This is a genomic window from Streptomyces sp. NPDC059477, from assembly GCF_042749375.1.
In the GTDB taxonomy this organism is placed as follows: Bacteria; Actinomycetota; Actinomycetes; order Streptomycetales; family Streptomycetaceae; genus Streptomyces.
This window is the reverse complement of record NZ_JBHYUG010000014.1, coordinates 57,674-115,344: the sequence shown is the minus strand read 5'-3', so window position 1 is coordinate 115,344 and position 57,671 is coordinate 57,674. Positions and strand designations below refer to the sequence as shown.

Sequence of the window (57,671 nt, the reverse complement as noted above, 5' to 3'; positions counted from 1 at the left end):
GTGCACGCCGCACATCGGCTGCGCGACCACTTCCCCGACGGAAGGGTCTTCATCGACCTGCGCGGCCATGCCCCCTTCCAGCCGCCGCTGACCTCCGCCGAGGCGCTCCAGCAACTCCTGCGCCTGCTCGGCCCGCCGTCGGCCGCGCTGCCCCAGGACCTCCCCGAACTGGTCGCGCTGTGGCGCACCACAGCCCGCAGCCGCCGTTTCCTGGCCGTCCTCGACGATGCCGCCGACGCCGCGCAGATCACCCCCTTGCTGCCCGGGGACTGCGCCGCGGCGATCATCGTCACCAGCCGGCAGCAGCTGACCGGTCTCCCCGGGGTCCACCATGTCGCGCTGGGCGCGCTGACCCGCGCGGATTCCGTCGCGCTCCTCCAGCGCATGCTCGGTGGCAAACAGGCCCCCAGCGCGGCGGAGGCGGCCACACTGGCCCGGCTGTGCGGAGATCTCCCCCTCGCGCTGGCCATCACCACCAGACGCCTCCTCGCCCGCCCTTCCTGGAGCATCTCCGACCTCGTGGCCCGCTTCGGCCAGGCGAGCGGACGGCTGCCCGAACTCCGGGACAGCCACTACGCGATGGCCCAGGCCTTCGACGTCTCCTACCGCACGCTCACCCCCGTACAGCAGAAGATCTTCCGTCGCATCGGCCTGCACATCGGCACCGAGTTCGGACCCGAGGCCACCGCCGCGCTCACCGGCCTCCCCATCGAGGAGACCGAGCGCGTCCTGGAGGACTTCCTCGCCGTCAATCTGATCTCGGAGCCCGCTCCGCACCGCTACCGGCTCCACGACCTCCTGCGCGAATACGCCTCCAGCCTGGCCCGGCGTGATGACGAGGCCGACAACCGGCTCGCCCTCCAGCGGCTGCTCGACCACTATCTGTACAGCGCCGACCGGGCCGACCGGGCCGCCTACCCGCACCGCCTTCGCATCACCCTGCCCGATCCGCCCCGCACACCGGCACGGCATGTCCCCGACCCGCACCACTGGTTCACCAGCGAGGGGCCGAACCTGCTGGCCGCCCTGGAGTACACCCGTGCGCACGGCTCACCCCACCGGCGTGCCCTGTTCGCCCACACGATGGCCGGGTTCCTGGGCAGCGAGGGATACCTCGGTACGGCGGCCCCGCTCCTGCGAGCGACGGTCGTCCACTGGCAGAACACCGGTGACCAGCGGTCCCACGGCCGGGCCCTGATCGACCTCAGCGGCATCTGCGCCAACGCGGGCAGCTACGACGAGGCGATCCGCAGTGCGCGGACGGCCCTGGAGCTGGCCACCGAACTGCACGACGAGGACCTCGAAGCCGAAGCCCTCCACCAGCTGTCCATCTCCTACTGGCACACCGCGCGGCACACCGAGGCACTGCACCAGCAGCAGCGCGCCCTGAGCATCCGGCTGCGCAAGCCCGACCGGCTCCAGCAGGGCCGGAGCTTCAATCTGCTGGGCATGCTCAGTCTCCGTCTCGAACGGCACAAGGACGCCCTCAAGTACTTCCTCAACGGCCTGGCCCGCTTCCGTGACGTGGGCGACCGGCGAGGCCAGTTCATCGCGCTCAACAACCTCGCCGAGCTGTACAAAGAGGCGGGCAGCCTGGACAACGCCATCGGCGCCTACCGGAAGTCGATCGAGATCGCGCGGAACCTGGGCAGCACGGGCCAGTACGCCATCCTCCAGATGAACCTGGCGGACACCCTGCGCGCCCATGGCCGGCCGCAGGAAGCTCTCGAACTGTACGACCAGACCCTGCCCGTGCTGCGTACCATCGGCGACCGCCGCAGCGAGGCGATCGCCCGCAACGGACTCGGGCGCGCCCTGCACGCCACCGGCCGCAGCGAACAGGCCCTGCCGCACCACGCCACCGCACTCACCATCGCCCGCACGATCCACGCGGTCCTGGAGGAATGCCAGGTCCTGCGGGCCCTGGGCGAAGCCGAGCACGCCACCGGACGACTCACCCAGGCCCGCGCCCACCTCACGGCCAGCCTCGCCCTCAGCCAGCAGCTCAACGCCCCGTCCGAAGAAGCCGAAACCCTCCGGGCACTGGGGCTGTAGTGCCATCGCCGCACCCCCTGGGGGACATGGACCGGCACCGGTCCCAGCCGGTGATGCGCGGATGGCCGAAGACCGACCGGCAAGGTCAACTGCCTTGCTAGCGTGAGCATATGAAGTTCCGTCATGTGGGGAACAGCGGGCTGGTCGTGAGTCGACTCGCCTATGGCAACTGGCTGACACGGACTGACACGAACAGCGCGGACACGGGCGCGGCCTGTGTGAGGGCGGCGCTCGACGCCGGGATCACGACGTTCGACACCGCCGATGTCTACGCGGACGGCGCGGCGGAGGAGTCACTGGGGCGGGCGCTCAAGGGCGAGCGCAGGGAAGGGCTGGAGATCCTCACCAAGGTGTTCGCGCCCACCGGCCCGGGGCGCAACGACAGCGGACTGTCCCGCAAGCATGTCCGTGAGTCCCTGGACGGCTCGCTGCGGCGGCTCGGCATGGAGTACGTCGACATCTACCAGGCTCACCGGTTCGATGTCTCCACGCCGCTGGAGGAGACCATGGAGGCGTTCGCCGATGTGGTCCACGCGGGCAAGGCGCACTACATCGGGGTCTCCGAGTGGACCGCCGGGCAACTGCGGCGCGGCCATGCCCTCGCCCGTGAGCTGCGTATCCCGCTGATCTCCAACCAGCCGCAGTACTCGGCGCTGTGGCGGGTCCCCGAGGCCGAGGTGATGCCGGTCTGCGAGGAACTGGGCATCGGGCAGATCGTCTGGTCACCGCTGGCCCAGGGGGTGCTCACCGGCAAGTACGCGCCGGGGCGGGGCTGGCCCGAGGGATCCCGGGCCGGTGCCGTGAACGACGGCTCCGAGGTGCTGGCCGGCTGGCTCACCGAAGAGGTGCTGGGCCGGGTGCAGCGGTTGCGGCCGATCGCGGCCGACCTCGGACTGACCGTGGCCCAGCTCGCCCTGGCCTGGGTGCTGCGGCATCCGAACGTGTCCGCCGCCGTGCTCGGCGCGTCCCGGCCGGAGCAGCTCACCGGCAACGCCAAGGCGGCCGACGCGGAACTGGACGACGAGGTGGTGGCCGCCGTCGACGGCGTGCTCGGGCCGGTCGCCGCCTTCGATCCGGCGGCCACCGAGGAGAGCAGCCCCGCCGACCCCGGCTGGCGACTGGCCTGACACGGGTCTCGGCCCCGCCTGGAGGGGTAGGCGGGGCCGAGGGCCTGTTGCCCCTGCGGGGCGTCGGAGGGGCGTCGGTGGGGCGTCGAAGGGGGCGGGGCTACGTCACCAGGTCACCGGCAGCCGCAGCAGACTGCGTACCTGCATGCCGTCCTTCCACTCCAGGCTCTCCACCGGCACCGCGTGCGCGAGGTCCGGGAAGCGGGTCAGCAGCGTCTCGATCGCCACCTGCATCTCCAGCCGGGCCAGCGGGGCGCCCAGGCAGCGGTGGATGCCGTAGCCGAAGCCCAGATGGGGGTTGGGGTCCCGGGTCGGGTCGAAGCGCTCGGGGTGCTCGAAGACGGACTCGTCCCGGTTGGCGGAGGGGATCGCGGGGAGCACGGACTCCCCGGCGCGCACCAGGGTGCCGCTCAGTTCCACGTCCTCCCGGGCGTAGCGGGCGAAGGTGACATGGGAGATGAGCGGGACGTACCGCAGGAGTTCCTCGACCGCGCCCGGCACCAGCGGCTCGGGCTGCTCCCGGAGCCGGGCCAGTTCGGCGGGGTGGGTCAGCAGCACATGGATCGAGTCGATGAGCTGGGAGGAGACCGTCTCGTGCCCGGCGATCAGCAGCACACTGGCCAGTTCGATCAGTTCCTGCTCGGAGAGCCGGTCCTCCTCGTCGCTGGCCTTGACCATGGCGCTGATCAGATCGTCGCGCGGTGCCTCACGGCGGCGGACCATCAGTTTGCCGATGTAGTCGTACAGCCGCCGGGTGTCCTCCTCGATCTCGTCCTCGGACATCACGGTCGTCGCGGAGAACGCGTCGAGCCAGCCCCGGAACCGCTCCCGGTCCTCGTAGGGCACACCGAGCAGATCACAGATGACGGTGCCCGCGAACGGGACGGCGAAGCCCTCCATCAGATCGCCGGGGGCGCCCGCCGCCGCCAGCGCGTCCAGCAGCGCGGTGGCCTCCCGCTCGACGCGCGGACGCAGCTCCTCCACCCGGCGGGTGGTGAACACCTTGGCCAGCAGCCGCCGCAGCCGGGCGTGGTCGCTCCCGTCCATGCCCAGGATGCTGGTGTTGATGGGCAGCGGGGTCAGCCGTGACTCGTCGTGCTCGGCGGCCAGGGCCCGGCTGAAGCGGGGGTCGCCGAGGATGGTCTTCATGTCCGCGTGCTTGGTGACCAGCCAGGCGTCCTCGCCGTACGGGCAGGAGACCCGGGCGACGGGTTCCTCGGCCCGGAGCCGCTCGAAGCGGGGGTCGACGTCGAGGGCGACGGCCTCGGTGAAGGGGTAGGCGGGCGGGGTGGCCGCGGCGGCCGGGTGCTGGGGGACGGCCTGCTCGTTCATGCGGTGCGTGCCTCCGGGAGTCGGTCGGGGCGGACGGCGAGGCTCTTGGGCCGCAGATCGGTCCAGTGCTCGTCCACATAGGCCAGGCACTCGGTGCGGGCGGCCGGTCCGTGGGCGGTCCGCCAGCCCGCCGGTACGGGGGTGAAGGCGGGCCACAGACTGTGCTGGTCCTCGTCGTTGACCAGGACCAGGAAGACGGCGTCGGCGTCTTCCCAGGGGTTGCTCACACTCACAGGTCGTCCTTCCGTGGGGAGAGAGGCGGGGTCGGCGGCAGGGGCGGAACCGGAACCGGAATGGGAATCGGGGCCGGGGTCAGAGCGGGGTGGGCCGGGACGGCGGTGGCGGTGGCGGGAAGAAGCCCGACTCCGTGAAGCGGTCGAGGTACGCCCGGAGCAGTGCCGCGTCCGGCCCGGGCAGGTCGACCCCCGAACCCGCGAGCCCCCTGAGGGTGTTGGCACGGTCGAAGCGGAGCCGTCCGAGCCGGGCGAGCGCGGGCAGGGTGCCGGTGAGCAGCGTCGCCGCGTCCAGGTCGGCGGTGCCCGCGCGGCCGTGTTCGTGCACGGTGTGCGCCCAGGTGCCGGCGTCCAGCTCGGCCAGCGGGTGGCCCAGCGCGCGGAGCCCGTCTAGCACGGTCGCGACGGGGATGGGATCGGGGCAGCTCAGCTGGTGGGTCAGACCGGTGGTGCCGGGGCGGCGGGAGAGGGTCACGACGGCCGCGGCGACCCGGTCGACGGGCACCAGATCGACGACCGGCCCGCCCGCCGGACCCGGCTCCGGGCGCGGGGCCGCGCCGATCAGCAGCATGGCCCGTACCAGATGCCAGAACACATCCCGGTCGGAGCCGATCCCGGTACGGCTGTCGCCGCCGATCCGGCCGCAGCGGTACACGGTGACCGGGACCCCCCGCTCACCGGCCGCCCACACCAGTTCCTCGGCGACCCACTTGCTGGCCGGGTAGCCGCCCGGCATCACCTGATCCGCCGTCAGCCGACGTGCCTCGGGGACGGCCCGCGTCGGCCCGTCGCCGCCCTCGTCCGCGTACTCGTCGCGGGCGACGGCGACGGCGGCCGTGGAGATGTGGTGCACGGGCACCCCACCGGCCCGCGCCGCCAGCCGCAGCACCTCCGTGGTCCCGCTCACGTTCGCCGGGCGCAGCAGCGCGTACGGTTCCACCGCGCTCACCCGGGCCCCGTTGTGGTAGACGGCGGTGACGCACCCGGCGAGCGCGTCGAACCGTTCCGGTGTCAGCCCGAGCAGCGGCCGGGTCAGATCGCCGGGGACGGGGACGATCCGGCGCCGCGCGGCGGGGTCGGGCGGTGTGCCCTGTGCGGCGAGGGCATCGAGGATGCGGGTGAGCGCGTCCGGCTCGTCGGTGGCCCGTACCAGGCAGTGGATGTCGGCGTCGGTGCGGTCGAGGAGTTCGCGCAGCAGCTGGGTGCCGAGGAAGCCGGTCGCGCCGGTCAGCAGCAGGTGCTCGCCGGTCGCGGCCGGCCGCCGGGGGCGCGCGGTGACGGTGACCGTGGGGTCCAGGCGGGCGTCCGCCGCCAGCAGGTCCGGGTCCGGGTCGGTGGAGCCGCCGGGGGGAGGTGCCGGGGCGTCGAGCGCGGTGAGCAGGGCCGCCGGTGACTGGTGCTCGAAGAGGGTGCGGACGGCGACCGTACGGCCCATGCGCTGCCCCAATGCGCTGATCAGCCGGGGGACGAGGAGCGAGTGCCCGCCGAGGGCGAAGAAGCTGTCGTCGAGGGTGACGTGCGGGACGTCGAGGATCTCGGCGAACAGCGCGCACAGCAGCCGCTCGTCCGCGGTGCGCGGTGCGCGGCCGGTGGCCAGCGGGGTGAACTCGGGGGCGGGGAGCGCGGCCCGGTCGATCTTGCCGGTCGGGGTGACCGGCAGCGCGTCCAGCACCACGACCACCGCCGGGACCAGATGGTCGGGCAGGGTGGCGGCCAGCCGGGCGCGCAGGGCGTGCCCGTCGGCGCGGGGTAGGTCGGTGTGGGGCGTGCCGGGCGTGCCGGGCGCGTCGGGCGCGTCGGGTGGGTCGAGCGTGTGGGGCGTGCCGGGTGCTTCGGGTGCTTCGGGTGCCTCCGGGGCGAGGACGGCGTATCCGGCGAGCAGGGTGGCGCCGTGCCGGTCGGGGCGCGGTACGACGGCGGCCTGTGCCACCCCGGGCAGGGCCAGCAGGGCGGCCTCGGTCTCGCCGGGCTCGACCCGGAACCCCCGGATCTTGAGCTGGTCGTCGCGGCGGCCCATGAACTCCAGGTCGCCCTCCGGGGTCCAGCGCGCCAGATCGCCGGTGCGGTACATACGGCTGCCGGGCGCGCCGAACGGGTCGGCGACGAACCGGTCCGCGGTCAGCGCGTGGCGGCGCAGATATCCGCGGGCCACCCCGGCACCGGCGACATGGAGTTCGCCCACCACACCCGGCGGGACCAGGCACAGATCGGGGTCGAGGACATAGACGCGGGCGTTGACGGTGGCCCGGCCCAGCGGCGGGGCGACGGGGTCGGACAGGGCGTCGCTGAGGGTGGCGCAGACGGTGGTCTCGGTGGGGCCGTAGCCGTTGAGCAGGCGGCGCCCGGTGGACCAGCGGCGGACCGTCTCCGCGGAGGACGCCTCACCGGAGACGATCATCGAGGTGAGGGACGGCAGCCGGGCGGGCTCCAGGACGCCGAGCGCGGCCGGGGGCAGGGTGGCGTGACTGACCCGGTGCCGGGCCACCAGCGCGGTGAGCGCGGGGCCGGGGGCGGTGGCCTCGGCGGGCGCCATGACCAGGGTCGCGCCGGTCAGCAGCGCGCCCCACACCTCCCACACCGCCCCGTCGAACCCGTGCGGGGCGAACTGGAGGACCCGGCTGTCCGCCGTCACCCCGAACCGGCGCCGCTGGGCCTCGGCCACCCCGGCGATGCCGGAGTGGGTGACCACCACACCCTTGGGGCGGCCGGTGGAGCCGGAGGTGTAGACGAGATACGCCGGATGCCCCAGGGTCAGCGGGGCGCTCCGGTCGGTGTCGGTGACCGGGTGGGAGGAGCGCGCGGCGACGGCCCGCCAGGTCGCCGGGGCGTCCAGGACGATCCTGGGCACCCGCGGTCCCTCGGGCAGGACGGGTGCGGTGGCGGTGTCGGTGAGCAGCAGCGCGGGCCGGGCGTCCTCGGCCAGCAGGGTCAGCCGGGCGGGGGGATAGCCGGGGTCCAGCGGGACGTACGCGCCCCCGGCCTTGAGGACGGCGAGGGCGGCCACGACGGATTCCACGGTACGGGGCAGGGCGATGCCCACCAGGCGCTCGGGCCCGACGCCGTGCGCGATCAGCTCACGGGCCAGCCGGGTGGAACGCCGGTCCAGGGTGCGGTAGTCGACCGTACGGACCCGTCCCGCGCCGTCGTCGTGACGCAGGGCGACGGCGCGCGGGGTCCGGCGGACCTGGGCGTGGAAGAGATCGGGCAGGGTGCGGCGGGGTACGTCCTCGCCGGGGCGTCCGCTGCGGTCGAGCAGCCGGGTGCGTTCCGCGGGCAGCACCACGTCCAGGGAGCCGAGGCGGCGGCCGGGGTCGGCGGTGGCCTGGTCGAGCAGCCGGGTGAAGCGGCTCACCAGCCGCTCGACGCCGGCCCGGTCGAACAGGTCCGTACGGTACTCGGCGACGCCCGCCATCCCCTCGGGCCGCAGGCCCGGGCCGTGGTGCTCCTCCAGACTGAGACCGAGGTCGAGCCGGGACGCCCCGGTGTCGGCGGACCGCCGGGCCACGGCCAGCCCGGGGAGCCGCGGGGGTTCGCCCGGCGCGTTCTGGAGCGCGAGGAGCACCTGGAACAGCGGGTGGTGGCCTGCGCGCCGGGCGGGCGCCACGGCGTCGACCAGCCGCTCGAAGGGCAGATCCTGGTGCGCGTAGGCGGCGAGGTCGCCCTCGCGGACCCGGGCCAGCAGTTCGCGGAAGGACGGGTTGCCGGAGGTGTCGGTGCGCAGCACCAGGGTGTTGACGAAGAACCCCACGAGGTCGTCCATCGCGGTGTCGGTGCGCCCGGCGACCGGGGTGCCGATCACGATGTCCTGCCCCGCGCCCAGCTTGCTCAGCAGCGCGGCCAGCGCGGTGTGCAGCACCATGAAGACACTGGCGCCCAGCTCTTCGGCGAGCCGGGTTGTCCGGCGGTGGAGGTCGGCGTCGAGGGTGAAGTGCAGGGCGGCGCCGGGGGCGGCGGCCTGGGCTCGGTCCTGGGCCGGGGTGGCGTCCGCGGGTGCCGAAGGGCGGTCGGCGGGCAGCGGTATCCGCGCGGGCAGGCCGCTCAACGCCGCCTTCCAGTAGGCGAGTTGGCGAGCCGCCGGGCTGTCCGGGTCGCTCTCGTCGCCGAGCACCCGCCGCTGCCAGAGCGTGTAATCGGCGTACTGGACCGGCAACGGCTCGGTGTCCGCCGCGCGGCCCGCACGACGGGCGGCGTACGCGGCGGCGAGGTCACGCCACAGCGGCGCCAGGGACCACCCGTCACAGGCGATGTGATGGACCACCAGCACCAGCACATGGCGCTCCGGCCCGGTACGGAGCAGCCGAGCGCGTACGGGGAGATCCCGGGCGAGATCGAAGGACGGGCGGACGATGGCGGCGATGGCTTCGGTGAGGGGGTCTTGGGCGAGGGTGCTGTCCTGGGCGGGCGGGGCCGGGGTGGGAGTGTCTGGGGTGAGCGAGTCCTGGGTGAGTAAGTCAGGGGCGGGTGCGGCCCAGGCGGGCGCGTCCCCGACGGGCTGAGGTTCGCCGAGGTCCAGCCGCGCCGCCGAGACGTCCCGCACCCACTGGTACGGCACCCCGTCGACCTGCGGAAACACCGTGCGCAGGCTCTCGTGCCGGGCCATGACATCGGCCAGGGCCCGCTCCAGGGCGACGCGGTCCAGCGGGCCGTCGAGGTCGAGGACCAGTGGTACGTGGTACGCGGCTCCCGTGTCGTCCAGCTGGGCCAGGAACCAGAGCCGGTGCTGAGCGGGGGAGAGGGGTATCCGCTCGGGCCGCGGGTGGGGGGTGAGCGCCGGTCGCCGCCCGGCCGAGGCGAGCCGTACCGCGTCGGCGAGCTGGGCGACCGTCGGTGTCTCGAAGACGCTGCGCACCGGCAGTTCCACACCGAGGGTGGCCCGCAGCCGGGTGCTGAGCCGGGTGGCGGACAGCGAGTGGCCGCCCAGCGCGAAGAAACTGTCGTCGATGGTGACGTCGCCGACACCGAGGATCGTCCCGAACAATTCGCACAGCAGCCGCTCCAGTGGATCGCGCGGGGCCCGTCCGTCCGGGGCGGCGCCCACGCCGGGTTCGGGCAGCCGCCGCCGGTCGACCTTTCCGTTGGCGGTCAGCGGGAGGCTGTCCAGGACGACCGTGGCGGCCGGTAAGAGGTACTCCGGCAGACGGTCGCCCAGAAAGGCACGGACCGAGGCCAGCAGCGCGCCCGTGTCACGGGCCCGCGCCGGGGCGTTGACCAGCGACGCCAGTGGCACACCGGACGGCCTGGAGGTGCCGGGCGCGGGGGTACCCGGGGGCCGGGCGGTGAGGGTGAGGTCGAGGGTGTGGGGGGCGGTGGGCGACCAGCGGGCGGAGGCGCGCAGCCCCAGTCCTTCGGCGATGCGGTGGAACTCCTCCAGGTCCGTGTCCGGATCGACGTCCGGATCGTCCGGGACATCCAGGTTCTCGGAGTTCTCGGAGTTCTCGCGGTTCTCAGGGTCCCCTGAGCCCTCCTGGGCCTTCGGGATCTCCAGGGCCTTGAGGGTGCCCACGGCCTCAGGGGCCTCCCGGACCTCCGGGACCTCCAAGGGGTCACCCCCGTCGTCCCCCCGCGCCTCCGGCGCGTCCGGAGTTTCCGGTGTCTCCGGCGCGCCCAGCGCCCGTACCGCCCGATGCACCGGCGCCATCCGGGCGTCCGGAACCCCGGTCACCCTCAGCTCCGTCACCCCGGACGCGATCAACCGGCCGGCCAGTTCGCCGAGTTCACCCGGGCCGCCGATATCGCGGCCGAAGGCGATGTCCCGTACGCCGGAAGCCACCGCAACCGAATGCGGGTCCAGGTCGGCGGCGGCCTTGCGCAGCACCACGTCATAGCGGTACCGGGTCAGTTCATTGACGTACCGCCCCCGCTTGACCCGTATCTCGCTGCCCGCGATGTCGGGCAGGGTGGCGGCGAGTTCGGTGAAGAAGTCGGGGTCGACGAGGAGTTCCTTCTCGCGGACCAGACTCTGTTCGACGGCCGCCCGCAGGGCCGCGCGCTCGTCCGGGCCCCCGGGTCGGCGCAGTTGCACGTCCGTGTGGAAGGCGCGCAGCAGCCGCAGTTGACGTACGTCGCCGATGAAGACCGTACCGCCGGGGGTGAGCAGGTCCAGGGCGGTGGTGAGGACGCCGGCGAGGTAGTCGCCGTCGGGGAAGTACTGGGTGACGGAGTTGAGGACGACGGTGTCGAAGAGGCCGCGGGGCAGTTCGCCGGTCCGGTCGGCGGGCAGGGCGCGCAGTTCGACCCGCCCGGCGAGCGCGGGGTCGCGCCGCACATGGGTGCCCAGGGCGGCCACGACCTGCGGCGACAGATCGGTGCCCCAGTACGTCTCGCAGTCCGGGGCCAGCCGGGAGAGCAGCAGCCCGGTGCCGACGCCGATCTCCAGCACCCGGCGCGGGCGCAGTTCGCGGATCCGGGTCACGGTGGCGTCCCGCCACTCGCGCATCTGCTCCGCCGGGATGGGGCGGCCGTCGTAGCTGCTGTTCCAGCCGGAGAAGTCCTCGCCGAAGGGGGCGCTCGCGGTGTCCTGGTAGAGGGTGTCGTAGAGGTGCCGCCACTGGTCGATGGATTCGTCGCCGGCCGGGCCGGGCGTGGAGGGCTGCCGGTCGGTGGGGACGACGTAGGCGACGAGCCGTGGCTGTCCGGTGCGGTCGGGACGGGCCAGCACGGCGGCCCGCGCGACGCCGGGGTGGGTGCCGAGCACGGCGGTCACCTCGCCGGGCTCGACCCGGAAGCCGCGGATCTTCACCTGGTCGTCGCCGCGGCCGATGAACTCCAGCCGCCCGTGCGGGGCGCGGCGCACCAGGTCGCCGGTGCGGAAGAGCCGGGCGCCGGGGACGCCGTGCGGGTCGGCGACGAAACGCTCGGCGGTGTGGGCGGGCCGCCCCCAGTAACCGCGGGCCAGACCGGAGCCGCCGATGTACAGCTCACCCACCTCGCCCGGCGCGACCGGACGCAGCAGCGCGTCGAGCACCTCGGTGCGCATCCCGTCCATGGCGGCGCCGATCGGTACGACGGTGCCGAGCGTGTCGGGGTCGGTGACCCGGTGGCAGGTGGCGAAGGTGGTGGTCTCGGTGGGGCCGTAGCCGTTGACCACGGCGGTGTCCGGGCAGGCGGTCAGCACCCGGCGCACGGCGGCGGCCGGGACCTCGTCGCCGCCGGTCCACACCTCGCGCAGCCCGGTGAAGCAGGCGGGGTCCTCCTCCGCGAGGACGGCGAACAGCCCGGCGGTCACCCACAGCGCGGTGATCCCGTGCCGCACGACGGCCTCGGCGACCGTACGGGCGTCCAGTTCCCCGGGCGGTGCCACGACGACCGCGCCGCCGGTGAGCAACGGCACCCACAGCTCGTAGGTCGAGGCGTCGAAGGAGTGCGGGGAGTGGAGCAGGACGCGGGCGTGGGCGCCGCCGCGCGACCAGGCCCGGTCACCGGCCAGCCCCACCACGTTCTGATGGGTGACGGCGACGCCCTTGGGGGTGCCGGTGGAACCGGAGGTGAACATCACGTACGCCAACTGTCGCGGATCGACGTCGACTTGGGGCTCGTCGGAGGGGGTCTCGGGCGGCGCGGTGGTGTCGGGCGGGGTGGTGAGGAGGGCGTCCGGGGTGGCGGTGAGGGCGTCCGGAGCGGCGGGGAGGGCGTCCGGGTCGACCGGGGGAACGGAGAGGGTGCGCGGCCCGGCCGGAGGCCCCGCCTGCCCCGCCTGTCCCACCTGCCCCGCCTTGGTCAGCAGCAGCGCGGCGCCGGTCCGTTCCAGCAGGGACGTGAGCCGCGCGGCCGGCTGGCGGGGGTCCAGCGGCAGGGAGCAGCCGCCGCTGCGGGCGATGGCGAGCAGGGCGACGACCAGTTCGGCGGAGCGGTCGAGCAGTACGCCGACGACGGTCTCCGGGCCGACGCCCTCGCTCCTCAGCCGCCGGGCGTGGGCGGCGGACCGGGCGTCGAGCTGACGGTAGGTCAGGGTCAGAGGTCCGCTGATCAGGGCGGGCGCGTCGGGGGTGCGCCGGACCTGCCGGGCGAACGCCTGCGGCAGGCTCACGCCGGGTTCGGGGGCGGGGGAGGGGGCGAGGCGGAGCGCGGGGTCGCCGTGGGGGCGACGGTCGGGACGGCGTGCCTCGGGGCGTGGGGCAGACGTGTGCACGGAACTCCTCAGCACTCCTGTTCACACGGCCGGGATCAGCGCGGTGGTGATTCCCGGTCGAGGGCATGCGGACGGACACCGGAGGGGCGGTGGCGCAGGCGGTTCCTGGACGTGCGGCGAAGCGAGTCAAAGGATGGCAGGCGCACCAATGGCATGGTCATATTTTCGGCTCTTCTCCCGCACATAGCGTCACTTGGTGAACACCCTGTGCAACACCCCTGGTGTACGCCCCGGAGCGTTTCCTTCCGATGCCCGTACGGGCCTCTGTGTGTTGCCACGAAGCGTCTCAGGGCTGTCCGGAGCACGTCACGGCCGTATCGGTTGCCCCGCACGGCACACCTGACATTGGCCGGAAGACGCACTAGCGCACCGGGACGGCTCTCCAACCTTCGGCAAAGCACGGCGACGGCCGGACGGTCGGTGAGACGATCGCCCGCCGTAACGGCCCCTGTGCGCATGACAGTTCGAAGGAGATCCCGATGGACGCCTCAGGCATCGACCGCACCGCATACCGCCCGGACACGGGTGTCACCGCGGAGATGATCGGCAGCCCGATGCGCTTCGACACCCCCCGGTATCGCCCCACCCAGACGTACGCGGAGGTCGCGGCCGACCGGGTCTGGCGGACCTGGCGGAGCCTGGGTCTGACCGGGGAGAGCGAGGAGTCGACACTCGCCCTCCTCCGGGAGCTGACCGAGCCCTGGGGCGGCCGGCCGGTCGGGGTGCCGCCCGAGCGGGCCTGCTGGGTGGCGATCGACGGCTCGCCCTTCGAACCGTCCGTCGTGTGGGCCGGTGACCGGGCCGGGGTGCGGGCCGGGGTGCGGCTCTCCATCGAACCGCCCGGCGAGGGCACCGCGCTGTCCCGGATGCGGGACGCGATGGACGTGACCCGACGGCTGGCGGGGCGGCCGGGGGTCAGCGTCGACCGGCTGCTGGCCGTCGAGGACCTGTTCTGGGACGACGACCCCCAGGGCTACTTCAGCTTCGCCCACGCGGTGGCCCTGCGGCCCGGTGCCGCACCCGAGTTCAAGGTGTTCCTCAACCCGGCGGTGGCAGGCCGGGAGCAGGCCGCCGACCGCACCGCGAAGGCCCTGCGCACCCTCGGTCTGGGCACCCCCTGGCAGGCGCTGGCCGACCATCTCGGCGAGTTCGGCCCGGGGCACGAGCCGGTGGCCATCGCCCTGGACCTGACCGGCGGCCCGGACTTCCGCGCCCAGCTCTATCTGGCGCACTCCGGGGTGAGCGCGGCCGAGATCGACGCGAAGGCGGCGGTGGCCCGCGATCACATACCCGGCCTGTTCACCCGCGCCCTGGAGCAGATCAACGGCCCCCACGGCACGGCGGCCTGGGCCCGCAAGCCCCCGGTCACCACCTTCACCCTGGACACCCGCCACGACCTGCCGAGCGCGACGATCTACGTCCCGCTGATCCCGGTCCACGACCACGACGCCGCCGTACGCGCCCGGGTGTCCGCCTTCCTCCGCGCCGAGAACTCCCCCGCCGCCGACGCCTACACCAAACTCCTGGACGACCTGGCCGACCGCCCCCTCACCGAATCCCGAACCCAGAACTTCCTCTCCTACCGCGGCGGCGACGACCCCCGCTTCTCGGTGTATCTGGCCCCGGGGCTCTATCGGGCCGCCCACTGACCAGCACAGCCTCCGGAAGCCGGTTCGGCGTCGGGCGGTTGATGCGGTGAGCCCTGTCGTCCTCGCGACGGATCGGGCAGGGCTGGGCGGGCCGGTACGCGCGGCGGACGGCGGCCATCGGACTCCCCAGCGGCCCGCTGCCGCGAGGCTGGGCGTTGGCCCATGGGCCGGGAGCCGTTCCGCTGTGCGCAGGGTTCTCCCGGCGGCCCAACCTTGGGCGCGCCCGCCCCGCACCTGTGGGGTGGGCGCCTGCTCGATCGCCTAGGGGCGGGCGCCTGCTCCGGCGTCCGCCCGAGAGCCGGCACGCAGGAGCCCGGTACGCCGTCACGGCACCGGGCCTCTGCCTGGTGGACCCTCGCGGTCAGTGGTGCGCCTGGTCCGTGCGCTGCTCCATCTGGTGGATGGCCTTGCGGCAAGCGACGACGAAGTTGGTGAACTGCGTGGTGGTGCTGCCGGGACGACCCGTGCGGGTGAAGGTGCCGAACATGCTCTGCCTCAGTCCGAGGGTGAGTTCGAGCTGGGCGCCCTGGCGCAGCAGGCCGCGGTTGCACGGGTTGTCGGGATCGATTCCCGCCAGGGCGGGGACGTTGTCGCCTTCGTACGTGGTGAAGCCGGCGAGCCCCAGCTCCTGTGTGAGAAGTGCCTTGAAGTCCCCGTTGAGGCCGCCGACCAGGACCGAATTCGCCGCGGGATCGGGGATGTGCGGGCTCAGCTGGCTCACGGCGCAGCCGTGCACGCTGATCACGTTGGCGCTGCCGCCCGCCATGGAGAGCGCCACCAGGTCGTCGCAGTGGGTGGAGGTGATGTGCATGTCACCGTTGCTGGGATCGCTGGGGCCGCTGGGCGTACCGAGCAGCCCCTCGAACATCCAGTAGTCGTGCACGGACCGGTTGTCGGACACGGGGGCGAGCGTCGCCGGGTTGTATCCGGCGATCCCGAGGGCGATCTCGGAGGTCCCGGGCTCGATGCCGCCGCCGTGCAGCGCCAGCACGGTGGTGCGGGTGAAAGGGTAGGACGCGGTGAGGTCGGCGTCGGTTCGCTCCTGGCGCTTGTAGCGGCGCGCGTAGTGGGTGCCCTCCGCGTAGTCGGGATGCCGGTAGATGTCCGTGTTCGAGACGAACGGGAAACGGCCGGCGGGCGGGATGACGGGCACGGTCGGACACCCGGCCGTCGTGGCGGCCGTGGCGCGCGGTGCGGCCACCACCTGTCCGCCCACCAGCCCGGCCCCGAGGGCGGCTCCGGCGAACGAAGTCAGTACGGATCTGCGTCTGGCTTCTCTCATGAGGACATGGTCATGCAAAGCACGTGGCGATCCCCCCTGAATTCCGGAACAGGCAACCGGTCCCTCGCCCACCCAGAGGGAGCCGGGCGACACGGCGCCACCAGCAGTGGACGCGGTCGGACATCCGCGCGCTGCGGCTCCCGGGTGCTGTGGTGGTCGGCGTGAACGGGGGCTTGAGGCGGCGGAGGATCTCCGCCCTGACGGCGGATGCGGTCGCCGCTGTGATGGCGGGCACGTCGATGGGCCGTCCGGCAAGGCGCGGTTGAGGCTGTCGCCGACGGCGGAGGCGACCCGGGGCGCGAGGTGCTGGGCGTCGCCGGTGTCGACATGGACTCCGAGGACGAGTGACGGGGTGTGGGCCAGGGTCGATGCCCTCGGGCTGAGCCTCGGGGCCAAGGGCTTCGGCGAGCCGGTCGGCGAGGGTGTCGTGGTCGGCGGTCCGGGCCGCCCCCACCCGAATGCGCGCGGCGACCGTGCGGACGCCTTCGACGGCGGTTTCGACCGGGACACGGGCCGGGCGTGCCGATGAGGTTCTGTTGGTGGAGTGAGGTGGCAAGGGGCCCGAGCGCTTGGTGTGAAAGCGATGCGCAACCGACCAGAATGAAAAAGGACCAACGTTTCCGCAGGCCAAGACGTGTTTGCGCCCCCGGCAGGACTCGAACCTGCGGCCAAGCGCTTAGAAGGCGCCTGCTCTATCCACTGAGCTACGGGGGCCTGGTGCGGCCTCTGTCGTGGTGCCCGGGTGCGGGCTGATCCGTGACGTTGCCGGGGACAAGGATAAAGCTCCGGGTTCCCTGCCCCTGTTGCTTCGCCTCCGTGGCTCAATGTGGAGGTTCGGTGAAGCGGTCCTGATAATCGCAGGCAGGTACGAATCGTGCATCGCTTTTGACGTCTTACGCCCCGGGTGTTGTGCACTCGTTATGCCTCGACTGTGACTGCTCCCCGGTCGTCCCTTCCGTCCCTTGTGTCCGGTCGGCGCGCAGGCATGCGCATATGCTTCAGAATTCCCCTAAAATTGGGCATTCTTCGCATGTGGTGACCTTGGACGTACGGCCTCAGCTGCTCGACGCACTCTCCGCCCTGCGCGACCGTGTCGCCGCCGCACGCTTTCCGCTGCCGCTGGCGGGGGCCCCACGCGCGCGTGCCAACCGCGATGAACTGCTCGCCCAGCTCGACGACTATCTGGTGCCCCGGCTCAGAGAGCCCGAAGCACCGCTCCTGGCCGTCATCGGGGGGTCCACCGGCGCCGGGAAATCGACCCTCGTGAACTCCCTCGTCGGGCGGCGGGTCAGCGAGGCGGGCGTGCTGCGGCCGACCACCCGGACGCCGGTTCTCGTCTGCCATCCGGAGGATCATCACTGGTTCAGCGGCATGCGGGTACTGCCCCAGCTCACCCGGGTCTGGGTGCCCCATCAGGAACCCGGCGACGACCTCCTGTTCCCCGGCGAGAACCCCGCGCGCGTCCTGCGCATCGAGACCGCCGAAACCCTCCCGCCCGGCCTCGCCCTGCTGGACGCGCCCGACGTCGACTCCCTCGTCGCCGACAACCGCGTCCTGGCCGCCGAGCTGATCTGCGCCGCCGACATCTGGGTGATGGTCACGACCGCCGCCCGCTACGCCGACGCCGTCCCCTGGCATCTGCTGCGCACCGCCAAGGAGTACCGCGCCAGCCTGGTCACCGTCCTGGACCGGGTCCCCCACCAGGTGGTCTCCGAGGTCTCCCGGCAGTACGGCGCCCTGCTCACCAAGGCCGGCCTCGGCGAGGTGCCCCGCTTCACCGTGCCCGAGCTGCCCGAGTCGGCCTGGGGCGGCGGCCTGCTGCCCGCCAGCGCCGTCGCCTCCCTGCGCACCTGGCTCGTCCAGCAGGCCCAGGACCCCGGCGCCCGCCGCCACACCGTGACCCGCACCGCCCACGGCGTCCTGGACTCCCTCAAGTCCCGGATGCCCGAGCTGGCCGGTGCCGCCGCCGCCCAGTACGCGGCGGCCCTGCGCCTGACCTCCGCCGTCGACAACGCCTACGACAGCGAGCACGCGCGCGTACGCGGCCGGCTCCAGTCCGGCGCGGTCCTCGCGGGCGACGCCCTCAAACGCTGGCGCGCCTTCCCCCTGGACTGCACCCCGGCCGAACTCCTCGACGCGCTCGTGGAGAGCCTCGGCGAGCTGCTGACCTGCGCCATCACCGCCGCCGACGAGCGCATCGACGAGGCATGGCGCCGCGAGCCCGCCGCCGGCGCCCCCGGGCTCACCGAGCGCGACCTCCCGCCCGAGACCGCCGAGCACCGCATCGGCGTCTCGGCCCGCCGCTGGCGCCGTGAGCTGGAGGAATACGCCGAGGACGAGGTACGCGCCCTCGACCGCGGCGTCGCCCCCGACCCCGAGCTGATCGCCGCCCTGGTCGCCACCGCCCTGCTCGGCGGACGCCGGGGCCGCACCGCCGGGGAGGGCCTCGCCGAGCGCCTCGGCGCCCACGGCGCGCTGCGGCTGCGCGACCGCGGCGGACGGCTCCTCGGCGAGTACGCCGACCGGGTGCTGCACATCGAACGCGAGCGCCGCCTCGCCCCCCTCGACGCGCTCAACGTCCACCCCGAACCCCAGGCCGAACTGATCGCCGCGCTGTCCGTACTTCAGAAGGAGAGGTGACCGGTGACCGCCGTCACTGACCACGAACAGACGGACCACGCCGGACAAGGGAAACACGCGGACCAGATGGACCAGATGGACTACATGGGTCAGGCTGACCGGGACCAGGCGGAGCAGGTGGACCACGTGGAGCACCGGGAGCACCCCGGACGACGGCGACACGCCGACCGGGCCGACAGTGCCGACCGGGCCGAAGAGCCCGGCAAGAGTGCTTCCGATGAGGCCACGGACGTGAGCGCGTCCCTGGAGGGCGCGCCTCCCAAGGAGATCGTCTACAAAAACCCGCCCCTCAAGGATGCCGTTTACGAGAACCCGCCCCTTAAGGGCGCCGTTTACGAAAACCCACCCCCCAAGGACGCCGGGAACGCCGAGCACCCCGAGCCCGGCACCCGCACCGCCCCGTCGGAACACCCCTCCGGGGCCCGGCACGACCGAGCCGTGAACCCCCGCCCCGCGCGCGTACCGGCCGACCCGCCCCGTCGTACGGGGAGCGCCCGCGCGGAGGGCTTTCGGGCGGACGCTTCCTTGGCGGAGGGTTTCCGGGTGGAGGGCTCTTCGGCGGAGGGCTTCCGGTTGGAGGCTTCCCTGGCGGAGGGCTTCGGGAAGGAAGCCTCCCTCGCGGAGGGCTTCCGGACCGAGGACACCCGTCTCACCGACCCTCCGCGCGCCGAAGCCCCTCCCCAGGAGCGCGGCTCCCGTACGGCGGCCAAGGCGTCCCCGGGCGAGTCGCGCCGTCCCGGCGGCAGGGCGCACCCGGAGCCCGAAGGCCCCGCATGGGACGACGGACTCATCGCCCGCCGGGTGAACGAGGACGAGGACCAGCCCCCCGCCCCGGTGGCCGCCGAGACCCGCGTCGGCAGTGCGCTGCCGGTGACGCCACTGGCGTTCGACGGCCCGCTGCGCTCGCGCCTGGACGCGCTGCGCGAACTGATCGGGCTCTCCCGGACCCGCCTCGACAGCCGCACGCTCGCCGAGGCGGGCCGGGTGCTGGACGAGGCCGCCACCCGCCGCAGGCTCTCCGGACAGCACACGGTCGTGGCCCTCGCGGGCGCCACCGGCAGCGGGAAGTCGCAGCTGTTCAACGCGCTCGCCGGGGTCACCATCTCCGAGACCGGCGTACGGCGGCCCACCACGTCCTCGCCCGTCGCGTGCAGCTGGAGCGACGGCGCCGCGACCCTCATCGACCGGCTCGGCATCCCGGGCCGGCTGCGCCGCCGCCCCCTGCACAGCCCGGAGGCCGAGGCGCAGCTGCGCGGGCTGGTCCTGATCGACCTGCCCGACGTGGACTCCGCCGCCGTGGAGCACCGCGAGCAGGCGGACCGGGTGCTCGCCCTGGTCGACGCCGTGGTCTGGGTCGTCGACCCGGAGAAATACGCCGACGCCGTGCTGCACGAACGCTATCTGCGGCCGATGGCCGGTCACGCCGAGGTCATGTTCATCGTCCTCAACCAGATCGACCGGCTGCCCGGCGAGGCCACCGAGCAGGTCCTGGACGATCTGCGGCGGCTCCTGGACGAGGACGGGATCGCCCTCGGTGAGTACGGCGAACCCGGCGCCAACGTCCTCGCCCTGTCCGCGCTCACCGGTGACGGCCTGGGCGAGCTGCGCGAGGCGCTGGGCCAGTTCGTGGCCGAGCGGGGCGCCGCCGCCCGCCGGATCTCCGCCGACATGGACGCCGCCGCGCACCGGCTGCGGCCCGTCTACGCCACCGGGCGGCGCGCCGGGCTCAGCGAGGAGGCACGCGACGAGTTCTCCGCGCGGCTCGCCGACGCGGTGGGCGCCACCGCCGCCGGGGAGGCCGCCGAGCGCGCCTGGCTGCGCAACGCCAACCGCGCGTGCGGCACGCCCTGGCTGCGGCTGTGGCGCTGGTACCACGACCGGGGCGATTCCTCCACCGGCCGCCACCCGCTGCGCCCGCAGGCGGACGAGGAGGCCACCGCGCGCCAGCGCGTCGAGCAGGCCGTACGGACGGTCGCCGACCGCGCGTCGGCCGGGCTGGCCACGCCCTGGGCGCAGGCGGTGCGCGAGGCGGCGGTACGCGGCGCGCAGGGACTGCCGGAGGCCCTGGACGACCTGGCCACGCGCGCGGGGCTGCCACCGGGACGTCCCCCGCGCCCGGGCTGGTGGCCGGTCGCCGTACTCGCCCAGGCCGCCATGACGATCCTTCAGATCGTCGGCGGGCTGTGGCTGGTGGGCCAGATCGCCGGCTTCATGGCCCCGAACCTGGGCGTACCGGTGCTGCTGATGGTCACCGGGATCGTCGGCGGCCCGCTCGTCGAGTGGAGCTGCCGACTGGCGGCCCGCGGCCCGGCCAGACGGTACGGGCTGGAGGCCGAGCGTCGGCTGCGGGACGCCGCGGCGGGGTGCGGACGGGCCCGCGTACTGGACCCGGTGGCGGCGGAACTGCTCCGGTACCGGGAGGTCAGGGAGCAGTACGGGAGGGTGGTGGGGGTGGGCGCCGGATAAGCCCCGGTCGCCGGTCCGGGTCCTTGGGCCCCCGCCTGCCCTCGGTCCCTGGCTTTTGGGTCCTGCGAACCTTCGGTCCCTGGCCTTTGGGTCCTGCGAACCTTCAGTCCCCGGCCTTTGGGCCCCTGCAAACCGTCAGCCCCCGGCCCTTGGGCCTCTGCATCCCCTCAGCCCCCGGCCCTTCGCCCCCTGCGAACCTTCGGTCCCGAGCCCCCCTTCAGTCCCTAGCCCCTTCAGTCCCTAGCCCCCTCAGCCTCCGGCCCTTCCGAGCCCCTCCAGCCCCCCACCCCCGAGGCCCCCACCGTCGCGGAACCCCACCTTCGAGTGGCGGAGTTATCCACAGGCGAGGACGGCGTCCACAGGGCTCAGCGGGCCCGGCCCGGCGGCGGCAGTCTGGATCCACGGCGATCGCCACGACGGCGGTCGGCGCGAGTCCGCGGCGGACACGATCCGAGGCGACCCCGGGACGACCGGGAGACCCGAGGCGATCGAGCCCGCCGCGGCGGACACCGCCGTACGGGACGGGCCCGTCGGCGTATCCGCCCGGCGTGACGGCCGGGCGGGGGAGGAGATGTGGACCATGAACGAGACGAGCGTGTGCGCGGTGGGGAACGTGGCGACGCAGCCGGTCTACCGCGAGCTGGCGTCGGGCCCGTCGGCCCGCTTCCGGCTGGCGGTGACCTCGCGTTACTTCGACCGGGAGAAGCAGGTGTGGGCCGACGGGCACACCAACTTCTTCACGGTCTGGGCCAACCGCCAGCTCGCCACGAACGTGGCGGCGTCGCTGGGGGTGGGCGACCCGGTGATCGTGCAGGGCAGGCTGAAGGTCCGCACCGATGTGCGCGAGGGACAGAGCTGGACCTCGGCGGACATCGACGCGACGGCGATCGGACACGACCTGGCGCGCGGTACCTCGGCCTTCCGCCGCGCCGGCCGCCCGGAATCGGCGGCGACCGCACAGCCGCCGCGCCCCGAGCCCGACTGGGAGACACCGCCGGGCCGGGCGGAAGGTTCCGAGGCCGGTTCCGAGGCGGAGGCCGCCCAACAGCGGCCGGAGCTGGCGGCAGTGACGTGATGTCACTGTTCACCCCGGTCTGAAGCCTGAAGCGGCTTATCGGCGACTGCACCCCGGAATAAATCTCGAACAACCGTGGGGATTTGTCGATAAGCCCAGCTCAAGACAGCCCTGGCGATAACGATTCCGAGTCGGATCGGTTGCCCGTGGAGATCACGGGGAAGCACGGTCGGCCCGCGTCCTTAGGATGCCGGGCATAGCTCCAGGGGCTGCTGATGCTGCTGGTGGGACCACACCCCCCACATCGATAGGTCCTGCTCGAAGGGGAGTTCCGTGTTTTCTTCGTTCTGTGTGCCGCTCGTCTCCACCGGGCGGGGGCGTCGGCCGGTCCGTCCGGCCGCCGCCGCGCTGGTGGTGTGCGGGCTCGCGGTCGCCGGTGTGCTCGCCACCGCCGGTCCCGCCGCCGCGGACGGGACCGCGGCGGGCCAGGGCGGGGCGATCACCACGGTGGGCGGGCTGAAGACGTACGGGGACGCGGTCGTCCATGAGGAGACCGGCGACCGCCAGATCTCGGCCGGACTGTTCGAGATGTCCGTCGAGGGCGGCGGCACCCTCCAGACGTACTGCGTCGACCTGCTCACCCCCACGCAGAAGGACGCCAAGTACTACGAGACCCCATGGAGCGGCACCTCACTGGGCGCCAACGAGAACGCGGGCAAGATCCGCTGGATCCTCCAGAACTCCTACCCGAAGGTCAACGACCTGACGGAGCTGGCGCGCGAGGCGGGCATCGGCTCCGGTCTCACCGAGCAGGACGCGGCGGCCGGCACCCAGGTGGCGATCTGGCGGTTCTCGGACGGCGCGGAGGTGGAGGCCGTCGACCCGCAGGCGGAGCGGCTCGCCGACTACCTGGAGGACAAGGCCGGGTCCACGGCGGAGCCCAGCGCCTCGCTGACCCTGGAGCCGCCCGCGGTCTCCGGCCCCCCGGGCACCCTGCTCGGCCCGGTCACCGTACGCACCGGCGCGGACAGCGTGACGGTGACGCCGCCCGCCGACGCCGCCACCTCGGGCGTACGGATCGTCGACGAGCAGGGCGAGCCCGTCACCACCGCGCAGGACGGCAGCAGGCTGTACTTCGACGTGCCCGCCGACGCGGCCGACGGCACGGCGGAGCTGACCGTGCACGCCTCGACCACCGTCCCGGTGGGCCGCGCCTTCGCCTCCGAGGGCCGCAGCCAGACCCAGATCCTCGCCGGGTCCAGCGAGTCCACGGTCACCGCCGCCGCGAGCGCGGTATGGGCGGACAGCGGCCCGATACCCGCCCTGTCCGCGCGGGAGAACTGCGCCGCGGGCGGCGTCGACATCACCGCCGTCAACGCGGGCACGAAGCCCTTCACCTTCGAACTCCTCGGCATCGAGCACACCATCCCGGCCGACACCACCCGCACGGTGACGGTCCCGCTCCTCGAAGACCAGGCGTACGACTTCACGATCACCGGTCCCGGCGGTCTGGAGCAGCGCTTCAGCGGCGTCCTGGACTGCCTCACCCAGAGCAGCGGCACGAACGACGGCGAGACCACCCAGATCTTCAGCGAGCCCAGCCCGGCCACCGTCGGCGGCGGCACCTCCGAGGAACTCAACCTCGCCGAGTCCGGCTCCTCCGGCGCCACCCCGCTGATCGGCGGAGTCGCCATAGGCCTGGTCGTGATCGGCGGCGCGGTACTGATCCTCCTGCGCGAACGCGAGAGAACCGCCCCGCACCAGGACTGACCGTCCCCGTTCCTTGACACCTCCACAGCGAGCCACCCGCCCCACCACAGCGCGCGACGGCCCGGCGACGCGCCGTCGGCTCCCGTACGGCCCGCACCACCCTCACAAGCCCCCACCCGCCCCAGAAACCCCAGGTCAGCGCCAGCCACTGAGACTGGTTTCCTCCAGGGGGTGACGGTCGGGCAAGATGGGGTGTATCTGCCCACTGCCAGATTTCAAGCTGCCGGACGGTTTCTCTTGGCTGAGTTCATTTACACCATGCGCAAGGCGCGCAAGGCGCACGGCGACAAGGTGATCCTCGACGACGTCACCCTGAGCTTCCTTCCAGGAGCGAAGATCGGCGTCGTCGGCCCGAACGGAGCCGGTAAGTCGACGGTTCTGAAAATCATGGCGGGACTGGAGCAGCCCTCGAACGGCGACGCGTTCCTGTCGCCCGGATACACGGTCGGCATCCTGCTCCAGGAGCCCCCGCTGAGCGAGGACAAGACCGTCCTGGAGAACGTGCAGGAGGGCGTCGCCGAGGTCAAGGGCAAGCTCGACCGGTTCAACGAGATCGCCGAGCTGATGGCGACCGACTACTCGGACGCGCTCCTCGACGAGATGGGCAAGCTCCAGGAGGAGCTGGACCACGCCAACGCGTGGGACCTGGACGCGCAGCTGGAGCAGGCCATGGACGCGCTGGGCTGCCCGCCCGGCGACTCGCCCGTCACCACCCTGTCCGGTGGTGAGCGCCGCCGGGTCGCGCTGTGCAAGCTGCTGCTGGAGGCGCCCGACCTGCTGCTGCTGGACGAGCCCACCAACCACCTGGACGCCGAGTCGGTGAACTGGCTGGAGCAGCACCTCGCCAAGTACGAGGGCACCGTCGTGGCCGTCACCCACGACCGGTACTTCCTGGACAACGTGGCGGGCTGGATCTGCGAGGTCGACCGCGGCCGGCTGCACGGCTACGAGGGCAACTACTCCAAGTACCTGGAGACCAAGGCGACCCGCCTCAAGGTCGAGGGCGCGAAGGACGCCAAGCGGCAGAAGCGGCTCAAGGACGAGCTGGAGTGGGTCCGCTCCAACGCCAAGGGGCGGCAGGCCAAGTCCAAGGCGCGGCTCGCCCGCTACGAGGAGATGGCCGCCGAGGCGGACAAGATGCGGAAGCTGGACTTCGAGGAGATCCAGATCCCGCCGGGCCCCCGCCTGGGCTCCATCGTCGTGGAGGTCACCAACCTCACCAAGGGGTTCGGCGACAAGGTCCTCATCGACGACCTCTCCTTCACGCTCCCCCGTAACGGCATCGTGGGTGTGATCGGCCCCAACGGCGCCGGAAAGACCACCCTGTTCAAGATGATCCAGGGTTTCGAGCAGCCCGACTCCGGCAGCATCAAGGTCGGCGAAACCGTCAAGATCTCCTACGTCGACCAGAGCCGCGAGAACATCGACCCCAAGAAGACCCTGTGGGCCGTGGTCTCCGACGAACTGGACTACATCAACGTCGGCCAGGTCGAGATGCCGTCCCGCGCCTATGTCTCGGCGTTCGGCTTCAAGGGCCCGGACCAGCAGAAGCCGGCCGGGGTGCTCTCCGGCGGTGAGCGCAACCGCCTCAACCTCGCCCTCACCCTCAAGCAGGGCGGCAACCTGCTGCTCCTCGACGAGCCGACCAACGACCTCGACGTCGAGACCCTCTCCAGCCTGGAGAACGCGCTCCTCGAATTCCCCGGCTGCGCCGTGGTCGTCTCCCACGACCGCTGGTTCCTGGACCGGGTCGCCACCCACATCCTCGCCTACGAGGGCGACTCCAAGTGGTTCTGGTTCGAGGGCAACTTCGAGTCCTACGAGAAGAACAAGATCGAGCGGCTCGGCCCGGACGCCGCGCGTCCGCACCGCGCCACCTACAAGAAGCTGACCCGGGGCTGACCTTGCGGCACATCTACCGCTGCCCACTGCGCTGGGCGGACATGGACGCGTACGGCCACGTCAACAACGTGGTCTTCCTCCGCTATCTGGAGGAGGCCCGTATCGACTTCCTGTTCCGTCCGGAGAAGGACTTCCAGCAGGGGTCGGTGGTGGCCCGCCACGAGATCGACTACAAACGCCAGCTCGTCCACCGGCACACCCCCGTGGACATCGAGCTGTGGGTCACGCAGATCAGGGCCGCGTCCTTCACCCTCACCTACGAGGTGAAGGACGGGGACACGGTCTATGTCCGCGCCTCGACCGTCATAGTGCCGTTCGACTTCCAGGCTCAGCGCCCACGCCGGATCACCGACGAGGAACGCGAGTTCCTCGAAGGCTTCCGGGACGACCAGGAGAAGGCCGTCGCCGCATGACGGCGCTCCACCTCGCCGACGAAGGGGAGGCGGCGGATCTCGCGGCCTTCCTCTCCCGGCTGCTCCATTACGACCGTTCGGCCGCGGTGCGCCTCCAGGCCACCGGCACCGCACTCGCCGTCTTCGGCCGCCCGCCCTCCTTCGAGGTGCTGGCGATCCGCGCGGTCCGGCTGGCGAAACCGTACGAGAACGGGCTGGATGTCTCCCTGGACGTGACGGTGTCCGCGGGAGAACTGCTGGAGTCCGTGGACGAGGCCGCGGCGACCGCGGCCGTGCCCCGCGCGGTGACCGGCCCGCCGTGGGCCGGGGTGCTGCCCCCGCGCGGCGGCTGGCGGCCCGAACCGGGGCTGCCGGGACCGGAGGCGCTGCGGGCGCTGGTACGGGCGGCGGTCACCGAGTTCAAGGCCCGCACGCAGGAGCTGGCCCCCGAGCGCAGGGTCCGGGCCGAACTCGACGGGATCGGGCGGGAGATCTGGTCCCGCACGGTCGGTGACACCAACCTGCCGGTACGGGCGGTGCACGCGGCCCAGTCCCTGGGCTTCCTGCGCCCCGGCGCCCCCGGCGACCTGGCACTGGTCTCCTCGGGTGCCTGGCTCCGGCTGCGCACCGCGTACGGCTCGATCGCGGTCCGCCGGACGGGCACGGGCCCCCTGGGCCTCAGCGTGCGCTGACCGGCCCGCGACCGCCGTTCTCCCGCACAGCCCTCACCGGTCGTCCCGGTCACTGTCGTCCGGCCATACGGCGATATGGTCCCGTTCCAGCTCCAGGGCCACCCGGTCGCGCATGCCGAGGGCGCTGGTGTAGTCGGCGGGGAGCTGGAGCCGTCCGGCCCGGTCCAGCATGGCGTACTCGCGGGCCACGACAGTCTCCCGGCCGGTGGCCGCGTCGATCTCGCTGCGCCGCAGCACCTCCGTGGAGGTACGGCCGTCCCGGATGGCGACCGTGCGGCGCACCTCCCCGGCCACGGCCTGGTCGTGGGTGACGATCACGATGGTGGTGCCGAGCTGCGCGTTGGCGTCGCGGAAGGCGGCGAAGACCTGTTCGGCGGTGTGGGAGTCGAGTTCGCCGGTGGGTTCGTCGGCGAGCAGCACCGCGGGGTCGTTGGCGAGGGCGACCGCGATGGCGCAGCGCTGCTGCTGGCCGCCGGACATCTGGTGCGGGCGGCGGTCACGGCAGTCGGCGACCTGGAGCAGGTCCAGCAGTTCCAGGGCGCGGCCGGTCCGGTCGCGGCGGCGGGCGCGGGCACCGGTGAGCTGCATGGGCAGGGCGACGTTCTGGGCGGCGGTCAGATAGGGGAGCAGATTGCGGGAGGTCTGCTGCCAGACGAATCCGACGACGTCCCGGCGGTAGGCCAGGCGGTCCTTCGCGGTCATCGACAGCAGATCGCGGCCGGCCACGCGCGCGGCACCGGCGGTGGGCGTGTCGAGCCCGGCGAGGACGTTCATGAGGGTGGACTTGCCGCTGCCCGACGCCCCCACCAGCGCCATCAACTCGCCCTCGCGGACCAGCAGATCGAGCCCCTGGAGGGCCTGCACCTCCACCCCGTCGGTGGTGAAGATCCGGACCAGCCGGTCACAGGTGATCAGGGCGTCATGGCCATAGGCGGGGGTGGCGCGGGCGGCGCCGGCCCTGGCCGCGAGATCGGTGAGGGTGGGGTAGGCCGTCATGACGCTCCTTACGCTCCTTGGCTGGTACGGGTAGCTGTCGTCGTACGGGGGCGGCGACCGCTCGCCTGGGGCTCGGCCCAGGCCGTGCCACCACGCCTCACCGCACATCCCCCGCCCGCAACTCCCGTACGGCCCCCCGCCGGCCCGTCCACCAGGCCTGTGCCGCCGCCACGCCCACCGTCAGCAGCAGGATGGTCAGCGACGGGACGACCAGGGACAGGGCGTCCGTGCGTAGTTCGGCGGGGGCGGTGGCCGGGTGGTTGGGGGGCAGGGCGAGGGAGGTCAGGTCGAGGCCGGGGCCAAGGACATGGATGGTCGCCCATCCGGTGAGGGCGCCGCCCAGCGCCGCCAGGGCGGCCGGTGGCAGGGACTCCAGGACGAGCAGGCGGCGCCCCTGCGCGCGGGTGAGGCCCATCGTGCGGAGCCGGGCGAGAAGCGCGCCGCGCTCGGGGGCCGCGCGCAGCAGGGACAGCAGCAGGGCCAGCGCGGCGAGACCGGCGCCCGCGAGGACGGCCGCCGTGTAGAGGCGTTCCACGCCGGCCTGGAGCGGGGAGTCGATGAACCGGTCACGTTCCTCGGACCGGACACCGACCCGGGCCGCGCCGCTCCCGGCGGCGGTGCGCAGCGCGTCCCCGTCGATGTCGGGGCCGGTCACCAGGAGGGCCGTCGGCCGGGCGGCCCCGCCGCTCAGCCCGGCGCGGTCCACGACCAGGAAGTCGGTACCGGAGACGGCCGGTGTGCTCTCCCGGACCAGCGCGATCCGGACATCGGCGGTGCTGCCGTCGCTGAAGCGCACGGGGAACGGCCGGGTGCCGTACGTCTCGGCGACGACCGGTGAGGCCAGGGCGGGCAGCGGATCGCTCCCGGCGGCAGGGCGGCGCAGTTCGTCCGCGCCGAAGGCACCGAGGCCGGTGCCGGCGGCGAGCGCGGCGTAGGAGGGGACGTCCACGGCCGCGACCGGCACGGCCTGGCGGGCGGTGTGGGGGCGGGCCTGGTAGTCGACGCTCAGCGCGGTCGCCGACCGGACGCCGGGCACCTCGCGGACCCGCTCGGGCAGTTGGGCCGGGAGTGGCACGGTCGCCTCGACGCGCGCGTCGGCGCCGATGGCGAGCAGCGCCGCCCGGTCCCGGGCCTCGTGCACCCCCGCGAGGACCGAGCCGCCGAAGGCCGCGGTGGTCAGCGCGACGGACAGCGCCAGCAGCGGCAGCACGGCGGAGGCGGCGGCCGAACCGCGGCTCGCGCGGGCCAGCGAGAGCGGGCCGACGATGCCGCGCAGCCGGGCTACGGGGCGGGCGAGCCCGCGCAGCGGCAGCGGATGGAGACGGACCAGGACGAGGGCGGCGATCACGGCGACCAGCACCGGGGCCACGGCGGCCAGTTCGCCGCTGCCGCCGCCGCGTCCCCGCAGGGTGACGACCGCGCCGGCCGCGAGCACGACGAGGGTCAGCTCGGCGACCGTACGGCGCCGTGAGGGCCGTAGGGAGGTGAGGTCGGTACGGGGGTCGTGCACGCGGACGGTCCGGTGGGCGGCGATGGCGCGCAGGGGGAGGGCGAGCGCGGCGACCAGGGTCGCGGCGAGGGCGGCGAGCAGGGCGGGCGCACGGCGGCCGTCGGGGACCAGGAGCAGCGCGGCGCCCAGACCGAGGGCACCGGCGGGCAGGGCGACGGCGGCCGTCTCGCCGAGCAGCCGGGCGGCGAGACCGCGCAGGGAGACGCCGCGGGCGCGCAGCAGGGCGAGTTCGGCGCGGCGCCGGTCGGCGGCGAGGCCGCCCGCCATCACCAGCACCACGGCGGCGACGGTGCCGGTGCCGACGGCCGCGACGGAGGCCGGCGGGCCGATGCCGGAGCGCAGTTGGTCGTACTCGCCGAGGACGTCGTCGAGGCCGGTCACCGCGAGGGTGCGGTCGTCGGTGGCGGAGCGGACGGTGCGCAGGCCGGGGCCGGACTCCAGGGCGGCGACGGCGGAGCGCAGCCGGGGCAGTTCATGGGCGTACAGGGCGCTGTGGGCGGGGGCGAGATGCCAGTAGCGGGAGGGCATACCGGGGGTGCCGAGCATGGCGGGGGCGGCCTCGGGGGCGAGATGCAGGACGCCCTGCCAGTAGACGCTGCCGTCCGGGTCGTCGGGGACGCGCGCGAGGACGGGGGAGTGCAGCAGCGGGTCGGTGGACCAGTAGGGGCCGTCGGGGTCGCGCGGGGTGAAGACGCCGGTGACGCGGACGGCGAGCGGCTCGCGTCCGGTGCCGGGCACATGGAGGACCGACCCCGGTTCGATGCGCAGGTTCTTCGCGGTCTCGGCGCTGACCGCGGCCTCCACCTCGGGGGTGTCCGCGGTCACCGGCGAGGTGGCCCGGGGCAGCCGTCCGGCGGTCAGGGTGCTGTGGTCGGCGAGGCCGTTCTGGGCGACGAGGGTGACTTCGGCGGGCAGCCCGCTGGGCTGCGGGATCCACTCCTCGGGCACCGGCTGGGGGACGGTGGTGCGCACGCCGTACGCCGACTCCCGCCGGTCGGGCACGAAGGGCTCCTCGGCCGCGCCGACCGCCGCCGCGAACTGCCGGGTCAGCGTCTCGGGCCGCAGCGCCGTCTCCCGCTCGGCGCGGGGCAGCCCGATGTCCGGCGCGGGCGCGTAGATCTGGACGGTGGTGCGGTGGCCCCCGGCCGCGTCGACGGCCTGACGCAGCCCGTCGTCCTGGTACCGGTCGAGCGCCCGGGGGAACGCGGCGGCCAGCCCGGCGGTCACCAGGACCAGCAGGGCCAGCGCGCAGGCGGCACCGGGTGCGGACCGCAGCCGGGTCCGCACCCAAGGGGCGACGACGGAGGATCCCGCCTCGGCCTCGCGCCCCGTGAACCTCGGCCACCGTCCCCCGGACCTCGGTCGCCGTTCCTCGGACCCCGCTCGCTGTCCCGCAGGCTGCACTCGCCGTCCTCCCGACCTCAGCCGCCGTCCCCCGGACCTCAGCCGTCCTCTCATGGACCTCAGCCGCTCGCTCACGGACCCCAACCGCCCCTCACGGGCCGCAGCCGCGCCGTCGCGGGCGTCAGCCGCCGCGTCGCGGACATCAGTGGCCCGGTCCCGGGCCCCAACCATCCCGCCACGGACGCCAGCCGCCGCGTCCCGGACTCCAACCACCCCGTCCCAGGCCCCAGCCGCCTCGCCACGGACGCCGACCGCACTGTCGCGGGCCCCAACCACCCCGTCACGGACACCGTCCGCCTCGCCACGGGCCCCAACCACCCCGCCACGGACACCGTCCGCCCCGCCACGAGCCTCAACCGCCCCCTCACGGACCTCACTCGCCCCCCTGCTCACGCAACGCCGCCACCGGGTCCGTCCGACGGAGTGCCAGGGCCGCTGTCACCAGCAGCGGGGTCACCGCGACGGCGGCGAGCAGTACGGCCACGCGGCCCGGCGGGAGTTCGACCAGGACCTCGGGGACCGGCCGGGTGGCGTCGGAGGTCAGCACGATCAGCGGGATGACGGTCCGGGTCAGGAAGACGCCGAGGACCGTGCCCGCCAGCAGCGCCAGCCCCACCAGCACGCCCTGCTCGACGGCGATGGTGCGGGCCAGCCGACGGCGCGGGGCGCCCAGCGCGCGCAGCACCGCGAACTCGGCGTTCCGCTCGCGCAGCGACCCGGCCGCGCCCACCGCGAACCCCACCGCCGCCAGCGCCGCCGCCACCCCCGCAGCCGCCGTGAAGGCCGCCTCGGGCCCCGCGCCGAAGGGGTCGTCGCGCAACTGGGCGGCGATCTCGTCCCGCACGACGACCTGCGCCGGATCGAGCGCGGGCTGGTCGCGCAGCGCGGCGGCGGCATCGGCCGGCCGCCCGGTGCCCAGCCACCACTCGGTCGGCATCAGGGCGGACCCGTACCGCACATGGAGCTGCTGGTTGACGGCCCGCAGATCGACGAGGAGGGCGCCGCCGTCACTGGTCTCGGGCGTGGTCGACAGCGCGGACACGGCGCGCACGATCGTCACGGGCAGGGCCTCGCCGCCGAGGGTGATGTCGACGCGCTGCCCGGTGCGGGCGCCGGTGGAGTCGAGATAGCGGTCGGTGGCGATGGCCGTGAGCTGTGGCGGCGCGGGCTGCGCGACCTGGAGCCGTACGGTGACGAGGGTGCCGGAGGAGAATTCGTCGGGCCGGTATCCGGTGCCGTACTCGGCGCTCGGCGGCTGGTCCGAGACCAGTCGCGGCGGGGTCGGGAGGGTGTCGTCGCGTGGGTCGCCGGATGCCTCGGCGTCGTCGGGGTCACCCTCGGGCCTCGCCTCCCACTCGCCGGGCAGCGGTACCGTCCGCCGGGTCCCGTCGGCGGTCGTGGCGCTCAGCCCGCGTACGGTCAGCCGGTGCCGTTCGGGCTGCCCGAGGGGCTGGGCGACGGCGGACTCGACGGTGGTGAGGGCGAGCGTGCCGGTCGCTCCGGCGAGGTCGGCGGTGAGGACGTGCGGGCGGCCGTCGGCCCGCAGCTGACCGGCGGGAAGGTCGTACGGGACGCCGTTCGCGTCGACGACCGTGACCAGGACGTCGGCCGTGGTGCCGGGCGCGGCGCCGGAGAGGGTGGCCGTGACCCGTACGTCGGTGGCGCCCTCGGGGAGCGTGGCGCCGGTGGTGCGCTGCGGCGGGGCGAGGGACTCAAGGAGCGGCCCGGCGTGCTCGGGGGACAGGTCGGGGCGCATGAGCAGTGCGTCGGCGGCCTCGGCGGTGTCGAGCGCGAGCACGGTCGCGGTCCGGTTGCCGGACAGCGGCTGTTCGATACGGGTGGCCGGGGCGGCGGAGGTGACGTGCGGGAGCCGGCCGTAGGCGACGGCCTGCCCCGCCTCCGGAGTTCCGGAGGACGGCACCCGCACCGGGGCGCCCGCGAGGAAATCGGCCTGGTCGTCCTGCGAGCGCTCCCACGAGGCGCCCTGTCCGATCGCGAGCATGCCCAGCGCGATGGCGAGCACCAGCAGCAGCACCGGTCCGGCGCCGCGCATCGGCCGCCTGCTGAGCTGCCAGCCGGCCAGCGCGGCGGACAGCCCGCGCCCGCCGGTCGCCCGCCGCTCCGCCAGCCGGGCGATCGGCGGCAGCAGCCGCAGGGTGAGCACGGTCCCGGCGAGCAGCGCCAGCGCGGGGGCGGCGACCAGTAGCGGATCGATCCCGAGGGCGCCCGCAGTGCCGTCGCCGACGCCTGCGGACGCCTGCCCGGACAGAGAGCCGGACACAGACGCGGACGTCGACCCGGACGTCGACCCGGACGTCGACCCGGACATCGACCCTGATGTCGCCCCGAACAACTGCCCGGACGTCTGCTGGGAGAGCTGCCAGTAGGCGACCCCGGCCACCACCAGCAGCCCCAGGTCCGCGCCCGCCCGCACCGCGCCGGGCAGCGCCCGCGCCCGCCCCGGGCGGAAGCCCGCCGACGCCAGCGCGGGCAGCGTCACCGCGAGCGCGCAGCCCAGCGCCGCGCCCGCCGCCACGCCCCACACGGTGAGGTCCCCGACGCCGGGCAGGTCGAGCCGCAGCCCGATCCGGTCCAGCGCGTCCTGCCCCGCGAGCAGCCGGGTCAGCGGCCCGGCCAGCAGCGGCGCGCACAGCAGCGCGGGCACCGCGAGCACCAGCGCCTCCAGCGCCGCGTGCAGCGCGATCCGGGCACGGGACGCGCCACGCGCCCGCAACAGCCGGGTCTCGTCCGCGCGTTCGGCGCTCAGCAGCCGGGCGACCAGCAGCAGCGCACACCCGGCGAGCAACACCAGCTGAAGCGCGACGATCAGCAGGGTCGACCGCGCCACGAGCAGCGACCGCTCGATCCGATCGAGAACGACCGGCAGCTCGGTCGCGGCAGCTGTGGCCCCACTCAGCTCGGCCTTCCCCCGCAGCCCCTCCGCACCGCTACGAGCGGCCTCACGCAGCGCGTCGATCCGCCCGGTGCTCACCCCGGAGAAGTCCGCAGCCGCCAGCCACCCCGACTCCCCGGCGCTCACGGCCCCACCGCTCAGGGTCTCGGGAGCGGCGAGCAGTGGCCCGTACGTGGTGAAATCGCCCTGCTTGACCCCCCGCCCCTGAAGATCGTCGAGCTTCCAGTACGCGGCGGAGGGCGACGCCGGACGGTAGACACCGGTGATCAGCACCTGGACATCGGGCCCGTCGAGCCGGTTGACGAGGCCGAACCGGTCCCCGGGTCCCAGCCCGAGCCGCTCGGCGGCGGCGTGCGGCACGGCCGCCTCGATCACCGCGCCGCCCGCGCGGGGCAACCGCCCATCTTCGAGCCGGACCTGGCCGGGATCGAGGGCGGCGAAATGCGTGAGATCGGGCTCGCCGGAGTCGCGGGCCCCGTCCTCCCCGGCCCGAAGACCGGCGGGCAGGGCATAGGGCCCCGAGCGCTGAAAAGTCCGTACGGTGGTCGGCAGCCCGTCGAAGGTACGGCGCGCCGCGTCCCGTACGGCGGTGTCGGCGGCGGCGTACTGGTCGGCGGGCACAGTGGCCTTGACGATCAGCGCGGTGTCGGCGGCGTTGCGGTCGTCCGCCAGGGAGTGGCGCAGGGCGGCGTCACCGATCGCGCCCGAATAGGCGGCGAGGGTGGCCAGCACGGCGGTGGTCAGGACGACGGTGAGCAGCGCCGCCGCCAGCAGCAGCCGGTGCGCCCGCCCGCGCAGCAGCACAAACCTGACAGCCCCCGTGCCCCCCACCCCGTACGCTCCCGTCCCCCCGGCGCTCTCCGGACGTCGGTGATGTTGTCAGAGGGGGCGGCCCGGGGGTAAGCGCCAGTGAACAGGCCTTGACCGGATTGTGACCGAAAATCGGCGAAGGATGCCCGGAATCCGAGCTTCAGTGGGCGATTGCGGTCAGCGGGGTGCTCAGCCGGGGGTATTGATCATCGAGGCGGCGGCGTACGTCAGGTACTTCCACAGCGTCCGCTCGTGTTCCTCGGACAGTCCCAGCTCGTCCACGGCGACCCGCATGTGCCTCAGCCAGGCATCGTGCGCGGCCTGATCCACGGCGAACGGGGCGTGCCGCATCCGCAGCCGTGGGTGACCACGGTTGTCGCTGTATGTGGTGGGTCCACCCCAGTACTGGATGAGGAACAGCGTGAACCGCTCCTCGGCGGGCCCGAGGTCCTCCTCGGGGTACATGGCCCGCAGGATCGGGTCCTCGGCGACCCCCTCGTAGAAACGGTGGACCAGGCGGCGGAAGGTGTCCTCCCCACCGACCTGCTCGTAGAAGGTCTGCTCCTGAAGCGTGCCGCGCGGAATCTCGTTCACGCCCTCCATGGTGTCAGACGGGGGGATGGAGGACTTGAGGCTTAGGTCCTGGGTCCTACGGGCCATCCGGACGGAAGGAGGCGTGGAGCGCAAGCCTGGTGCAGGTCCTCCCACAGTGACGGCACCGGCAACAACCGCGTCGAGATCGCCGACCGTTCGACGGCGGTCGGCAGCCGCGACGCGAACAAGTCGGTTGAGGCGGCCATGCCACAGTCGGTGATCAAGACCTACCGGGTCACGGATCTGTCCCAGCCGTTGCCGGCCCACGCACAGGTACGGAACGGCGGCGGGAACCGCCTCCCGACTGGCCGCAGGGCACCGCGCGGCGCGTCGCGGCCGGCCGTGGGCGTAACAGGCGGGTACTAGCGGGAGGCCGGACGGAACGAGTCACCCCGCCGGACCGGTCCTGCTGCTCAGAACCGCCGCTCATAGCGACTCGCGCCGAGCGGCCGGGACCCCGACGAACCGACACTGAGGAAGAAAAACGATGCGCGTTCACAAGCTCACCCTCGCCGCCCTGGCCGTCGTCGCGAGCCTCTCGCTCACGGCCTGCCAGAACGATGACGGCAGCATGGGGGAGAGCGACCCGAAGCCGGTGTCCACGGAGTCTTCGTCGGACAGCTCCGAGCAGGGCGACGCGACGGACTCCGCCGGACAGGGCACGGCCTCGGGGTCCGACTCAGGCTCCGGCTCCGGCGCTGGCTCCGGCTCCGGGGACAGCAGCGCGCTCGGCACGTGCCGTACCGATGACCTGGAGATCACGGCGATCGACAGCACCATCGACGGTGACGGCGAGAACACCGTCGCGGTGGAGATGACCAACCGCGGCGGCCAGGACTGCGACATCTCCGGGTACGCGGGCGTCGACCTGGAGACCGACTCGGGCACGCTGTCCGCGGAGCGCACCGGTGAGGACTCCGGCCCGATCACCCTCAAGGACGGGGAGATGATCGCTTTCGGCATCACCTACCCGATCAACGACTCGGGCGGCTCCGGCGTCGGTATCACCGGACTCCTGGTGACTCCCCCGAACGAGACGAAGTCGGTCACCCTCGCCTGGCCGGGCGCCGCCACCCTGCCCGTCACGGACGGCTCCGGCACCCCCGTGCAGGTGGGCCCGATGGGCAGCGCCGGGCAGGGCGGCTGAACCGCGAGTGCCGGGGGACGCCCGGCGAGGTGGACAGGGGGACGGCGAGTCAGCCACCTGCGCCCCAACACCCCGGCCGCGCCGTCACCGTCAGGACAGCGCGTCGATCGCCCGCACGATCAACGACCGCGACTCCGCCCCGTACACCGCCATACTGCGGAGCTGCTCGAACGCCTTGAGGTAGAGGGCGATCTCGGAGGGCTGGGTGATGTTCACTTCGGCCGAGACCAGCTCGACGGCGGCAAGGGTGCCGTCCCAGACGCTGAACGTTTCCTGCGGCCAGAGCACACGTTCACGTGTCGCCGACGGGATAATGCCGAACGACACCTGCGGCAACGCGCCGACGGTGAGTAGATGGCCCAACTGCGCAGCCATCTCCTCGGCGCCAGCGAGTTGGTAGTGGAGCACCGCCTCCTCGATGACGAACAGGAACCGGTGGCCGGGCTCATGGATCACCTGTGACCGTCGCACTCGTGCGGCGGCGGCTTGCGCGGCGTCGTCGGGCACTTCGTGTAGACGGGCGCTGCTGCTCAGCACAGCCCGCGCGTACCCCTCGGTCTGCAACAGTCCGGGAACCAGTACGGGGGAGTACACCCGCAGCAACTCGGTCGACCGATACAGCTCGGCGTAACTCTCCTGAAGCCTCGCCAGCCCGGTACGTACGCGCTGCCGCCACTCGCGGTACAACGATTCCGCATGCTGCGAGGCCGCGATCAGGTCCGCGATCTCCTCGGCGGCGCCGGTCGCCCGGCACCACAGGCGGATGTCCGTCGGCGAGGGCGGAGTACGGGCGTTCTCGATCCGCGAGGTCTTGGCGTGATGCCAACCGCACTCGTTGGCCAGCTCGGTGACGGTCAGGTCGGCGTTTCTCCTCAACTCCCGCAATCGCCGCGCAACATTTTCGCGCGCGGCTTGGGCCGAGGAGGACGGCGACTTCGCCATAAGCCAGCCAACGGTGCTTTCTGTCAGTGAATCTCGTACGTATCGTGCGGGACGGCGCGTTCCCAGACTGCCTCGAACGCGTCCGCGCACTGCTTGACGATAGTCGGCTCGGTTCGAAACTCCATTGCCGGGTCGGCCCATTCTCCGACACCGGTGAAGTGATTGAACAGAACCTGTGTCTCGTCAAAGATCCACAGATCGGCGCCGGGCAGCATCAGATCCACGGCTCGTGGCCGGGGAAGCCAACGCACCTGTTCGCCGGCCGTCACATTGACCACGGCACCCGCATGCTCGTAGCGGATGTAGTCCGTGACCGGTTCGGAGACGATACGGGCACGTCGTACGACGACACCACGCGCGACCGAGCGCGAGATGAGGTCGACCCAGGGTGCCCAGTACTCCGAGGCAGGATCGGCGTCCCGCTGCCCTGTCCTCAACCAGCCGTCGAAGTCATCGGCCTCGTCACCGACGGCGTACTGGTCGCGCATTTCGAGGTGCACGGCGGAGCGCTGCGCGGACGTCATGAGCTCTTCGAAGCTAGGCACGTTCAGCGGCATCGCATGCCTCCCTCAACATCGGCGCCATGCGGGCGGGAATGCGGATCACACTCTCGTGGTCGGGGATGCCCATGGAGTGTCCCGGAGGGGTGCCCCTCACACATTGTGCTCGGGTCTCGTCGTCGGCGGTGTAGCTCTGAAGCACGATGTCAGCGGTCGCCGTATCCACCCATACGGTCGGCGATCCGTTGTGCCCCGTCTCAGGGTCGATCCCGATGAACTGTAAGTCCACTGCTGCCTCCATGGTCGTTGTCGTGCACTGATGTGCGCCAACTTGGCGTCAGAGATGTCTCTGGTCAAGGTGAGAGGGAGCTAGACAGCACGAAACAAGCCTGTGCGCACATTCATGCACAACGCTGGCCACTCTCCGCATCTCCCCCCTAGCGTGACGATCTACAACACCGACAACGGATCAGAAGGGCCCGGCGATGACCGACCTCTACGACCTCCCCCTCCCCGAATCCACCGCATTCAAGAAGCCATGCGGCGGCAACACCCACCCCGACGGCGAGGCATGCGCCACCCTCGCCAGGCTCGCCCCCGACGCCTGGGCGTTGGGTGACAGCAAGTGCCCCGGCTCGGCCCCGTTGCGGTTCACCACCGCCGAGTTGGACGCCGCCGGTATCGACCCGTCCCGCTTCGGGCTGTCGGCCTGACGCCGCTGTCCGTACGGTCCTGAAGGGGACGGCAGTTGCACCACCACGGGTATCTGTGGACCGGGCCGAAGCGGCGGTTCGATGACGAGGCGCTGCGGAGGCCCGCGCATTCTCTTCCGCCTCCGGGGGATGGCCGGCCGGAGCTGGCGCAGAGGTACCGGGAGGTGAAGGCCGAGTTCCCGGTCGTCGATCTGCCTCCGCTGGAGACGGCTTACTGGCTGGTCAAGCCCAGGGCGCTGGTGCGGGGGACGTGGGCGGAGCCGAAGGAGGCGGCGGAGTGGCTGGGGGAGCGGCTCACCGCGTACGCGCCTCGGTTCGACTCCGAGGCGGACCGTGACAGTACGCGGCTGGCGGTCCTGGTCAGATCCGCCGCCGAGCGGCTCGCCTGGGGCGGGGACGTGTCACACGGGTTCTACCTCGAACGGCCCTCGTATCTGCATCTGTCCCTCATCTGCTGCTCCCCGCATCGGGCCATGCCGGAGATCGAATGCCCCACGCGATAGCCCTCGATGTGCCCCCTGCGATAGCCCTCAGGTTGCTCGACGGCGAGTGCACGGACGGTCATCAGCGCCGCCCCGGCACAGGGATCTCGCGACGCTCCGGATTCCCGCGGTGACCCTCCGCCTCGCCTGCTCGCCTCCTGTCCCGAACCGCCGCACAGTGGACCCATGGGCGCACACGCTCCCGGGCGGGAGCTGGAGGAGCTGGCCGTGCTGGCTCGCGGGACGCTGGTGCGGGAGATCGACGCGAGTGGGGCCTGGGCCGGGGACCCGGTGTGGCGGGAGGCCTTCCAGACCGTGCCCCGGCATCTCTTCGTGCCGTACTACTACGTCGGTGCCGTCGGCGGCTACGAGCGCTGCTGGGGGGAGAGCCCCGACCCCGCCGCCCGGGAGCGATGGCTGCTCGGCGCCTATGCCGACACGCCCCTCGCCACCCGCCTGCGTGACGGGGAACTCGTCTCCTCCAGCAGCCAGCCCTCCCTCATGGCGCTCATGCTCGTCGCGCTGCACGTCCGGGACGGTGACCGGGTGCTGGAGATCGGCACGGGTACCGGGTACAACGCCGCCCTGCTCGCCCATCGGCTCGGTGATGATCGGCTGGTCACTTCGATCGATCTCGAAGCGGAGATCACCGACTCGGCCCTACGGCATCTCGCCGCCGCCGGACACCGACCTGTGGTCGTCACCGGCGACGGCGCACGGGGCGTTCCCGAGCGCGCTCCCTACGATCGGATCATCGCCACCTGCGCCCTGCCGACCATTCCGCGCCCCTGGCTCGCCCAGTGCCGTCCCGGCGGGCGGATCCTCACGCCCCTGGCCACCGGCCTGATCTCGCTCACCGTGACCGGCGCCGGACACGCCGAGGGACGCTTCCTGAACACCCCCGCCTACTTCGTGCCCCTGCGCGGCACCGGCCGCCCCCCACCCGAACCGGCCCCGCTCGGCTCACTCCCACGCCGGGGCCGCGAGCACGATCTGTTCCGCTTCCTCGTCACCCTCACCCAAGGCAGCCTCGACCCGCAGGACGCCTACACCCTGTGGGAGCGCGAGGGCCGACCCCGCCGCGAGCGGTACGGCATCACCGTCACCGGCGAGCGCGCCTGGTCCTGGCTCGACGCACCGGAGGGGCCATACACCTGGCCCCTCCCCGAATGACCACCCGGCCGACGCCCTCCACGCGCCCCGGACTCAGCCGCGACGGATCGTGATCGTCGTCCACGCCCCCACGTGCACCCGGTCCCCGTCCTGCAACGGCACCGGCACGAACGGCTGGATCGGCTCCTCCGACCCGTTCACCGTCGTACCGTTCGTCGAGTTCTGGTCGACCACCGCCCATGTGCCGTCGTGCTGCTGCACCAGCACCGCGTGCTGATGCGAGACACCCGGGTCCTCCGGCGGGACCGACAGATCGATGTCGGGCGTCTCCCCGGTCGAGTGACGACGACGTCCGATCGTGAACTGGTTGCCGGTGAGCGTGCGCTGCTGCTCGGGCGAGTACGCGGGCAGGTTCAGGCCCGCCGCCTCGGGGCCCGAGCGCTGCATCATCGCCAGGAAGTAGTCGCGGTCGGGACCGATCGTCGCCGTCCAGGTCAGCGGGCGCTGCTGCGCGGGAGGAGGCGGGGCCTGTGTGGAGCCGGGCTGCGGGTAGCCATAACCCCCGCCGGGACCAGCCGGACCACCGGGACCGCCGCCATGTGCTCCGTAGCCACCCTGCTGCCCGCCGGGACCACCCTGTCCGCCCGTCGGCGGCGAGATCACCCAGTCGTCCTCCCCGCCCCCGAAGGGCGGGCCACCGGCCTGCGGCCGTCCTGTCTCCTGCGGGAACCCGGGATGAGCGGGCGGCGGGGGCGGGCCCGGCTGATGGAACGCCTGCGGAGCACCCCCGTGCGCACCCGGTCCACCGGGCCCACCCGGCCCAGGAGGCGGCGGAACGGGCCGGGACGGATCGCCGCCACCACCGAAGGGACCCGGACCGTGCCCGTGACCGGGGCCGGCAGGACCGCCGGGCCCTCCAGGACCGGGGCCAGGACCGCCAGGACCACCATGCCCACCAGGGCCCCCCGGCCCCACCGGACCACCAGGGCCCCCAGGACCACCGGGACCCGCAGGCCCCCCAGGACCCCCAGGTCCACCGAACGGCCCCGGCCCCGGCCCCCCGGGCCGCTCCCTGCCCGGATCACCGAACGGCGGGATCGGCTCAGCCGGCCGGTTCATCTGTGACGGGCGCGAGCCCTGATAGTCGTACGCGTCGGCGCCGCCGCCGTACGTCGGGCCCGGATTGGGCTGCCCGGGAGGTCCCGTCTGGAAGCCGGGCGGGGGGCCGCCGCCCGGCGGGCGCGGGGCCGCCGGGGTGTACGACGTCGCCGTGTTGGTCAGGAAGTTCCACCGGCACTCCTCGCAGAACGGCGCCGCCCCCTCGCGGGGCGTGCGGCACTGCGGGCAGAATTCCGGCGGGCGTCCGGTGCCGGGATGGCCGGCGGGCGGCGGGAAGCCGTAACCGCCCGGGGCCGGAGGCGGCGGGGACGGCGGGGGCACGGCACCGGCCATGCGGTGACCGCAGACCTCGCACCAGTCGTCGGACCCCGACTGGTGTCCGTTCGGGCAGGTCGGCATGTCAGCGCTTCCCCCTCTCCTTTTCCCGGCCGTACGGCCGGGTTTCTCCCACCCCGAGGGGCCGGGCTCGCGGCGGACCGGGAACTCTTCGCCCCGACCCGCATTCGTGCGTCCTCTTGCGGCTACCGCTTCTTCGACCGTCTGGTACTTCTTCGACCGTCTGCTGCTGCTTCAACCGTCCGGCACTTCTTCGACCGTCCGGTACTTCGTCGACGGCCCGCTGCCACTTCAACCGTCTGATGTTTCCTGGACCGTCTTCTACTTCTTTACACGAACAGTCTTTGTGGACCGGGTTTCGAGAGTCATCTCGTCGGCCTCCGCGACCTTCGTCTTCAGTCGCACAGTACCTGTCGTGGCATCCACGACGTCCACCACCTTCGCAAGCAGTTTCGCCGTATCGGCGTTGCCCGAGGCGCTGGCGAGCTGAACGGCACGGCCCAGTTTGGCCGTTGCGCCATCCATATCTCCCGATTTGCGCAAATCGAGCCCTTGCTGGATGACCTGTGCCAGTTCGGCCTGCCCGGTGTAGTGGGCGACCTGAGGATTGATCGACGTTGACGCCGCCACGTCGTCGGTCCACACGGCCCGTACCAACCCCTGCGCCCCGAGATTGCGCACCGATCCGTCCGCCTCGGGTATGACCAGCGAGACCCGCGCGGCCAGCATCTCCTGGCCCAGGCTCGCCGCCGGAACCTCCACGCAGACGTGATAGTCCCGGGACTCGTCGCCCCAGGAGCCGGTGGGGTAGTCGCCCGCGCGCGGGCCCGCCTCCGTGCGGCGGCCGGTGAGATCGGCGACGGTCGGCGCGACCTGCTTCACGTACTTGATCGTCGTACCGACCGGGGTCCACAGCCGCAGCGAGACATCGGCGACCTCCTTCCCCATCGCCGTCTCCATCATCTGTGTGAAGTCGGCCGCGAGCCCCGTCGGATCGGCGACGATGTCGGCCGTGCCGAGCAGCGACGAGGCGATCGTTGTGACTTCTTTCACTTCCCAGTCGGTGCCCACGCCCCGCGCGTCGCAGGTGAACCGCCCGGCGCAGCTGTCCAGCGCGGCCCGCAGATCCTCCGGCGACTCGTGCTCGTTGCGGCCGTCGGTCAGCAGGATGCCGTGCCGGATCTCCACCTCCGCCGTGGACAGCAGGCGGTCGGCCAGCCGCAGCCAGGTGCCGATCGCCGTACCCCCGCCCGCGCTCAGCCGGCGCAGCGCCTGCTTGGCCTGCTCCCGGGTGGTCGGATCGGCCACCGCGAGCCGCCCGCCGGCCGGATAGACCTCCCGCGCCACATGCGTCCCGTCGATCACCGCGAAGTGCACGCCGTCACGCAGGGTGTCGATCGCCGCGGCCGTCGCGTCGCGCGCGTTGCGCATCTTGGTCGGCGGGTAGTCCATCGACCCCGAGCAGTCGACCATGAGCGCGACGGCGGCCGACGGGCCCTGACCGGGCGAGTAGACGTGCTGCGCCCCGACCGCGCTGCCGACGGTCCCACCGCCGGTCGCGCTCACCGTGACGATCGCGTTGACCTCCCGGCCCCCCTCCGGCAGGTACTCGTTCTGGTACACGTCCATCGAGAACTGCGGCACGTTCGACTTCGAGAAATTGGCCATTCCTACTCAAATCCCCCTTGGGCGCCCCGAGGTGGGACGACGACAGTGGGCGGACCGGTCCCCTCCGGCCCGCTGACGATCATTTCCGTACGAGGCCCCCCATCCGTACCGTCGGCCCCGGCCTCAGGCCGATCCTGCCCCCTGCGGCACGGCCGGGAACGGCAGGACCGCCACTGTTACGTTGTCGTGGCCCCCGCCGTCCAGGGCGTGGCCGACCAGCACCCGCGCGCTGTGCAGCGGCCGTACCGCCGCGTCGACCGGCACGGTCCGGGCCATTTCCTCGGCCCCCTCCGCGTAGTTCCACAGACCATCCGTGCACACCACCACTACACCTGGCCGGTCCGGTTTGAAGGAAGCGGTGTGCGGGTCCAGTTCATAGGCGTCGGCGCCGAGCCAGCCGGTGATCGCGTGGGCGCGCTCGTCGGCGTACGCCTCCGCCTCGTTCATCAGGCCCGCCGCGACCATCTGAGCCGCCCAGGAGTCGTCCTCGGTGAGCCGGGCCGGTGGTGAGGTGCGGTCGGCCGGCACCCAGTACACCCGGCTGTCGCCGACCCAGCCGACGACGAGGAGGCCGCCGGTGACGATCGCCCCGACCAGCGTGCACGCGGGGGCGTTCTGGTGCGGGAGGTGCTCGCGGGCCGTCGCGGGCTCGTTGGCCAGCGAGTTGACCGCGCGGGAGGCGGCCACGATCGCGTCGTGCATGGCCTGCTGCGGATGCGTCCCGGCGGGCAGCGCGGCGAGCAGACTGGCACCGGCCGCGCGGGAGGCCGCCAGCGAGGCGTCGTCCGGCCGGGTCGCCGAGGAGACCCCGTCACAGACGATCGCCAGCGCGGCCGTCGAGCCGTCCGGCAGCGCCGTGCAGCCGAGGGTGAACGAGTCCTCGTTGCGGTGATGCCGCAGCCCGCGGTCACTCACGGCGGCGACCGGGCCGGACTCCTGCTCCATGTGGTCGCGTTCACGCGGCTGCGCGTGCCCGCAGTTCTCGCAGTACCCGTCGCCGTCCACCCGCCCGGCCCGGCAGGCCACGCACAGGGCCGCACCGGTCGTCCCGGTCATCCCGGTCATCCCGGTCGTCCCGGCGGGGCCCGGCTGCTCGGCGCCGGGCTGCTCCGCGACCCGGGGGTCCGGCGCCTGGAGGGGGTATTCGTCGGGCTCGGAGAAGGAAGCCGACGCCGAGGCTGCCTCCGGCTCGCTCCGACCCGCACGGCGGTCGAAACGGACGCCGGAGGCGGGGGTGGGCGCGGGGGCCGAAGCGGGGGTGGCGGGTGCGGGTGCGGGACCGGGCTGGGCGCCCGGGGCCGGGTACGGGCCCTGTGGCGGTACGGCACCCAGAGGCGGTACTCCGGGAGGCGCACCCGGCGCCGGGGGACCCTGCGAGGCGGGCCCATGGGGCACAGGCCCTTGCGATACGGGCCCCTGCGACAGGGGCCCTTGGGGCACAGGCCCCTGAGACATGGGCCCATGCCCATGCCCATGCCCTGGCCCACGCCCCGACAACGGCATCCCCCCCGAGTCCGTCCCCGGCAGATCCGTCGGCAGATGGGCCGCCTGGCTGCCGGACGCGTCCGGCACGGCGGCCGGCCAGCCCGGTGCCCCGGCGGGCCGCTGCGGCGCCCCGCCGTTCAACGGCAGCTCACTGGGCGGCGGCGCGGGCGGCATGGGCGGCGCAAACTGCGCGGGCGGCGCAGGCGGCTCACCCGGCCCCGCCACCGACCCGCCGGGCGGCACCGACGGCGATCCGGCCGACCTCGATCCGACCGGCGGCGATCCCGCCGACGGCGAACCTGCCCGCGGCGATCCCGCTGACGGCGATCCCGCCGACGGCACCGACGGCGATCCACCCACCGGCACAGGCCCGTTCAACGTCAGCGTCGGATTCTCGTCCGGCCGCAGCGGCACCGCGGACAGGTCGTAACCGCACGCACCGCAGAAACGGTCACCCGAATCCAGCGGTTCCGCGCAGCTCGGGCAATGGGACACAGCGGCCTGCGGGGGCATCTGCGGGGGCATCTGGGACATCAACTACACCCACGTCCGGGGGCGGTAACGGTTGGCACGTTCCACCAGGTCGATCCTCTCCTCGCCGCCCGGCGCCAGCCGGGCCAGCGTGCGGTACGCGCGCTCCAGGCCGAAGCGCAACCCCCGCTCGTCCAGCCCGTTGCCGAGCAGCGTCCGTCCTCCGGCGGCGGAAGGGACGGAATCCCGGCCACCGGAGAGTATCCAGTCCAGCGCCGCGCCGAGCACCTCGGTCGCCAGCCGCTCTCTGCGGGTGGCGTCCAGACCGTACGCGTTCAGCGCCTCGACCTGGCCCGCCGCCGCGCTCAGATCGTCCAGGAACGGCACGTCGGAGCCGGTGGCCGTGCGGTGCCGCAGCCGCGCCCGGACGGCCGCCACGCGTGCGGCCGTGTAGTGGATGGACGCCTCCGGCACCGATTCGAGCGTGCGTACGGCACCCGCCCGGTCCCCGCTCGCGAGCTGGACGCGCGCCAGACCGAACGCGGCGCTGACGAAGCTCGGGTCGGTCGTCCACACCAGCCGGTAGTACTCGGCGGCGTTGTCCAGCTGCCCGAGCACCTCCGCGCACAGGCCGAGCGCCAGCTTGGGCGCGGTCTCGCCGGGGAAGGCGTCGTAGATCGCGTCGAAGGCCAGCGCCGCGCCCTCGAAGTCGCCGGTGACCAGCGCGGCCACCCCCCGGTACCAGACCACCCGCCAGTCGTCGGGCCGCTCCTCCTCCAGCCGGACGAGCGCGTCCAGCGCGGTGCCCGGATCGCCGTTCTCCAGCCAGGCCCGGATCTGCCGCAGCCGGGTCTCGGGGGAGGGCACGGGCGCCGCGTTGAGCGCGGTGATCAGCTCACCCGGCGCGGACGCCATCAGACCGGCCAGGAAACCGGCGTTGGGGTCCCCGGGGTCCACATGCGGCACGGGCAGCGCCAGCGCCGCCGCCGAGCTGTCCACGGACCGGACCAGCCGGGGAGCGGCCGGAGGCAGCACGGTGGCCGCGACGCCGATCACGGACGCGGGCGCGGCCGACACCGACCCCGACGACGACACGGACGCCCCGGCGGACAGGTTCCTGGAAGACAGGGCCCCGGAGGACGAGGCCCCGGCGGGCAGGGCCGCCCCGGGCACCCCGGCAGGCAGAGCAGCGCCCGGCGCCGACGTCGTACCCGTCGAAGGCGATGAACCCGGCGCCGGAGCCACCACCCGCGCGCCCCGCCGCCCCGCGGCTTCCCGCGCCCCCCGCCCCACGATCTCCCGCGCCCCCAGCCGGGAGACCTCACCCTCCAGCTCGGCGAACAACTCCGTGTCAGGTACGCGCAGTTCCGGCCCGAACAGGGTCGACAGCGCGGGACGGGCCCGGCCCGTCTGGAGCGACACGACCTCGCGCAGCACCCCGGTCAGCTGCTCGGTCATCTCCTGCGCAGAGGCGAACCGGCGGATCGGATCGGGGTCGGTGGAGCGCACGAGCAGCCGGTAGAAGGACTCGTACCGCTGGAACACGTCGATCCGGTCCGGGTCGGGCAGCGAGTCCACGAACACACTCGTATAGCCCGCGAAGTCGAACGCCAGTACGGCGAGCGTACGGCCCACGGTGTACAGGTCGGACGCCACCGACGGGCCGGTCTCGGCGACCTCGGGCGCCTGATAGCCGACCGTGCCGTAGATCGCGGACTCGTCGTCGTCCATGCGGCGCACCGCGCCCATGTCGATCAGCTTCAGCTCGTCCTCGGTCTGGATGGCGTTGTCGACCTTGAAGTCGCAGTACAGCAGATTGCGGCTGTGCAGATGGCCGAGCGCCTCCAGCGCCTCGATGCCGTACGCGCACGCCTGCTCCACCGGCAGCGGATCGCGCCGCCCCTCCGGCGTACGGCGGTCGTTGGCGATCTCCTTGAGCGACTTGCCGCCGACGTACTCCATGACGATGTACCCGTCCAGCGAGCCCGTGCGCTGGTCGAGGTGTTCCACGAAGTTGTAGATCCGCACGATGTTGGCGTGCTCGATCTCGGCGAGGAAGCGCCGCTCGGAGATCGCGGCGGCCATCGCGTCCTGGTCCCCGGTGTCCAGCAGGCCCTTGAGCACCACCCACCGGTCGGAGACCGCGCGGTCCACGGCGAGATAGATCCAGCCCAGCCCGCCGTGCGCGAGACAGCCCACCACCTCGTACTGGCCGTGCACCACATCGCCGGCCTTCAGCTTCGGCACGAAGGAGTACGGATGCCCGCACTTGGTGCAGAAACCCTCCGTACGTCCCACCCGCTCGCCGCGCGACCGGCCCACCGCCACCCCGCAGTCCGAGCGCGAGCAGAACCGCTTGCGCTCGGGCACCTCCGGGTTGTCCAGCACCATCGCGCGCGGATCCGGACGCGGGATCGGCGGCACCTGCACCAGACCGGCGCCCAGCCGCGCCCGGGACACCGAACCGGCCGCCGAACCCGAACTGCGCACCGACACCGAACGGCCCGTCGCCCGCCCCGACACCGAGCGCGACAGCCGGCCCGACACCGAGCGCCGCGACTTGGCCGACTGGGACGACTTCGACGACCGTGACGACTGCGACGACGACCGTGACGACACGCGGGAGCCGCCGCGCGCGCTGGGGCGGGACCGGTTGCCGGTGATCCCGGTGGGCGGCGAACTCACCATGCCGTCGGGTGCCACGACCGGCGCGAGACCGCACGTGTCGCAGTACAGTTCGCCGCCGCCCACATCCTCGTACGCGCCCTCGCAGCCCGGCCGCTGGCAGGTTCCCTGTCCCTCACTCATGACGCCTCCCCCTACCGCCTGTGGTCCTCGGGCATGTACGGCCCGCTCAGCAGTTCGGCCGCCGCCCGCTGGTAGCGCAGCACCGCCTCCCCGGCGACCCGCAGATCGCAGGGCGCGCTCCACAGCATCCGCCGGGCCGCGTCGTACCGCTCCACCAGCATCGGGTCCTCCGCCAGGCCGTGCCGGGCCACCTTCGCCTTGTACGCGTCGAGCCGGCCGCGCAGCTCCGCGCGGACCGCCAGCGGCGCGGTGACCGCCGTCAGCGACTCGCGGGCGCGCAGCAACTCGTCCTCCGCCTTGCTCTCCAGCGACTCCAGCAGCGGCGACAGCCGGTGCCACTGCGCGTGTCTGCGGTACTCGGCCGCCGTCGCCAGCTGTTCCTGCAACACCGTCGGCGGGCCGCTCACCACCGGTACCTCCGTCGCCGCGATCTTCGCCAGCACCTCCCCGCGCGCGGTGCGCGCCTCGGCGAGCGTACGGTCCGCGCGGCTGAGCACGTCCCGCAGCCGGATCAGCCGCTGCTCGGCGTCCTGCCGCACCCCGAGGACGGCGTCGATCTCCCGGCGGACCTCCTCCAGCGCGCGTGCCTCACGGTCGTAGACCGCCGTGTCGGGCCGGCCGCCGCCGGGCGCCGAACTGCCTTGCGCGCGCAGCCAGAACGCCAGCGGATCGGAGATCACCTGCTCGCGCAGCGCGGACAGCGTGCGCGTGATCCGCTCCAGGTCGTCGCCCGCCGGGTGCTCGCCGGGGCGCACGCCCACGGAGTGCGCGAGCTTGCGGGTGCGCTGGAGTTCGGCGGCCAGCAGATCGATCCGCGCGGGCAGCGCCGACCACACCGAGTCGGCGGCGACCACCATGTCCAGGGAGGACGCGTACAGCTCGTTCATCCGGTCCACCAGCGTCGCCAGCGAGAAGCTGTGGCTGAGCCGGCCGGCGCCGTGCAGCGTGGGCGCGTTGACGGTCGTCGCGGCGCTCCCGGCCATCGCCACCGACTCGCCGCGCAGCAGGTCCGTCAGCTCCGCCAGGTCCTCACGGGAGGACCAGCGGCGCCGGGCGCGGGTCTCGCGCGCGGTGCGCAACGCGGCCGTATAGGCGTCGAAATACGCCCACAGCAGGGTGATGGACGCCTCGGCGGTCTGCCAGCGCTCCTTGGTGGTGCCGGTGAGCTGGGCACCTTCGAGGAGTCTGCGGCCGGCGTGGTCCTGGAGGGCCAGCAGCGAGGTTTCGATCGCCTCGTGCTCCGCGTCGAGCCGCGCGAGCGCACGGTCCACCTCGTCCCGGTCCATCACCGGCCCGGTGGATCCCGTGCCGCCCATCGATCACCTCTCGCTGCTGTCGCGTGCCATCTCTGTCATCTGGTCTGCTGTCCGCCGTTTGCGGTGGTCAGCGGTAGGCGGGTACGGGCGGGGTCGCCGACTCCGAGGTGGTGCCCATGGTGTCCGACAGCCAGCGGTCGTACGAATCCTCCCAACCGCCGTCCTGGCGGTAGTCCTCCAGTATCTGGTTGACCCGGCGCACCAGGTCGTCCGCGCCCTTCTTCATCGCCACGCCGTAGTACTCGGTGGTGAAGCGCTCCCCCTTGAGCATGACCGTCGGGTCCTGCGCGGCCTGGCTCGCGGCGAGCGCGCCGTCGGTCACCACCGCGTCCACCTCGCCGAGCTGGAGCCGCACCAGGCAGTCCAGTTGGCTGGGCACGGTCGTGGAGATGTTCGCGCCCTCGGCCAGCTTGCCCGCCTTCTGGTCGGCCGCCAGCCGCTCGTACGCCGTCGAGCCCTCCGCCGAGCAGATCCGCTGGTCGGCGAGGCTGTCGTCGTAGCCGCCGATCTCCGAGGTGACCGGCGCGAGGACCTGCTGGCCGGTCAGGAAGTAGGGCGCGGAGAAGGAGACCTCCTCCAGCCGGGAGCAGCTGATCGTCATCGTGCGGACCACCATGTCGACCTGGCCGCTCTGGATCGCCGGGATGCGCTGGTTGGTGGGGATCGCCTTGAAGCGGATGTCGTCCGGGGAGCCGAGGAGTTCCTGCGCGATGCGGCGCGCGAGGTCGATGTCGAAGCCTTCCAGCTCCACGTCGCTCTCCTGGCTGTTGGGGTCGCGGTATCCCCAGCCGTAGCTGTTCTGGTCGACGCCGACCAGGAGATGGCCGCGGTCCTTGATCTCCTGGATGGAGGCGCCGTCGACGGTGTCCGGGGCCAGGCTCTGGTCCTGCGGGTCCGTACACGCCTCGGCCTTGTCCCGGGCCTGCACCTGGGAGGCGTCGGCGACGCCGGAGCCGCCGACGCCCGTACTGCCGTCGCCGCCGCGCGAGGCGGTCGGCAGCAGCAGCGTCAGCAGCGCGGCCAGGGCGCAGACGATCGCCATGGCGCCCACGCCGCCCCAGCCCCTCAGACTGGCCCGCACCCGACGTATGTGCATCGTCACGCCCCCTTTCACCACGCCCCCTTTCACCGGTACTCCGAAAGCCTGCGGCCGATGCCCGCGACCGCGCCCGCCGCGCCGAGCACGGCCAGCACCGCCGCGCCCACCGGCAGTCCGGTCATCGCGTCGAGGCCGCCGCTCGCCGCCGTCTCGAACTCCCGCTCCTCGTGCTTCAGCGCGTCCGCCAGACTCTGGTCGACGGCGTCGAAGCACTCGCCGGTCGCCTTGTCCTCCGGGTCGTCGCCGATGATCCGGTTCAGCGCGGTCTGGTAGTCGCCCTCGTTGTCCGCCTCGCGAGCCTCCGCGTGCCGGACCTGCCACTCGTCCATGTTCGTCGTGGCGGCCGTCACCGGCTGCTCGCCGGAGGGATCGTCGGCGAGACCCCGCGCGGCGTCCAGGCCCTCGGCGAGCTGCGCCATCGACTTGTTGAACTCCACGTCGAACTTGTCCTGGAACTCGCCGTCGACCTTCACGCTCTCGGCGCCGCGGTTGACCAGGGTGAGGTTCTCGTTGCCGCGGGCCTTCAGGGCGGCGATCTGGGCGTCATGCAGCACGTTCAGCGAGCGGACGCCGTGCTCGTAGGAGTCGTTCAGCCCCGCGCGGGCCACGCTGTGGCCGACGACCAGCCACAGCAGCACCACGACGGTGGCGCCGGACGCGGCGACCAGACCGTGGTTGAGGACCCGGTTGGTGCGCCGGTACGTGCGGTGCTGGGCCCAGCCCAGGGCGCCGAGGGCGGCGAGGCCGAGCGTGATCGCCACCCACGGGTAGGGCGTGGCGTCCGCGTAGTCGTCGTCCAGGCGGTCCTTCTCCGAGTTGTACAGCTCCTCGGCCGCGGGGAGCATGTCGCCCTGCATCTTGTCGTTCGCGTAGCGCAGATAGGCGCCGCCCAGCGGATAGCCCTGGCGGTTGTTGGCGCGGGCGCGCTCTATGAGGCCCTTGTACTCCGGGAGCAGCCGGTTGAGTTCGGTGATCTTCTGGGCCGACTCGGAGCCGGGCTCGGAGCTGTTGGCGGCGCGGACCAGACCCTCGGCGGCCGTACGGATGTCCTGCTCGTACTGCGTGCGCGATTCCTCCGTCTCCTGGCCGCCCGCCAAAAAGCCGCTGGAAGCGGCGGTGTTGGCGCCGGCCAGCGCGCGGTAGATGTCGGCGGCGGCGGAGCTGAGGGGCTGGCTGGTGTGCAGGACGTCGTCGGCGGCCGAGGAGCGCTCGGAGGTCTGCCAGGCGGTGACCGCGCCGAACGCGACGACGAGCAGGGCGAGGACGGCGCCGATCACACGCAGCCGGCCGGGCTCGGTGGTGGCCGCGGTGCGCACCCGGTCGACGCCCTCCGCGAACGCGGTGCGCCGGGGCGGCGCCGGTGGCGGCGGGACCGCCGGGGCGGCGCCGGACACGGGGCCGGTCGGCGCGGCGCCGGGCTGGGGCGGGATGGCGGGCATGGTGGGAGCGCCCGTGCCGTTTCCGCTGCTCGGGCCCGGTGGTGCGGTGCTGCTCCTGGGCGGTTGTGTCACTGCCCGACCTCCCCCATGGTCATCCGTCGCCGCAAGTATCGCTCCCGGGGCCGACATTCGCATCGGCCTTCACTGGATCTTGCTTACCGCAGTGCTCCCTCCCCATGAATACGCCGGTGGAATCGGTTCGGTTCCCGTGGCGCCGGGCGGTGCCGGACGCGGCGGAAAGGGGGTGCCGCCGCGCCCGCCCGTGCCATCCTAAAGAGGGAGGAATGGGTGTGACCTGACGGGCTGTCGGGCTCGCGCGTCGCCAGCGGGGCGAGCCGGTCGGCCGTATCCCGCCAGAAGTAGGGGTTCGTCGGCGGGGTCCTGCCGGAAGTACGGATTCGTCGGCCGGGTCCTGTCGGAAGATACGGGTTCGTAGGCCGCGGTCGCCTCCTGGCGGCAGCGCGGGCCCGTCGGTCGCGTCCCCCGTCGGAAGCGCGGGCCCGCCCGCCGCGTCGCGTCGGCAGGGCGGGCCCGCCGGTCACATCCAGCCCGGCAGGGCGCGCGCGCCCCGCCCCACCGGCGCGACGCTAGAACCGCCCCCTGAGCCGTTCCTGTGCCTCCGCTCCCGCCGCCACTCCGTCGAGGCCGAGCAGGGCGGCGCCCAGGACGGGGCTCGCCGTGACCACCTTCGCGACCGCCTTGGGGGCCCGTTCGGCCAGCAGGTCCCGGATGCCCGTGTCGAGTTGTTCGTGCCGGGCGGCCAGGACGCTGCCGCCGAGGACCACCGGGGCCGCCTCCTCCAGGAGGTCCAGGCGGGTCAGGGCGACTGTTGCCAACGTTGCCACTTCCTCGGCGAGTCGGTCGATGAGGGAGCGGGCCACCGGGTCGCCCGTCGCGGCCGTGCGGAACAGGACCGGGGTCAGCTCATGGCGGCGGTGCGGGGCGATCTGCTCGAAGTGCAGCGCCTCGATCAGGGCGGCCATGGAGGGCAGCCCGAAGTGCGCGGGCAGGGTGCGCATCAGGTCGGTGGGGCCGCCCCGGCCGTCCTCCGCGCGGGCCGCGTGGTACAGGGCGTCCTCGGCGAGTCCCCAGCCGCCGCCCCAGTCGCCGGAGATCCGGCCGATCGCGGGGAAACGGGCGGTACGGCCGTCCGGCAGCATGCCGACGCAGTTGATGCCGGCGCCGCAGACCACGGCGACCCCGCGCGGCTCGGTGACCCCGGCCCGCAGGATCGCGAAGGTGTCGTTGTGCACCTCGATCGTGCCGCCCCAGCCGCGTGACTGGATCGCGACGGCGAGGCGTTCCTCCTCCACCGGGAAGTCGGCGTTGGCGAGACAGGCCGCGATGTGGTCCACCTGGGGCACCCCGGCGGCGGCGAGGGCGCGGTCGACCGCCTCCGCCAGGGTGTCCACGGCCGCCGCCACGCCCGTCGACTGCGGCTGGAACCCGCCGCCACGGGCCGTGGAGAGCAGCTCGCCGTGCTCCGTCACGACCGCGACGTCGGTCTTGCTGTTCCCCGCGTCGACGGCGAGGACCAGGGTGCTCATGCCCACGCGAGGTGCTCCCGGTTGTGCGCGATCAGCCGGTCGGTGAGCGCGTCCGCGTACGCGTGCTGGCCGATCAGCGGGTGTGCCAGCAGGGCCTTGAAGACCCGCTCCCGGCCACCGCGCAGGGCGGCGGAGAGCGCGAGATCCTCGTAGGCGGTGACGCTCGCGATCAGCCCCGCGTACAGCGGGTCCACGGCCGCCACCGGCAGCGGGGCGGCACCCTTGGGGCCGACGGCCGCCTGGACCTCGATCACCGCGTCGTCCGGCAGGAACGGCAGCGTGCCGTTGTTGTGGGCGTTGACCACCTGGTAGGGGCCGGCGCCCGCGCCGCCGAGCAGGGCCGCCGCGAGATCCACGGCCGCCTCCGAGTAGTAGGCGCCGCCGCGCTTGGCGAGCAGCTCCGGTTTCTCGTCCAGCTCCGGGTCGGCGTACATCTTGAGCAGTTCCCGTTCCATCTCCGCGACCTCGGCGGCCCGCGAGGGCTTGGTGCGCAGCTCCTCGACCACCTCGTCGTGGGCGTAGTAGTAGCGCAGGTAGTACGACGGGACGACACCGAGCCGCTCCACGACCGTGCGCGGCAGCCGCAGGTCGGCGGCGATGTTCCCGGCGTGCCCGGCCAGCAGCGACGGCAGTACGTCGGCGCCCCCGGGCCCGCCCAGGCGTACCCCGGTCTCCCAGGTGAGGTGGTTCAGGCCCACATGGTCCAGATGGACCTCCGCCGGGGACACGCCGAGCAGGCGCGCGAACTTCCGCTGGAAGCCGATCGCCACATTGCACAGCCCGATCGCCTTGTGCCCCTCCTGGAGCAGGGCGCGGGTGACGATGCCGACCGGGTTGGTGAAGTCGATGATCCAGGCGTCCGGGTTGGCGCGGCGGACCCGCTCGGCGATGTCGAGCACCACCGGTACGGTGCGCAGCGCCTTGGCGAGGCCGCCCGCGCCGGTGGTCTCCTGGCCGACGCAGCCGCACTCCAGCGGCCAGGTCTCGTCCTGCTCGCGGGCCGTCTGGCCGCCGACGCGCAGTTGCAGCAGCACCGCGTCGGCGTCCGCCACCCCGGCGTCCAGGTCGTCGGTGGTCACGATCCGTCCGGCGTGGTCCTGTTTGGCGAAGATCCGCCGGGCCAGTGCGCCCACCAGCTCCAGCCGTTCGGGCGCCGGGTCGACCAGGACCAGCTCCTCGACCGGCAGGGTGTCCCTCAACCGCGCGAATCCGTCGATGAGTTCGGGTGTGTAGGTCGAGCCTCCGCCGACCACGGTGAGTTTCATGTGGCGCTAACCCTTCACTCCGGTGAGTGTGACGCCCTCGACGAACGCCTTCTGTGCGAAGAAGAACACGAGGATCACGGGGGCCATGACCAGGACGGTCGCGGCCATGGTGAGGTTCCAGTCGGTGTGGTGCGCGCCCTTGAAGGACTCCAGGCCGTAGGACAGGGTCCAGGCCCCGGGGTTCTCCGAGGCGTAGATCTGCGGTCCGAAGTAGTCGTTCCAGGCGTAGAAGAACTGGAACAGGGCCACCGCCGCGATGCCCGGCTTGGCCATCGGCAGCACGACCTTGAGCAGGGTGCGCAGCTCGCCGCAGCCGTCCACCCGGGCCGCGTCGAGGTATTCGTCGGGGATGGTGGTGAGGAACTGCCGCAGCAGGAAGATGGCGAACGCGTCGCCGAACGCCATGGGGATGATCAGCGGCCACAAGGTGCCCGACAGATCCAGCTGCTTCGCCCAGAACAGATACATCGGGATGATGATGACCTGCGGCGGCAGCATCATCATGGAGATGACCAGCATGAGTGTCAGGTGCCGGCCGCGGAAGCGGAACTTGGCGAGCGCGTAGGCCACCGGAACGGAGGACACGACGGTGAGGAGTGTTCCCAGTCCGGCGTACAGCAGCGTGTTGCGCCACCAGGTCAGAAAGCCGGGCGTGTCGAAGACCTTGGTGTAGTTGTCCCACTCCCAGGTGTCCGGCACCAGATCGCGGGTCAGGGCCTGCTGGTCGTTCATCAGCGAGGTGAGGACGACGAACACGAACGGCAGGACGAAGAAGAGCGCGGCGGCCACGCCGAGCGCGTGCACGCCGATCCACTCCAGGACCGCCCGGCGGCGGGCCGTGCGCTGTGCGGGGGAGGGCGGGCCGTCCGTCTTCGCGGGCCGCTGAAGTACCTGGGTCATCGCTCACCTGCCGAGATCAGTCCGCCCCGGCGGCGCATCAGCAGCGCCGTGAACGCCATGGACAGCGCGAACAGCACCAGGGCGACCACACAGGCGGCGCCGTAGTCGAAGCGCTGGAAGCCGAGGTTGTAGACGAGCTGGGGGAGGGTCAGGGTGGATTTCTCCGGATAGCCCGGCTCGAACTGCTGACCGGAGCCGCCGATGATGCCGGAGGCGACCTTTCCGGCCACCAGCGGCTGGGTGTAGTACTGCATGGTCTGGATCACGCCGGTGACCACCGCGAACAGCACGATCGGCGAAATGTTGGGAAGGGTGACGAACCGGAACCGCTGCCAGGCGGAGGCCCCGTCCAGCTCCGCCGCCTCGTACTGCTCCCTGGGCACATCGAGCAGCGCGGCCATGAAGATGACCATCAGGTCGCCGACGCCCCACAGCGCCAGCGCGGTCAGCGCGGGCTTGGACCAGTCGGCGTCCGTGAACCAGCCGGGGGCCGGCAGGCCCAGGTTCTCCAGTACGGAGTTGACCGGGCCGGTGCCGGGGTTGAGCAGGAACACGAAGGCCAGCGTGGCCGCCACGGGCGGGGCGAGGTAGGGCAGATAGAACAGGGTTCGGAAGACCCCCGTGCCCGTCCTGATCTTGGTGATGAGCAGCCCGACGCCGAGCCCGAACACCACCCGGCAGGTCACCATGACCAGGACCAGCCACAGGGTGTTGCGCAGGGCCGGCCAGAACATCGGATAGTTCTGGAAGACATACGTCCAGTTGTCCAGGCCCCGGAACTCCGGGACGCCGAACCCGTCGTACTTCATGAAGGAGAAGTACACGGTGGACAGCAGCGGGTAGGCGAAGAAGACCGCGAACCCGATCAGCCACGGTGACAGGAAGGCCGCCGTCCGAAGCGCCGACGAGCGGCGCTTCGCGCGGAGAGTGGGGGTGTGGGTGGCCATCGACCGCTACTTCGCCTGCTCGATGTCGGTGTCGATCTGCCGCGCGGTCTTCTCCAGCCCGGCCTTGAGGTCCGTCACCTTGCCCGACTCGTACTGGTAGCCGAAGTCCTGGAGGGTCGTCTGGTACGTCGAGCCGTTGACGGAGGCCGGCGGGGTGTTGGACTCGGGGTGCTGCGCGATGTCAAGGAAGGTCGTGAACGCGGGGTCGTGCTTCAGGTCCGGGGACTTCAGGGCGTCGAAAGTGGAAGGAACGTTGCGGATCGCGTTGGAGAAGGCGACCACGGCGTCGGTGTCGGTGGTCATGTACTTCACCAGTTCCCACGCGGCGTTCTGCTTCTCGCTCTGCGGGGCGATGCCCATGATCGTGCCCGACAGGAAGCCCTTGCCGTACTCGTCGACCTCGTCGTCCGCGACCGGCATCGGCGCGGTGCCGATCTCGAAGTCCACGCCCGCGTCCTTGGCCATGCCCAGCCGCCACTCGCCGTCGAGCTGCATCGCCACCTGACCGGTGTGGAAGGGGTGCTCGGCGCCCCACTCGTCACCGAAGGTGTTGCGGTACTTCTCCAGCTTCGTGAACCCGCCCAGCTCGTCCACCAGCTCCTTCTGGTAGGTGAACATCTCCGCGAACGCCGGGTCCTTGGCGATGCTGGACTTGCCCGCGTCGTCGAAGTAGGTGTGGTCCCACTGCGACATGTAGTGGTCGACGACCGTTTCGTAGCCGTGGTAGTTCGGCATGAAGCCGAGCTGCTCGTAGCTGTCGCCCTCGGCCTTGGTGAGCTTCTTGGCGACCTCGGTGAACTCCGACCAGGTCTTCGGCGGGGCGTCGATGCCGGCCGCCTCGAAGGCGTCCTTGTTGTAGTAGAGGCCATAGGCGTCGCCGAGCAGCGGCAGCGCGCAGCGGGTGCCCTCGAACTGGGTGTAGTCCAGCATCGGCTTGGGGATGAGCGCGTCCAGGTCCAGCCCGGACTTCTCGATGAACGGCGCCAGATCGAGGAAGGCGCCGGAGGAACAGAACTTGCCGATGTTGGCGGTGGTGAACGACGACACCACGTCCGGGCCGTTCGAACCGCCCGCGCGCAGCGCCTGGTTGAGCTTGTCGTCATTGATGTTGCCGACGACCTTCACCGTGATGTTGGGGTGCGCCTCCTCGAACCGGGCGATGTTGTCCTCGATCGCCTTCACCTCGCCGGGCGCGCTCCAGCCGTGCCAGAAGGTGATGGTCTGCTCGGCGCCGGGATCGTCCGAGGCCCCGCTCTCCGACGAGCCGGTGCAGGCGGTGGCGAAGAGGGCGAGGGAGGCGGACATGGCCAGAGCGGCGGTGACTTTCCTGGATATTCCGGGCATGACGGGATCTCCTGAGGGGAAAGGGGGGTGGGGGCGCGGGGGGGGGCGGGGGGGGGGGGGGGGCGGGCGGCCGGCCGGGGCGCCCGCGCGGCGCGTGGTTGCGCGGCGGGGCTGTGCGG

At 72.8% G+C, this 57,671-nt stretch carries 39 protein-coding genes and 1 tRNA gene (1 of these 40 cut by a window edge); 16 read left to right on the top strand and 24 right to left on the bottom strand.

From position 1 onward, the window contains the following. A protein-coding gene (locus tag ACFXAZ_RS10395; protein ID WP_384587373.1) for a tetratricopeptide repeat protein crosses the window boundary here: on the top strand, window positions 1-2,055 show its 3' portion. 1,293 nt of this gene lie to the left of the window's left edge; only the last 2,055 of its 3,348 coding nucleotides appear in the window; its start codon lies beyond the left edge, outside the window; the stop codon is at window positions 2,053-2,055. Between the two features lie 110 nt (window positions 2,056-2,165). Continuing rightward, entirely contained in the window at window positions 2,166-3,182 is a 1,017-nt protein-coding gene (locus ACFXAZ_RS10390) for an aldo/keto reductase family protein (protein ID WP_384587371.1), read from the top strand. A gap of 105 nt (window positions 3,183-3,287) precedes the next feature. On the opposite strand, the gene ACFXAZ_RS10385 is transcribed toward ACFXAZ_RS10390, so the two are convergent. The 3 genes from ACFXAZ_RS10385 to ACFXAZ_RS10375 all read right to left on the bottom strand — a co-directional run bounded on the left by ACFXAZ_RS10385 (window position 3,288) and on the right by ACFXAZ_RS10375 (window position 12,875). Beyond that, a complete protein-coding gene (locus tag ACFXAZ_RS10385; protein WP_384587369.1) occupies window positions 3,288-4,514 on the bottom strand; it encodes a cytochrome P450 in 1,227 nt (408 codons plus the stop codon). After that, window positions 4,511-4,741 (bottom strand): MbtH family protein, encoded by a 231-nt coding sequence (locus ACFXAZ_RS10380; protein ID WP_384587419.1) that lies wholly within the window; start codon window positions 4,739-4,741, stop codon window positions 4,511-4,513. The genes ACFXAZ_RS10385 and ACFXAZ_RS10380 overlap by 4 nt, the downstream gene beginning before the upstream one ends. Before the next feature lie 85 nt (window positions 4,742-4,826). Continuing rightward, on the bottom strand, window positions 4,827-12,875 hold the full coding sequence (locus ACFXAZ_RS10375; RefSeq protein ID WP_384587367.1) for an amino acid adenylation domain-containing protein: 8,049 nt from the start codon (window positions 12,873-12,875) through the stop codon (window positions 4,827-4,829). A gap of 479 nt (window positions 12,876-13,354) precedes the next feature. Between ACFXAZ_RS10375 and ACFXAZ_RS10370 the strand changes: the two genes are divergently transcribed. Beyond that, a complete protein-coding gene (locus tag ACFXAZ_RS10370; protein ID WP_384587365.1) occupies window positions 13,355-14,524 on the top strand; it encodes a tryptophan dimethylallyltransferase family protein in 1,170 nt (389 codons plus the stop codon). A gap of 361 nt (window positions 14,525-14,885) precedes the next feature. Here ACFXAZ_RS10370 and ACFXAZ_RS10365 read toward each other — a convergent pair whose 3' ends face one another. After that, window positions 14,886-15,806 (bottom strand): poly-gamma-glutamate hydrolase family protein, encoded by a 921-nt coding sequence (locus tag ACFXAZ_RS10365; protein WP_384587363.1) that lies wholly within the window; start codon window positions 15,804-15,806, stop codon window positions 14,886-14,888. A gap of 319 nt (window positions 15,807-16,125) precedes the next feature. Between ACFXAZ_RS10365 and ACFXAZ_RS10360 the strand changes: the two genes are divergently transcribed. Beyond that, on the top strand, window positions 16,126-16,335 hold the full coding sequence (locus ACFXAZ_RS10360) for a hypothetical protein (protein WP_384587361.1): 210 nt from the start codon (window positions 16,126-16,128) through the stop codon (window positions 16,333-16,335). Window positions 16,336-16,447: 112 nt separating this feature from the next. Here the strand turns inward: ACFXAZ_RS10360 and ACFXAZ_RS10355 are convergent. Further along, window positions 16,448-16,520: transfer RNA gene (locus ACFXAZ_RS10355), tRNA-Arg, on the bottom strand. Between the two features lie 318 nt (window positions 16,521-16,838). Here ACFXAZ_RS10355 and ACFXAZ_RS10350 point away from each other — a divergent pair. The 7 genes from ACFXAZ_RS10350 (at window position 16,839) to ACFXAZ_RS10320 (ending at window position 26,683) form a co-directional block, all read left to right on the top strand. After that, window positions 16,839-18,446, top strand: a complete 1,608-nt coding sequence (locus ACFXAZ_RS10350) for a dynamin family protein (protein WP_382681981.1) — start codon at window positions 16,839-16,841, stop codon at window positions 18,444-18,446. Window positions 18,447-18,449: 3 nt separating this feature from the next. Next, on the top strand, window positions 18,450-20,912 hold the full coding sequence (locus ACFXAZ_RS10345; RefSeq protein ID WP_384587359.1) for a GTPase: 2,463 nt from the start codon (window positions 18,450-18,452) through the stop codon (window positions 20,910-20,912). Between the two features lie 580 nt (window positions 20,913-21,492). Continuing rightward, window positions 21,493-21,987 (top strand): single-stranded DNA-binding protein, encoded by a 495-nt coding sequence (locus tag ACFXAZ_RS10340; RefSeq protein WP_384587357.1) that lies wholly within the window; start codon window positions 21,493-21,495, stop codon window positions 21,985-21,987. Window positions 21,988-22,260: 273 nt separating this feature from the next. Beyond that, on the top strand, window positions 22,261-23,697 hold the full coding sequence (locus ACFXAZ_RS10335; protein WP_384587355.1) for a Cys-Gln thioester bond-forming surface protein: 1,437 nt from the start codon (window positions 22,261-22,263) through the stop codon (window positions 23,695-23,697). Between the two features lie 237 nt (window positions 23,698-23,934). Continuing rightward, entirely contained in the window at window positions 23,935-25,599 is a 1,665-nt protein-coding gene (gene ettA / locus ACFXAZ_RS10330; protein WP_384587353.1) for an energy-dependent translational throttle protein EttA, read from the top strand. 2 nt (window positions 25,600-25,601) lie between these two features. Then, complete coding sequence (locus tag ACFXAZ_RS10325) at window positions 25,602-26,012, top strand: acyl-CoA thioesterase (protein ID WP_384587351.1); 411 nt, start codon at window positions 25,602-25,604, stop codon at window positions 26,010-26,012. Further along, a complete protein-coding gene (locus ACFXAZ_RS10320; RefSeq protein WP_384587349.1) occupies window positions 26,009-26,683 on the top strand; it encodes a hypothetical protein in 675 nt (224 codons plus the stop codon). The genes ACFXAZ_RS10325 and ACFXAZ_RS10320 overlap by 4 nt, the downstream gene beginning before the upstream one ends. A gap of 33 nt (window positions 26,684-26,716) precedes the next feature. Here ACFXAZ_RS10320 and ACFXAZ_RS10315 read toward each other — a convergent pair whose 3' ends face one another. The 4 genes from ACFXAZ_RS10315 to ACFXAZ_RS10300 all read right to left on the bottom strand — a co-directional run bounded on the left by ACFXAZ_RS10315 (window position 26,717) and on the right by ACFXAZ_RS10300 (window position 34,920). After that, window positions 26,717-27,679 (bottom strand): ABC transporter ATP-binding protein, encoded by a 963-nt coding sequence (locus tag ACFXAZ_RS10315; protein ID WP_384587347.1) that lies wholly within the window; start codon window positions 27,677-27,679, stop codon window positions 26,717-26,719. A 97-nt stretch (window positions 27,680-27,776) separates the two neighbouring features. Next, complete coding sequence (locus ACFXAZ_RS10310; protein ID WP_384587344.1) at window positions 27,777-30,476, bottom strand: FtsX-like permease family protein; 2,700 nt, start codon at window positions 30,474-30,476, stop codon at window positions 27,777-27,779. A 490-nt stretch (window positions 30,477-30,966) separates the two neighbouring features. Continuing rightward, a complete protein-coding gene (locus tag ACFXAZ_RS10305) occupies window positions 30,967-34,338 on the bottom strand; it encodes an FtsX-like permease family protein (protein ID WP_384587342.1) in 3,372 nt (1,123 codons plus the stop codon). Between the two features lie 168 nt (window positions 34,339-34,506). Then, on the bottom strand, window positions 34,507-34,920 hold the full coding sequence (locus ACFXAZ_RS10300) for a globin (RefSeq protein ID WP_384587340.1): 414 nt from the start codon (window positions 34,918-34,920) through the stop codon (window positions 34,507-34,509). Between the two features lie 478 nt (window positions 34,921-35,398). Here ACFXAZ_RS10300 and ACFXAZ_RS10295 point away from each other — a divergent pair, with 478 nt between their 5' ends. Further along, window positions 35,399-36,058: a DUF4232 domain-containing protein gene (locus ACFXAZ_RS10295; protein WP_384587338.1), complete on the top strand. Its 660-nt coding sequence runs from the start codon at window positions 35,399-35,401 to the stop codon at window positions 36,056-36,058. 90 nt (window positions 36,059-36,148) lie between these two features. On the opposite strand, the gene ACFXAZ_RS10290 is transcribed toward ACFXAZ_RS10295, so the two are convergent. From ACFXAZ_RS10290 to ACFXAZ_RS10280, 3 genes are read right to left on the bottom strand one after another with little or no spacing between them, the layout of a single operon-like run. Continuing rightward, complete coding sequence (locus ACFXAZ_RS10290; RefSeq protein ID WP_384587336.1) at window positions 36,149-37,000, bottom strand: helix-turn-helix domain-containing protein; 852 nt, start codon at window positions 36,998-37,000, stop codon at window positions 36,149-36,151. Between the two features lie 23 nt (window positions 37,001-37,023). Beyond that, on the bottom strand, window positions 37,024-37,557 hold the full coding sequence (locus ACFXAZ_RS10285; RefSeq protein ID WP_384587334.1) for a DUF6879 family protein: 534 nt from the start codon (window positions 37,555-37,557) through the stop codon (window positions 37,024-37,026). After that, window positions 37,538-37,789: a hypothetical protein gene (locus ACFXAZ_RS10280; RefSeq protein WP_384587332.1), complete on the bottom strand. Its 252-nt coding sequence runs from the start codon at window positions 37,787-37,789 to the stop codon at window positions 37,538-37,540. The genes ACFXAZ_RS10285 and ACFXAZ_RS10280 overlap by 20 nt, the downstream gene beginning before the upstream one ends. A gap of 196 nt (window positions 37,790-37,985) precedes the next feature. Between ACFXAZ_RS10280 and ACFXAZ_RS10275 the strand changes: the two genes are divergently transcribed. From ACFXAZ_RS10275 to ACFXAZ_RS10265, 3 genes are all read left to right on the top strand, one after another. Then, window positions 37,986-38,213, top strand: a complete 228-nt coding sequence (locus ACFXAZ_RS10275) for a DUF397 domain-containing protein (RefSeq protein ID WP_384587330.1) — start codon at window positions 37,986-37,988, stop codon at window positions 38,211-38,213. 35 nt (window positions 38,214-38,248) lie between these two features. Beyond that, on the top strand, window positions 38,249-38,716 hold the full coding sequence (locus tag ACFXAZ_RS10270) for a hypothetical protein (RefSeq protein WP_384587328.1): 468 nt from the start codon (window positions 38,249-38,251) through the stop codon (window positions 38,714-38,716). A gap of 165 nt (window positions 38,717-38,881) precedes the next feature. Then, entirely contained in the window at window positions 38,882-39,868 is a 987-nt protein-coding gene (locus tag ACFXAZ_RS10265) for a methyltransferase domain-containing protein (protein ID WP_384587326.1), read from the top strand. A gap of 33 nt (window positions 39,869-39,901) precedes the next feature. Here the strand turns inward: ACFXAZ_RS10265 and ACFXAZ_RS10260 are convergent, their stop codons facing one another. The 3 genes from ACFXAZ_RS10260 to ACFXAZ_RS10250 all read right to left on the bottom strand — a co-directional run bounded on the left by ACFXAZ_RS10260 (window position 39,902) and on the right by ACFXAZ_RS10250 (window position 44,590). Then, window positions 39,902-41,326 (bottom strand): FHA domain-containing protein, encoded by a 1,425-nt coding sequence (locus ACFXAZ_RS10260; protein WP_384587324.1) that lies wholly within the window; start codon window positions 41,324-41,326, stop codon window positions 39,902-39,904. 258 nt (window positions 41,327-41,584) lie between these two features. Next, entirely contained in the window at window positions 41,585-42,931 is a 1,347-nt protein-coding gene (locus tag ACFXAZ_RS10255; RefSeq protein WP_384587322.1) for a VWA domain-containing protein, read from the bottom strand. A gap of 123 nt (window positions 42,932-43,054) precedes the next feature. Beyond that, window positions 43,055-44,590, bottom strand: a complete 1,536-nt coding sequence (locus ACFXAZ_RS10250; RefSeq protein WP_384587320.1) for a PP2C family protein-serine/threonine phosphatase — start codon at window positions 44,588-44,590, stop codon at window positions 43,055-43,057. On the opposite strand from ACFXAZ_RS10250, the gene ACFXAZ_RS10245 reads away from it, so the two are divergent. Beyond that, on the top strand, window positions 44,589-44,846 hold the full coding sequence (locus ACFXAZ_RS10245) for a hypothetical protein (protein WP_384587318.1): 258 nt from the start codon (window positions 44,589-44,591) through the stop codon (window positions 44,844-44,846). The genes ACFXAZ_RS10250 and ACFXAZ_RS10245 overlap by 2 nt on opposite strands. 107 nt (window positions 44,847-44,953) lie before the next feature. Here ACFXAZ_RS10245 and ACFXAZ_RS10240 read toward each other — a convergent pair whose 3' ends face one another. From ACFXAZ_RS10240 to ACFXAZ_RS10200, 9 genes are all read right to left on the bottom strand, one after another. Further along, window positions 44,954-47,695, bottom strand: a complete 2,742-nt coding sequence (locus ACFXAZ_RS10240) for a tetratricopeptide repeat protein (protein ID WP_384587316.1) — start codon at window positions 47,693-47,695, stop codon at window positions 44,954-44,956. A gap of 11 nt (window positions 47,696-47,706) precedes the next feature. Beyond that, complete coding sequence (locus tag ACFXAZ_RS10235) at window positions 47,707-49,011, bottom strand: hypothetical protein (protein ID WP_384587314.1); 1,305 nt, start codon at window positions 49,009-49,011, stop codon at window positions 47,707-47,709. A 67-nt stretch (window positions 49,012-49,078) separates the two neighbouring features. Continuing rightward, window positions 49,079-50,107, bottom strand: a complete 1,029-nt coding sequence (locus ACFXAZ_RS10230; RefSeq protein ID WP_384587312.1) for a glutamate ABC transporter substrate-binding protein — start codon at window positions 50,105-50,107, stop codon at window positions 49,079-49,081. A gap of 29 nt (window positions 50,108-50,136) precedes the next feature. Next, window positions 50,137-51,621 carry a hypothetical protein gene (locus ACFXAZ_RS10225; protein ID WP_384587310.1) on the bottom strand — a complete coding sequence of 495 codons (1,485 nt, stop codon included), beginning with the start codon at window positions 51,619-51,621 and terminating at the stop codon, window positions 50,137-50,139. A 515-nt stretch (window positions 51,622-52,136) separates the two neighbouring features. Further along, window positions 52,137-53,096, bottom strand: coding sequence for an N-acetylglucosamine kinase (locus ACFXAZ_RS10220; protein ID WP_384587308.1), 960 nt, complete (start codon window positions 53,094-53,096; stop codon window positions 52,137-52,139). Further along, window positions 53,093-54,361, bottom strand: a complete 1,269-nt coding sequence (locus ACFXAZ_RS10215) for a 6-phospho-beta-glucosidase (protein WP_384587306.1) — start codon at window positions 54,359-54,361, stop codon at window positions 53,093-53,095. Before ACFXAZ_RS10215 ends, ACFXAZ_RS10220 begins: the two co-directional genes overlap by 4 nt. A gap of 6 nt (window positions 54,362-54,367) precedes the next feature. Beyond that, window positions 54,368-55,261 carry a carbohydrate ABC transporter permease gene (locus ACFXAZ_RS10210; RefSeq protein WP_384587304.1) on the bottom strand — a complete coding sequence of 298 codons (894 nt, stop codon included), beginning with the start codon at window positions 55,259-55,261 and terminating at the stop codon, window positions 54,368-54,370. Next, window positions 55,258-56,208: a carbohydrate ABC transporter permease gene (locus tag ACFXAZ_RS10205; RefSeq protein WP_384587302.1), complete on the bottom strand. Its 951-nt coding sequence runs from the start codon at window positions 56,206-56,208 to the stop codon at window positions 55,258-55,260. Before ACFXAZ_RS10205 ends, ACFXAZ_RS10210 begins: the two co-directional genes overlap by 4 nt. A 6-nt stretch (window positions 56,209-56,214) precedes the next feature. Continuing rightward, window positions 56,215-57,552, bottom strand: coding sequence for an ABC transporter substrate-binding protein (locus ACFXAZ_RS10200; protein ID WP_384587300.1), 1,338 nt, complete (start codon window positions 57,550-57,552; stop codon window positions 56,215-56,217). Between the last annotated feature and the right edge of the window lie 119 nt (window positions 57,553-57,671).

Bases quoted from the DNA above. Each gene is read 5' to 3' on its own strand.
- ACFXAZ_RS10390 (WP_384587371.1), top strand. From the start codon at position 2,166: ATGAAGTTCCGTCATGTGGGGAACAGCGGGCTGGTCGTGAGTCGACTC.
- ACFXAZ_RS10385 (WP_384587369.1), bottom strand. From the start codon at position 4,514: ATGAACGAGCAGGCCGTCCCCCAGCACCCGGCCGCCGCGGCCACCCCG.
- ACFXAZ_RS10370 (WP_384587365.1), top strand. From the start codon at position 13,355: ATGGACGCCTCAGGCATCGACCGCACCGCATACCGCCCGGACACGGGT.
- ACFXAZ_RS10365 (WP_384587363.1), bottom strand. From the start codon at position 15,806: ATGAGAGAAGCCAGACGCAGATCCGTACTGACTTCGTTCGCCGGAGCC.
- ACFXAZ_RS10340 (WP_384587357.1), top strand. From the start codon at position 21,493: ATGAACGAGACGAGCGTGTGCGCGGTGGGGAACGTGGCGACGCAGCCG.
- ACFXAZ_RS10320 (WP_384587349.1), top strand. From the start codon at position 26,009: ATGACGGCGCTCCACCTCGCCGACGAAGGGGAGGCGGCGGATCTCGCG.
- ACFXAZ_RS10315 (WP_384587347.1), bottom strand. From the start codon at position 27,679: ATGACGGCCTACCCCACCCTCACCGATCTCGCGGCCAGGGCCGGCGCC.
- ACFXAZ_RS10300 (WP_384587340.1), bottom strand. From the start codon at position 34,920: ATGGAGGGCGTGAACGAGATTCCGCGCGGCACGCTTCAGGAGCAGACC.
- ACFXAZ_RS10295 (WP_384587338.1), top strand. From the start codon at position 35,399: ATGCGCGTTCACAAGCTCACCCTCGCCGCCCTGGCCGTCGTCGCGAGC.
- ACFXAZ_RS10290 (WP_384587336.1), bottom strand. From the start codon at position 37,000: ATGGCGAAGTCGCCGTCCTCCTCGGCCCAAGCCGCGCGCGAAAATGTT.
- ACFXAZ_RS10285 (WP_384587334.1), bottom strand. From the start codon at position 37,557: ATGCCGCTGAACGTGCCTAGCTTCGAAGAGCTCATGACGTCCGCGCAG.
- ACFXAZ_RS10275 (WP_384587330.1), top strand. From the start codon at position 37,986: ATGACCGACCTCTACGACCTCCCCCTCCCCGAATCCACCGCATTCAAG.
- ACFXAZ_RS10265 (WP_384587326.1), top strand. From the start codon at position 38,882: ATGGGCGCACACGCTCCCGGGCGGGAGCTGGAGGAGCTGGCCGTGCTG.
- ACFXAZ_RS10260 (WP_384587324.1), bottom strand. From the start codon at position 41,326: ATGCCGACCTGCCCGAACGGACACCAGTCGGGGTCCGACGACTGGTGC.
- ACFXAZ_RS10255 (WP_384587322.1), bottom strand. From the start codon at position 42,931: ATGGCCAATTTCTCGAAGTCGAACGTGCCGCAGTTCTCGATGGACGTG.
- ACFXAZ_RS10245 (WP_384587318.1), top strand. From the start codon at position 44,589: ATGGGCGGCGCAAACTGCGCGGGCGGCGCAGGCGGCTCACCCGGCCCC.
- ACFXAZ_RS10250 (WP_384587320.1), bottom strand. From the start codon at position 44,590: ATGCCGCCCGCGCCGCCGCCCAGTGAGCTGCCGTTGAACGGCGGGGCG.
- ACFXAZ_RS10240 (WP_384587316.1), bottom strand. From the start codon at position 47,695: ATGAGTGAGGGACAGGGAACCTGCCAGCGGCCGGGCTGCGAGGGCGCG.
- ACFXAZ_RS10235 (WP_384587314.1), bottom strand. From the start codon at position 49,011: ATGGGCGGCACGGGATCCACCGGGCCGGTGATGGACCGGGACGAGGTG.
- ACFXAZ_RS10230 (WP_384587312.1), bottom strand. From the start codon at position 50,107: ATGCACATACGTCGGGTGCGGGCCAGTCTGAGGGGCTGGGGCGGCGTG.
- ACFXAZ_RS10220 (WP_384587308.1), bottom strand. From the start codon at position 53,096: ATGAGCACCCTGGTCCTCGCCGTCGACGCGGGGAACAGCAAGACCGAC.
- ACFXAZ_RS10215 (WP_384587306.1), bottom strand. From the start codon at position 54,361: ATGAAACTCACCGTGGTCGGCGGAGGCTCGACCTACACACCCGAACTC.
- ACFXAZ_RS10210 (WP_384587304.1), bottom strand. From the start codon at position 55,261: ATGACCCAGGTACTTCAGCGGCCCGCGAAGACGGACGGCCCGCCCTCC.
- ACFXAZ_RS10205 (WP_384587302.1), bottom strand. From the start codon at position 56,208: ATGGCCACCCACACCCCCACTCTCCGCGCGAAGCGCCGCTCGTCGGCG.
- ACFXAZ_RS10200 (WP_384587300.1), bottom strand. From the start codon at position 57,552: ATGCCCGGAATATCCAGGAAAGTCACCGCCGCTCTGGCCATGTCCGCC.